The sequence below is a fragment of the Chlamydiales bacterium genome (assembly GCA_041395025.1).
In the GTDB taxonomy this organism is placed as follows: domain Bacteria; phylum Chlamydiota; class Chlamydiia; order Chlamydiales; family JAAKFR01; genus JAJACP01.
In genome coordinates this window covers 1-57,671 of sequence record JAWLBH010000001.1, presented here as the reverse complement: position 1 = coordinate 57,671, position 57,671 = coordinate 1, and the positions used below count along the sequence as shown (strand labels likewise).

Below are 57,671 nucleotides of genomic sequence, written 5' to 3'. Positions count from 1 at the left end.
GAGAAGAAATAGAGAAAACAGATCCAGAAAAAATCAAAATTCGCCCCCCAGTTGTTGCTTTTATGGGACATGTGGACCATGGAAAAACAAGCTTGATTGATGCAATTCAAAAAAGCAATATGGTCGCCAGTGAAGCGGGTGCAATTACTCAACATATTGGTGCCTTTTGTTGTAAAACATCTACTGGAAATCTCACTATTCTTGATACACCAGGGCATGAAGCTTTTTCTGCTATGCGTGCACGAGGAGCAGAAGTTACTGATATTGTAGTACTAGTAGTTGCTGGAGATGAAGGATTACGCGAACAGACTATGGAAGCTATTCAACATGCTAAAGCAGCCGGAGTCACGATTGTTGTTGCAATCAATAAATCTGATAAATCCAATTTTAACCTTGAGAATGTTTATCGTGAACTTTCAGAAATTGAACTTCTTCCCGAAGCTTGGGGTGGAACAACGATCACTATAAAAACCTCAGCTGTTACAGGAGAAGGGATTCCAGAGCTTCTTGAAATGTTAGCACTTCAAGCAGAAGTTTTGGAACTAAGAGCAAATCCAGATACTCGTGCCAGAGGAACAGTTTTAGAATCTGAACTTCATAAAGGCATGGGTAATGTTGCTACATTACTTGTACAAAATGGTACGCTTCACTACGGAGATGCTCTTGTATTTGAACACGATTGGGGACGTGTTAAAACAATGCATGATGAACATGGTCAATCTCTTCAACATGCCTTTCCTTCCACACCTGTTGAAATTACAGGGCTTTCAGGTCTTCCTTCGGCTGGTCATCCCTTTATCGTTGTAAAAAATGAAAAAGAAGCAAAAAATATTGTTGAAAGCCGCAAAGCAGGTCATCAACAATCTGTTCTTCAACAAAGAAAGTTGCCCAGTCTTGAGAAGTTTTTGCAGCAAGATAAAGGAAGCAAAAAAATCTTAAAGCTCATCTTACGTGCTGATGTTCAAGGATCAGTAGAAGCATTAAAAAACTCTATTGATAAAATAGAATCAGAAAAAGTTAAAACTAATATCATTTTTATGGCTGTTGGAGAAATTTCAGAATCCGATGTTCAACTAGCAGCAGCTTCAAATGCTATTATTATTGGATTTCATACGGCGATTGAAAGTCATGCTGAGCCGTTAATTAAAAGATTAGGGGTTACTATCCGTATGCTTGATGTCATTTATCATGCAATTCAGGAAGTTGAAGGGTTAATGCGCGGTTTACTTGACAAAATTGCTGAAGAAAAAACAACTGGAAGTGCTCATGTAAAAGCGATTTTTAAATCATCTCAACTTGGATTGATTGCAGGGTGTTTAGTAATAGATGGCATTGTGAATCGAAAAAACAAAGCACGGGTGCTCCGTGACTCTAAGGAAGTATGGAAAGGCAATATTGCTTCAATTAGACGAGAAAAAGAAGATGCTAAAGAGGTAAAAAAAGGGTTTGAATGCGGTCTTCTTTTAGAAGGGTTTGATGATATTCAAGTTAACGATATCATTGAAGCCTATGAGGTTATTTATCAAACTCAAGATCTATGAGTAGTAGAAGAATCCAAAAAATCAATTCTTTGCTTAAAGAGGTGATTTCAGATGTCATTCGTGAAAAGGTAAAAAATCCCCATCTGTCTTCTCTTGTCTCTATAACTTATGTGGATGTGGCTAAAGATTTACATCAAGCTAAAGTATTCGTAAGTATTATTGGAGAAACATCAGTTCAAAATGAAGGCATCAAAATATTACAATCAGCATCAGGCTTTATTGGTATCCATGCTTCTCAACAAGTAAACATGCGATATTTTCCAAAACTCAAATTTATTTTAGATAAATCAATTAACCAAGAGATCCGAATTGGCCGATTAATGTCTGAAATAGAGAATGAACGTAAGATTCGTAAACAATGAACAACAATGAATCTACCACTCTTATAAAAGGCATTCTACTAATAGATAAACCCCAAGGTAGAACTTCTTTTAGTTTGATTCAAGCGTTAAGACGTCTTACAGGGATTCGTAAAATTGGTCATGCGGGTACACTGGATCCTTTTGCAACGGGTGTCATGGTCATGTTAATTGGTCGAGATTATACCCGTCTTTCTGATAAACTACTGCTGCAAAATAAAGAATATTTAGCTGAGATTTCTCTTGGAGTGAGTACAGATACTTATGATTGCGATGGAAAAATTGTGGCTCGTTCTAAAAAAATTCCCTCTTTAGATCAATGTAAAAATGTGTTGAACTATTTTCAAGGAGAGATTGAGCAAATTCCTCCCATGTATTCCGCAAAAAAAATTGGAGGAAAAAAACTCTATGAACTTGCGCGTAAGGGAGAAGAAATTCAACGTCAACCTACAATTGTCAAAATTCATACTTCTTTTCTTTCTTATACCTATCCCCATCTATCTATTGGTATCATCTGTTCTAAAGGCACATATATCCGTAGTATTGCTCATGAATTAGGAGATAGACTAGGTTGTGGAGCTCATTTATCTAAACTCAAACGTATTCGTAGTGGCTCTTTTTCAATCGAAGAATGCATTGATGGTATTTTATTGGATAAAACTGACTTTGATATCACCTCGTACTTAAAAGCACATGAAGACTATCTATCGGCTTGAAGATTTCAAGCCAGTTAATCAGGTCATATCGATCACCATTGGTAACTTTGATGGAGTACATCTTGGCCATCAGGCAATCTTATCAAATCTAAAAGGACAGAAAGTCGTCTTTTCTTTTTTAAACCCTCCTTTTGAAGTAGTGAGAAAACAGCAATGTTTGCCTATAACAACAATCTCTCATCGTTTACATTTACTTGAAATTCATGGAGTAGATACAACTATCCTAGTCTCGTTTACGAAACCATTTTCTAAACAATCTCCAAAAGATTTTCTTTCTGATTTAAAAAAAAATGTGCCTTTTTCAGATCTGATTTTAGGGCACGATGCAGCAATTGGAAATGAAAGAAAAGGGAATAAAAAGTGTTTAAGTAAACTAGCTCTTGAGATGAACTTTCATCTTAAATATCTTGAACCAGTTGTTATTTTTAATGAAATAGTTTCAAGTAGTCGATTACGAAAATTAGTCACACAAGGAGCTTTTCAAGATGTTGAAACTCTGCTCGGCAGACCTTATTCCATACGAGCGACTGTTGAACCTGGTCAACAAAAAGGTTCTCTTCTTGGTTTCCCCACGATGAACTTGAAAATCGACAATTTATGTCTTCCCCCTTTTGGAGTCTATATTGTACAAGTTGAGATTTTTAGAAAAAAATATCTAGGAGTAGCGAATCTAGGATGCGCTCCTACGCTTCATACTAACCGTTCTCCAATTTTGGAGGTTCATCTCATTCATCAACAAGCAGAGCTCTACGGTAAAGAAATTGAAGTTTATTTTATTAAATTTTTACGTAAAGAGATACATTTTAATTCTATTGAAGCACTAAAAAATCAAATCAAAGATGATGTGAAACTAACTCTTCTTTATGCTGAAAAAGCGATTAATTAATTCAAAAATTGCCCAAATTCCACTTCCAATGATAACAATAATGGAAAACCAAAGATAAAATGGAATCACTGTTACCTGAAAAGAGCTTTTCAAAAGACTGAGTAAAGGGCCAATTAAAAGCATATTATATACAATTAAACTATACAGCAGAGGATACCCATTGTCCCAACTAGATTGAATAAAACTCCATCCAAAAAATAGAGAGCTACCCATGAGGATCCAACCATAAAAAATAGAAAATTCTTGGCTAAGTAACCATGGAAAACGACCTGGAATAGGCACAATCAGATAAAGTCCTTCAATGAGTACAACAGTAAACATAAGACCAAATAACCAACGTGTAGTTGAAGGAAGAGAATGTGTTGATTTTTTAGAAAATTTCAATCCTAAAAAGAAAAACCAAATAAAAAGAATCGCTGTATAAAGACACAATTCTCCTAAATACATCATGCCTCTTGTTTCAGTAGATAGATGAAGTAAGGACAGTCCACCCCCTCCTAAAGCAATCATGATTGAAATTCCCCCACCAATAAAAGCCTTATAGGTTTCTGTCACAGCTACCCAAAGGATTGAAATCGCATAAGCGCTGATTGTGGCACCAATCAGATAATTATTTAACCAGATACCTGGGGCATTAGACATTCCTGACATTAATAGAACCCCAAGAAGCAGAAAAAATAACCCAGTGGTTATGACAATTCCTCGAATGATCTGCATAAAACCTCTTATGACTTCCCTACCGTAGAGATAACATAAATCAAAAAAAATAGGCAATTTGAATATAAGATTTTTGAATTTGTAATAATAGAAAACTAAATATTAGATTATTTGACTTACCCTAATTATGATAACATAAAACATGTATTAGAAATTATTTATGGAGAAAAAGAATAACATCTCCATCTTGAACAATATAATGACGTCCTTCATAACGAACCTTACCCGCCTCACGAACCCCTCGTCTTCCTTTATATTTGACCATGTCATCAAAGGAAATAACTTCAGCCCGAATAAATCCTTTTTCGAGATCAGTATGGATTTTCCCAGCAGCTTCCGCAGCATTTGTCCCTTTATGAATTGTCCATGCTCTTGTCTCTTTTTCTCCAGTTGTAAGATAAGTAATAAACCCTAAGGTATCAAAAGCAGTACGAATCAAACGATTTAAACCAGTCTCTTTAAGTCCAAGAGAAATTAAAAACTCTTGCCGTTCTTTCTCAGGCAACTCTGAAATCTCAGACTCAATTTTAGCGCATATCGGAATAACAGCATTCCTCTCCTTAGCTGCATAATGAGACAGTTCATTAACATATTTATTATCCATAGAGGGTAAATCATTCTCAGCAACATTGGCGGCATATATGATTTTTTTTTGAGTTAAAAAAAGATAGGGTTTTAGCAAAAGATGCTCTTCAAGAGACAAGTTTATATTGCGAACAGGACAGCCTTGATCAAGGTGATCTCGAGTTTTCTGGAGGACATCAAGCAAAGCAATTGAGTCTTTATTTCCCTTTAACCGTTTCTCTAATTTTTGTAAAATTTTTTGGATAGTCTGTAGATCAGCAAGAATGAGTTCGATATTAATTGTTTCAATATCTTCTAGGGGATGAATTCTCCCCCCCACATGGGTGATATCTTCATCTTCAAAACATCTTACGACTTGAATAATTGCATCGGTTTCACGAATATGCGCAAGAAATTGATTCCCTAAACCCTCCCCTTTTGCTGCTCCTTTGATAAGACCAGCAATGTCCACAAATCGCATTGAAGCATAAATCATCTTTTGACTATTTGAAAGATGCGATAAGATTTCAATTCTAGGGTCAATGAGATCGACAATTCCTACATTTGGATCTATAGTACAAAAAGGATAGTTTAATGAAGGGGCTCCTGCAGAGGTTAATGCATTAAAAAGCGTAGTCTTCCCCACGTTTGGAAGACCAACAAATCCACAGGACAATCCTGAATTTAAGACAAACTCTTCTACCATAAGAAACAAGTATAAGTTAGAAGAGGTTTTCTGGAAAGATAGCATCTTCTATAGTAATTAAGATATGGCTGAAAAAACCGAAAAGGCAACCCCTAAAAAATTAAAAGACGCGCGTAAAAAAGGTCAGGTTGCAAAATCTCAAGATTTTCCATCTGCACTGACATTTGTTACAGCACTAGGCATTACCTTCTACCTTAGCCGCTTTCTCTATCATCAGATTGGAGGATATATGCTTCAAATTTTTAAAGCTGCTCCTTCAACAGACCTTGAGTTAAGCGCATCTTTTTATCTTAAAGAAATGGTTTATGTCATTCTGAAAGCTTCACTTCCTATTGCAATTATCGTAGCAACTGTTGGATTAGTTGTGAGTTTTTTAATCATTGGTCCAACATTCGCAGTTGAAGTATTTAAACCTAATCTGAAAAAATTTAACCCAGTCGAAAATATTAAGCAAAAATTTAAAATGAAAACCTTGATTGAATTAATAAAATCAGTTTTCAAAATTTTTGGAGCCGCAGTTTTAATCTTTTTTGCTGTCCGTCACAGCATCAGTGACCTAGTTGCAACAGTTGCTCTCCCTCCCATGCTTTCTTTTATTGTGTTTAAAAAAATTATATACAAAGTAGCTATCTGGATTGGGATTTATTTTATATTGATCGCTGTCGCAGATCTTGTTTACCAACAATATAATTTTGCTAAAGAGATGAGGATGGAAAAATTTGAAGTGAAACAAGAATTTAAGGATACAGATGGCAACCCTGAAATCAAGAGTAAGAGAAGAGAGCTAGCTCGCGAAATTGCCTATGATGATGAAACGACAAATATTCGTAAAGCAAAGACACTCATTACTAATCCAAAAGATGTTGCTATTGCTATTGGATATGAACCTAAAAAATATAGAGCCCCATGGATCATTGCGATAGGGACAGAAAAGAATGCAATTAGTATGATAAATGCTGCTGAGAAATTTCAAATTCCGATTATGAGAAATGTGCCTTTGGCACACCAATTGCTTGAAGAAGGTGATGTGAACAAATTGATTCCTGAAACCACTTACGAAGCAGTTGGGGAAATTCTCCTTTACATAATCTCTTTAAACGTAGAAGAAGAAAGTTAAATGAAACGCGCATTGAATTTTTTCATAAGAACTCTAAGTGGAGAAGCTGCCATCTCTACTATTAACCAATCAAGCGATCTCATTCTAGCAGCATGGGTCATCGCAGTGATTGTGATGATTGTGTTGCCTGTTCCTCCTCCAATCATTGACTTCTTAATTACACTAAACTTAACTGCAGCTGTTGGTTTGCTTATGGTCGCACTCTACATCCCAAGTGCTATCCATCTCTCAATGTTTCCTGCACTTCTTTTAGTCACTACCCTCTTTAGATTAGGAGTTAACATCTCTTCAACACGACAAATTTTGCTTCATGCCTATTCAGGAGAAATTATCTCAGCTTTTGGTCATTTTGTCGTGGGAGGTAACTATGTCGTTGGATTTGTCATTTTTTTAATTATTACAATTGTCCAGTTTATTGTTGTTACAAAAGGAGCAGAAAGAGTTGCTGAAGTGGCTGCTCGATTCCGTTTAGATGGCATGCCGGGTAAACAAATGGCTATCGATGCTGATATGCGTGCTGGAGCAATCGATTCCAATCAAGCTCGTCAAAAACGTGCTATGATTCAGAAGGAAAGTGAGCTATATGGAGCCATGGATGGAGCCATGAAGTTTGTCAAAGGAGATGTCATTGCGGGTATGGTCATCGCCTTTATTAATATTGTGGGGGGGTTAATTATTGGAGTGGCTAGCCATGGAATGACCCTTGCTCAGGCTGCGCGTATATATACCCTTCTTTCGATTGGAGATGGTCTTGTTTCTCAAATGCCCTCTCTTTTGATCTCTCTGACTGCTGGTCTTGTGACCACTCGTGTTTCTAGCGACAGACAAGATACTAATATGGGACGAGAGATTTCGCTACAATTATTACGAGAACCACGTGCTCTTTTCATCTCAGCTGGTGCTACATTAGGTCTAGGCTTTTTTAAAGGTTTTCCTCTTTGGACTTTTTCGATCCTTGCTTTTATCCTAGCAACAAGTGGATTTGCAATTTTGCGAAAAAAAAAGAAACAAGAGGCAAAAGCCAGTGCAAATGCTACTAGTACGATTGAAACAGATGTAGAAGGACATGCCATTGTTGGGAGTGGACAAGAAGAATATGCTTTAATACTCCCAGTAATTTTAGAGGTTGGTGAGAACCTTGTTCATCTAATTGAAAAAAAAATAAAAGGAAACCCCAATCTTGTGGAAACACTAATTCCACAAATGCGTCAAGCCCTCTACCAAGATTTAGGGATACGATTTCCAGGAGTCCATGTACGTACAAATTCGCCTAGTCTTAAAAAAGATGAATATGCCATTTTTTTGAATGAGGTCCTAGTCATTCGAGGAAAAATTCCTGAAAATTATCTTTTAACTAATGAAATCGAAGAAAATCTCCGTCGCTACAATCTTCCATTTATTTCTTATAAAAATGCACTAGGTTTACCAACACTTTGGGTAGAAAAGCAATATCAAGAGATCATGAATAAAGCAGGGATTAAATTTTGGCTTCCTCTTGAGGTAGTGATTCTCCATTTATCTTATTTTTTTAGACAGAATGCGGAAAGTTTTTTAGGGATTCAAGAAGTTCGTTCAATGCTAGATTTTATGGAACGTTCCTTTCCTGATCTTGTTAAAGAAGTCACGCGTTTAATCCCTATTCAGAAGTTAACAGAGATTTTTCGCCGTCTTGTTCAAGAACAAATTTCAATTAAAGATTTACGCACTATTATGGAAGCTTTAAGTGAGTGGGCACAAACTGAAAAAGATACAGTTTTATTAACTGATTACGTACGTGCTTCTTTAAAAAGATATATCAGTTATAAATACTCTCAAGGGCAATCAAACCTATCTGTTTACTTATTAGATCCTGAAATAGAAGAAATGGTTCGAGGGGCCATTAAACAAACATCAGCTGGGTCTTATCTAGCTCTTGATCCTGATTCTGTAAATATGATTCTAAAAGGGTTACGGAATAACATCACCCCCACTCCACCTGGAGGGCAACCACCTGTTTTGCTCACTGCAATTGATGTACGTCGTTTTGTGAGAAAACTCATTGAAAATGAATATCCTGACCTTTCAGTGATTTCCTATCAAGAGATTTTACCTGAAATACAAATTCAACCGTTAGGTAGGATTCAAATAAAATAATTTTTTTTTTGGAGGGGAAAACTCAGTGCCTGATTCAATTCAACCAATTAATCTTGCAGCTATTGAACAACGTGCTACACAGAAAGAAGCACGTCAAGCACAGATACGCCAAGAAGCTGCCAAATCTATGTTTATCGAAGAGATCGAACAAGGTTTTAATCCTGATGCAGTTAACAGAGAACAAAGTCGACTCGCTAGGTTTAAACGCCTTGAAACACGTAAAAAAGAACCTCATGAAAAAATGGAGAGGGTGAACGAGGTTAAAAAAAGATCTGAGGAAGATCTTGCTCAAAGTTACTACCAGCGTAATGCTGAACTTCCTCCTGATCGCCTTAGGACATTGCTAAAAACTCTAAAACATGGTCAAACTCCAGAAGAAATCCTCGATGATGTGATGGAAAAATTTCCAGATGTGACTTTGGCTGATGAAGCACTCAAATATCTGGAACAAGAAACAAAAAATGATCTTCAATCAAGTGTCCGCCTAGCAAGAGAGCTTCTAAACAAATTAAACGAACGTGAAATCATTGCGGGACGTAATATTGATACAGTAGCGAAATCTTTCCATCGAAAAGGCATTGGAAATAGCCCTACCGAGTTAAGAGAACTCTATAGAGATATTACTGGAAATCCACGCGATCACAATACCTTATTTTCAGAACTTTCAAATCACTATTCCTTTGATCAACTAAAACTTGTTGTAGCTTTTTTGCTTAAAGGATTGGTATACGACCTAAAATCTAAAGGACCTTCTATTCAACAAGCTGAGCTAATGCGTTTAATGACTGACACACGCAATTTGCAATCAATACTTTGGGTCTATTTTTTTTTCAAATCACGTATGAAATTGATAAATTCATTATATGGGGCTTATGAGATTCACAAGGACAATCTTCTTAATTTTGAAGTGCTCGCTCAACAATTCATTAAGCTCGTTGAAGAGCGTTATCCTTCTGTTCTTAAACTTCTCAAACAACTAGAAGCATTTGGTTCTCTTGAAGATCTAGAAAAAATTATTATTTTAATGCAATACCGTGATGGCATCCGGCAACTCTCTCCACGTCTTTATAAATCTTTAAGACATCGACAAAATTTACTTCTTATTATTTTAGAAGCAATTGAAAATCTAGAAGAAGAAATTCATGAAGAAGAGGATTAACTATGGGAGTATTTGAGCATCTGATGCAAGATCTTGGAAAAATCATAGGTCTCAATTTGCAACTTGATGCAAATCTTTCATGTTGCCTAACTTTTCCAAGCGACCGTCTATCAATACAAATAGACCTTGATCCAAATGGCGACCAAATCCTTATAGGAACACAATTAGGAGAAATTTTTCCTGGACCTTATAGGGAACGCATTTTTATTCAAGCTATGCGTATGAACGGAGGCTCCTATTCTCCTCGTGGAATTCTCGCTTTTAGTGAAAAAAATTCTCGCTTTGTATTATTCCAATTTCTTCCCCTTCCATCATTAAATGCAGAACAACTTTATCAATTTATTCAAACTTTTTGTGAACATGCAAAAATATGGAAAGATGCTGTAGAAAAAGGAGAAATTCCTGCTATGCAATTAGATTTACCATCTCGGGATGGATCATAGTTATGGAAGATGAGAAGTTAAAAAAAGAAATTTTAAAAAAATCTACTGGTGATCAATGGAATAAAATTGGAATCAGAAATCATCATGGCATCTGTTTTCCTCTTTTTTCTCTTCATTCAGAAAATAGTTGTGGCATTGGAGAGTTTTTTGATCTCATTCCTATGATTAAATGGTGCAGAAGGATGGGCATGAATATAATTCAACTGCTGCCTCTCAATGATACTGGTCTAAGTACAAGTCCTTACAATGCGATTTCAGCGAATGCTCTTTCTCCTATCCATATTACTCTTTCTGCTTTATTTCAAATAGAACGCGTGCCCGATTATCAACAAAAACTCGCAAAAATTCGTTACTGGAACTATACCGATCGGGTTAAATATTATATTGTCAGAGAGTTAAAATTTGCTTTTTTCCGAGAGTATGTTCCTCTCGTTTATCAGGATTATAGTCAAAGTACTGATTATCAATTATTTCTTCAACAAAATCCATGGATTCAACCCTATGCGCTTTTTAACTCTTTGAAGGAAGAACAACTCTGGACACACTGGGAAGAGTGGCCAATTTATCTCAAAAACCCCTCTGAAAATGAGTACAAAGAATTGTGTAAGAAGTACGAGAAAAAATGCCAGTTTTACACTTTTCTGCAATATATAAGTTATAAACAACTCAAAAAAGTAAAACAGATTGCGACACAAAATAATATCCTCCTAAAAGGAGATATTCCTATTTTAATTAGCCGTGATAGTGTGGATGTTTGGCACTTTCGTCGTTACTTCTTTATGAACCAAGTTGCTGGTGCTCCTCCTGATATGCAATCACGAGAGGGACAATATTGGGGTTTCCCAACATATAATTGGAAAGAAATTGAAAAAGATGGTTACCAATGGTGGGAAGAACGGCTACAAACTGCGAGCTATTTTTATCATCTCTATCGAATAGATCATGTCGTAGGCTTTTTTCGTATATGGTCAATTCCCGTGGGTCAACCTGCAAAAGCAGGAGCATTTTTCCCTGTAAATAAAGAAGAATGGATGTCTCAGGGAGTTAAACTCATCAAAATGCTCATTCAAAAAGGGAAAATGTTTCCTATTGCTGAAGATTTAGGTGTAGTTCCTTTAGAGATAAAAAACTCTCTCCATGATTTGGGTCTGTGTGGAACAAAGATGATGCGGTGGGAAAGGTACTGGGAGAGTGAGGGGAGTTTTATCCCAATCAATCAATACCAACCCACTACAATGACCACTGTTTCTAATCATGACTCTGATCCCTTACAACTTTGGTGGAGACATTTTCCTAAAGAAGCAAAACTCTTCTGTCAATTTAAACAATGGGGTTATAAACCCTTCCTAACTCTTCATCAACATAAGGAAATATTGTGGGACTCGCACCATTCTTCAAGCCTTTTACATATTAATCCACTACAAGAATATTTAGCTCTTTTTCCTCAACTTATATCTGAAAATCCAAATAATGAAAGAATCAATATCCCAGGCACCATTCTTAGCACGAATTGGACTTATCGATTTCGTCTACCCATCGAAAAAATCACTGAAAACATTCCTTTAGCAGAAACCATCCATAATTTAATAAAATAATCTTATTTTGTTTCAAAAACAATCTGATGATCGTGTAAACGAATTTTAATCGTACTATTACTACTGATTTGTCCTTCTAAAATGCCTTTAGATAAAAGATTCACTAATTTATTTTGAATTAACCTTTTTAAAGGACGTGCTCCAAAAGCAGGACTATAACCTTCTTGAGCAAGAAAATCGATGACATTTTCGTCCCACAAAAGTTGTATTTGCTTTTCCTTGAGTCTATTAACTACACGATCTATTTGAATAAGGACAATTTTATGCATTTGTTTTTGTTGAAGAGGAAGAAAAGGAAGGATCTCATCAAGACGGTTGAGAAATTCTGGACGAAAATATTGAGTCAATAAAGGTTCGACTTTCTTGAGTACTTCTTCTTTAGTGATTAGAAATTCTGCCTGACCACTCTGAATGGCCGACATTAATTGTTCTGATCCAATATTCGAAGTCATAATAAACAAAGCATTCTTACAATTTACTTTCCTTCCCTTACTATCAGTTAAACGCCCATCATCAAATACTTGAAGAAGAATATTGAAGACGTCATGGTGCGCTTTTTCAATTTCATCAAGCAAAACAACAGCATATGGACGACGACGCAAAGCTTCTGAAAGTTGCCCTCCTTCATCATATCCAACATAGCCGGGAGGAGAGCCTATCAATTTAGAAACAGTATGTTTCTCCATGTATTCAGACATATCGAGACGAATCATTGCGTCTTCATTATTAAAAAGTTGGTTAGCTAAAATTTTTGCTAACTCAGTTTTTCCTACCCCAGTTGGTCCTAAAAAAAGAAAGACCCCAGTTGGTCGATTTGGATCATTTAAACCAGCCCTTGCAGAGCGAATTGCATCACTGACAGCTTTCACTGCAAAAGATTGACCAACTAATTGTTTTTCGATGATTTCTTCTAAATGTAAAAGCTTTTGAGCTTCCCCTTCCAACATTTTTTCGACAGGAATGCCTGTCCATTTTGCTACAATTTGAGCAATTAAAAATTCATCGACTTCTTCTTGAAGTAAACGTCCATCTTGTCTTGCTAATTCATCTTGTAATCTAAGAACTTCCTTCTCAAGTGCTGGAATATCATTATAACGCAATTGCGCCACTTTATTATATTCAGCCACTCGTTCAGCTTCTTCTTCTTGAAATCTTAGTTGTTCTAATCTATTTTTTTTATCTTTTAATGATAATAACATCCCCTTCTCATTTTCCCAACGTGTCTTAAGACTTGCTAACTCTTCTTTTATATTCGCAATTTTTTTCTTAAGTTCATCACTTTCTCCTTTTACATGCTCTGTTTTAGATCCTTCCTGTTGCACAATAAGAGAGGCAAGTTCTCTCTCTTTTATATCAATTGGTAAAGGACGAGAACCAAGTTGCATACGTATTAGACTCGCTGCTTCATCTACCAAATCAATGGCTTTATCAGGAAGAAACCTATCAGAAATATAGCGATGTGAAAGATGGACCGCAGCATGAAGAGCGTCTTCTGTAATGCGCACTCCATGAAAAATTTCATAACGCTCTTTCAAACCTCGTAAAATTGCGATTGAATCTTCTAAAGAAGGCTCTAATACCATCACTGTTTGAAAACGACGCTCTAAAGCCGCATCCTTCTCGATATATTTTTGATATTCATTTAAAGTGGTAGCACCAATACAGTGAAGTAGTCCTCTAGCAAGTGCTGGCTTTAAAAGATTTGCAGCATCCATTGCACCTTCTGCTGCTCCTGCTCCAACTAGGGTATGAACCTCATCAATGAAAAGAATAATTTCCCCTTCTTTTTGTTCGATCTCTCCTAAAATAGCTTTTAACCTTTCTTCAAATTCCCCACGAAACTTAGTGCCAGCAATTAAACTGCCCATATCCAATGCAACAAGTTGTTTGTTTAGTAATGATTCAGGAACATCTTTTTGCACAATTCTTTGAGCTAATCCCTCAACAATCGCTGTTTTGCCTACTCCAGGCTCTCCAATAAGCATCGGATTATTTTTTGTACGTCGACTTAATACCTGTATCGTTCTTCGAATTTCTTCATCACGCCCGATCACTGGATCTAGCTTCCCCTCTTTTGCTAAGGCAGTGTAATTTTTGCAATATTTCTCCAAACTTTTCATACTAGATTCAGCCGTAGGTGAATCCATATGACGATTTCCACGAATTTTCTCAATCAACGATTTTAAATCCTTTAAAGAAAAACCGGTTGCTTTACGCCATAATGCAAATGGTTCCCCACCACTCTTCCAAAAACTTAATAAAAAATGATCGCTGGAAATATAACTATCACCCAGTTCAGTAGAAAATTTCTGAGCCTCCATGATACGTGCTTGAAAATCTGATGAAGGTTTTGGAGGACCACCTTCTCCTGTATACTTTGGCAAATGTGCGAGAAAATTTTTAAGATGAGTCAATAACTCTTTTGTATTTCCCGAAGTTTCATTTAAAAGCGTAGAAAAATACCCCTGAGGATTTTCTAGGAAAGAGACAAGTAAATGGTTTTCTGTAATTTCAGGATGATGATTTTCTTGTGCTTTTTGAAAGGCACTTTGTACTGCTTCTTGAGCAGCTTCAGAAAATTTTTCCATAACAATCTCCCTGTTAGATACTCATATCAGTTTGAGAAAAAATTATAATCTCAAATAAACAGTAGATGCAAGGATTTTCTAAATCCTAATCAGGAAGATCAATCGACTCTTTGATAAGTTATGATTTCTCCTATTGCGGACAATAGGCTGTAAGCATTCTTCTTAAGTCTTTTAAAGCCTTTGGTAAAAAATTATGTTTAGCTGTAATCGATTCTGCTTGTATAAGATAATACCAACATGCTTTAAAATCCTGTCTTTCTCCATACAACATTGCAAGATAATAGGCTGTAATCGGATTATCTGGATCCATTTCCATACAACAGTGTAAGGCTTTAATCGCCTCTTTTGTTCGATGTAACTGAATCCAAGTGACAGCAAGTTGTTGCATTCCTTCTTTAAAGTGGGGATATTTCTGCATAATAGCTTGAAGTGCCTTTTGTTTTTTAATAATTGAATTCCGTGTTTCATCCACATTCGAAAAAACCACTTGAATGCCATCAATTCCCACATTGCCAGCTAAATAATCCTCAACCATTCCATGTTTGACCACAGCTTCATCTGGAATTTGTCCTTTAATTTGATTTAACAGCTTTTCTCCTTCTTCTTTTTGCCCGTTAAGGATATAGCTATAACCCAACAACTCTTTCATAAGAATGTCTTCAGGGAGATAAAGAAAAGCTTTTTTATAGGCATTTAAGGCTTGGGCGAATTGATTTGCATTGAGATAAGCAGATCCCTGGTTAATATAAGTCATCCCAATGACCTCTTTCAAATCACGCTTCCGTAAGCTACGATTATTGATCCCTAAATATACTTCACTTATTGGATGAGTTCCACGCGCAGTGGTTTCAATATTTATTATCTGCCCATTTTGATGATGACGAATATAGATATGACCCGGTGGAGTAATGATTTCAAGAGAAAGACCAATGCGCTGTGCAATAGCTAGGTAAAGAGCAGTCACTCCTAGACAAACTCCTAAATGATTGTCCATGACTGATGGAAGAAAGGTATATCGATCAATCTGATCTGCATATAAAGAATGAGGAGGAAATCGAAAATGCATCTTATCAAAGATAAATCGATTTGTTTCTTCAATTTTTTCAATCGCAGTGGCTTCATGTGGAAGTGCAGCTAAAATTTGAAGAGCCATCAAATCAAGCATTGCTGAATAACGACGTGCTTGTAAATAACAATCAGATTGACCATCTAATTGTGAAAGAAGTAATGCCATCCCTAAATCGATCTCTGCAGAATGAAGAGGAAATATCTCTTTCTCAGAATGGGCATAATATCCATTTAATTTACGATTCGGGAGACGAGCAGCTAACTTTTCAATTAAAATTATCTCTGATTCAAGTAATTGATCCGAAGATTTACCTAACGCTGATCCAACTGCTGCAATCTCTTCTTTACAAGCCGTCCCTAAAAGATCCATCACTCGTTTGAATGAAGGAGCATGTTCGGGATAAAGCTGATGATAAGCGATGGATTGAGCAACTGATGAAGGATCTAAACTATTGAAAAGAGCTGCTGTTGCAATAAATAAAAAAATCATTTCTAAGATCTTATTTTGTTGAGTCCATTTAAAGCAGCAATCCGGTATCCTTCTGCAAAAGTTGGATAATTGAAGACCTGATTAACAAAGTAATCGAGTTTTGCACCAAAAGACATAGCGACTTGCCCGATATGAATGAGCTCCGTAGCATTTCTTCCTATAATATGTGTCCCTAAAATATCAAGATTATTACGATTAAATAAAATTTTAAAAAGACCAATATGACCTGATCCCGTAATATGGCTCCGAGCAATTTCATAATAATAAGCCCGTCCAATCCCATAAGAAATATTTTTTTTCTGTAATTCTTCTTCAGTGTATCCACAAGAGGAGATTTCAGGAATTGTGTAAATTCCTAAGGGAAAAAGTTTAGGAAAAAGAGGGGTTTCTGCACTATAAGCATGTCTTCCAGCTAAACGTCCTTGTTCCATGCTCGTAGAAGCAAGTGCTGGAAATCCAATCACATCGCCAGCTGCATAAATATGAGGGATAGAAGTTTGAAAATACTGATTAGTAGGAATAAAACCTCGTTCATTCACCTGAACTCCAGATAGGTGAATATTTAAATCCTTGATATTTGCTTCACGACCTAGAGCATATAAAATCACTTCTCCTTCATAGATGGAATCGTCTTCACATATAACTCTGCCACAATTTTTCATACGCTCGACTATTTTTGGCCTTTTATGTGGGACAAAAACTAATCCAAATTCTTTCAAACTATATTGCAGATGAGCACCGATTTCCTCATCCAAAAAGTCGAGAAATCGATCCTGTTTGTCCAAAACTATAACTTTTGTCCCAAGCAAAGCAAAAAAACTTGCATACTCAGTACCAACCACTCCTCCTCCAAGGACAATCATGGTATCTGGTATATTTTCAATGGTAAGCAAACGGGTTGAGTCAAGAATGACATTAGAATCAAAAGGAATATCCATCGGATTACGTGGCTCTGATCCAGTGGCAATTAAAATTTTATCTGCACTGATCTCGCAAAAACACTCCCCTTTATCATTTAAAATAGCAAGTTGGTTTGGATTCTGAAATTGTGCTCTTCCTTGAATAAAGGAAATCTTATTTTTTTTAAAATTATGCAATAAAACTGCCCGTTCTCCTTCAAGGACAGTATTGAGTCGGTAATTTAGATCAAGAATGGTAACCTCGCGTAAACAACTAGAACCATAAAAACTTCTCTCATGATAATTGGTTAAATCAATAATTGCCTCGCGAAGAGATTTAGAAGGAATTGTTGCGGAATTCAAACAATGTCCTCCAGGCACAATCTCCTTTTCGATTATCACAACCGATTTTCCTAGTTTAGCGACTTGAAGTGCAGCTGTCTGTCCTGCAGGTCCTGAGCCAATGACAGCAAAATTAATTTTTATTTTTTTTATTTCATAACTCAAACATCCACCAATCTTTAATAATCCATTTTTAGATGACTTAAGATATAAGCTGGTACTTGCAAGATACATGCCATAGTGATATAATTTTTTTTCAATTAAAAATTGGAGTTTTTAATGTCTAGAAAATGTCAGATTACTGGTAAAAAACCACAAAAAGGTAGAAGTTATACCCTGCGTGGAATAGCTAAAAAGAAAAAGGGCATCGGACTCAATATTACAGGAAAAAATAAGCGACGTTTTTTGCCTAACTTAATTATAAAACGCTTTTGGTATCCCGAAGAAAATCGTTTTATTACCCTTCGTCTTGCAGTCTCTACAATGCGTACAATAGATAAACTAGGACTCGATTACGTACTCAAAAAAAGGCATATTCAAAACAAAAAATGCCTTCCCATCTAAATTTACGTGATTTTCTACAAGAACTTAGAAAATCAGAAGAAATTGTTGATGTCTATCATCCAGTCGATCCTGATCTAGAACTTGCTGAAATTCATAGGCGTGTTGCTGCTGTTAATGGCCCTGCTCTTTTTTTTCATCATGTGAAAAATTCTTCTTTTCCTGTTGTGACTAATTTATTTGGCTCACTTAAACGGGTGAAGTTAGCTTTTCCTAATCACCCTGAACAAGTCATTGCTCAATTAGTCCAGATGATTTCAAAAAACTTTCCCCCAAAGTGGAATCTTTTATGGAAAAATAGACAGCTTCTGAAAAACTGTCTCTATCTAGGAACAAAAAAATCGAAACACGGCCCCATTAAAGCAGTACACTGTCATCCTCCAAACCTGAACAAAATTCCTATGCTAAAAACATGGCCTATGGATGGAGGCCATTTCATTACTCTGCCACTTGTGTATACAGAATCTCCTGAGGCAAGGATTCCTAATTTAGGAATGTATCGTATTCAACGATATAACGCTACAGAAGCTGGTCTTCATTTTCAAATTCAAAAAGGAGGAGGATTTCATTTTTACCAAGCAGAAAAGGAAAATCAACCTCTACCTGTTTCTATCTTTATTGGTGGCCCTCCAGCTCTCATGTTAAGTGCGATTGCTCCTCTGCCTGAAAATATCTCAGAAACCATGATATGTGGATTGATACAAGGTAAGAAACTCGATGTATGCCATTCACCCTATACTTCGCATCCATTAATTTCTGAATGCGAATTTGCTTTAATTGGAAATGCACAGCCTCATATCCGACGATTAGAAGGACCATTTGGAGATCATTATGGTTATTATAGTTTAAAACACCCATTTCCTGTTTTCACTTGTGATGCTATCTACCATAGAAAAGATGCTATCTATCCTGCAACGATTGTAGGTAAACCTCGCCAAGAAGATTTTTATATAGGAAATTATCTACAGGAACTCCTCTCTCCTCTCTTTCCACTCGTGATGCCTGGTGTAAAAGCTTTATGGAGTTATGGTGAAACAGGTTTCCACTCTCTTTCAGCTGCTGTGGTCCAAGAACGGTATTATCGTGAGTCCATGGTTTCAGCATTTCGTATCTTAGGAGAAGGTCAACTTGCGCTCACTAAATTTCTCTTGCTCACTAACCAAACAGTAGATCTACGAAACTTTCGTGCCGTCTTAACTATAATTTTAGAAAGATTCTCTCCTGAAACAGATCTTTTTGTTTTTTCTAATCTTTCTCTTGATACCTTAGACTACACTGGTCCTAGCTTGAATCAAGGCTCGAGAGGAGTCATGCTAGGAATAGGAGAAAAACAACGCGATCTTCCTAACATCTATCAAGGCCAACTTCCTTTAACTCTTCGAAAAGCGCATCCATTTTCTCCTGGTTGTTTAGTGGTTGAAGGAGAATTTAATGAAACACTATTCGCTTATGAAGGATTTAAAGATTGGCCTCTTATCATTCTTGTAGATAACATCGAGCAAACAATCAAGAGTGAAACAGCATTTCTATGGACAGTTTTTACCCGATTTGAACCAGCTGCTGATCTTTATGCTAAAAAACAAGTGATCCGGAATCATATCGCCTATTCGGGTCCTCTTCTCATTGATGCTCGAATGAAAAAGAATTATCCCGATGAACTTTCTTGTGATTTAGAGACAAAAAACCATGTGACTAAACATTGGAACACTTATTTCCCAAATGGAATGGAAATGGGCGATAGTGAAACAGCTCATCTTAATTAACCACACAACTTTTTTTTCTAAAAAAATTGGAGTCACTTGATCAAAATCTAAAAGATGAAAATTTACAATTTCTTTTCACTAAATTAATCTATCCAGTGAAATTGTTGAGGATTCATGATGGTTAAATAATAAATTTCTTTAAAAGCTTTTTGAAAATCAGGATCATCAAGATAAATGTAATCCTTACCTTGATAAAGACTTCTAGAACCATGGGGAATAGGAATGCCAATTCTATTCATTTCTTGTTCTAGAAACTTATTATAGATAATCGTTTGCTTGTCTCTGAATTCAATCAAAGCCTGAGAAGTTTTTATGTTGATGAGTTTCATAATCTGTTCTCAACAATCCATGGCTTATTTTCACGTTAAATATGATTCATCGAGGATTTTTCATAAAAGCCTAATTTAAACCATTTTCTATATCATTCATCTTTTCTAGACAAGCTAGATATCCACCTTTTTTTGATAGGGAAGATTTTGATTATAGTTTCTGAGTTTTTTACTTGCAATTCCTTGCCTATTCCCTCAACTATATCTTTTTCAAAAGAGATTTAGTGTTTTCATCATAATCTCTATTTAAAAAACAGCAAATTTCTTCCTAATTCTTTGATGAAAAAGATCTCTAAAAATCTCATAAGATCTTTACGTATCCTTTTTACCTGCTGGATTTTTTTTCTATTTTTTTGTTTAACAGAAAAGCCTTCCACTTCAAATAAACCTATTGAGCTATACGCAAATATTTGTGATGACGATTTGAGAAGAATTTATTTAAATGCGATTGAGAAAGCAAATGAATCAATCTATTTGATTATGTATTCATTAAACGATGAGAAGATTATTCGAGCTCTTAATCACAAAGCAAAAAAAGGCGTGAAAGTCACTGTTCTACATGATTCAAAAACATCTCAGTTTGGATATCGAAAACTGAAATCTATAGATTTGATTCCCATAGAAATAAGTGGCTTATCTCATCAAAAAATTCTCGTGCTTGATGGTAAAGAGGTCTGGATTGGTTCTGCAAACTTTACCACAGAATCTTTACGACTTCATGATAATCTTGTGATGAAATTTAACAGCATAGAACTTGCAAAATCTATTCTTTCAGAATTTTCTGCTTATTATTTTTATATTGGAGATCAAAAATGTGAATTATGGCATTTACCTCGAGATAGGAAAGCGGGTTTAAATCATTTAATTGATTTAATTCATCAGTCAAAAAATTCGATTCGTATTGCCATGTATACTTGGACACATTCCAAACTCACTGATGCGGTAATTGCTGCCCATAACCGCGGAGTTGCAGTGGAGGTCATTCTTGATAACAGCCAAGCAAATGGAGTGGGACAAAGGACCACAAACAAACTGATTGAATCAGGAATTTCTGTCTGGGTAAATAGAAGACAAAAGCTTTTACATCATAAATGCTTATGGATCGATGAAAACATTTTAGTACAGGGTTCAACCAATTGGACTAAAGCAGCGTTTTCTAAAAATAAAGACTGTTTTCTTATTCTATTTGACTTAACACAAGAGCAAAAAGATAAACTCCAAAAAATGTGGTTCCGTACACGTACTTTAGCTTATCGAGCTAAAAAATCGATGACTTAATAGCTTTTCATCGAAAACGCATTTCAAAAATGATCGATAAAAAATTGATCAATAGTTTCATAAAAAAGCCAACTTTCATATCATGATTTCCTATGAAATTTATCTGTTTTGGCTCCGGAAAAATGGCAAAGTCGATTGCACGTATTGCGAATATACGTGGCCATGAAACGGTCTCTTCTCTTAAAGAGGCAGATGTCTGTATTGATTTTTCTGTAGCTACCGCTGTGCTTGAACATGTCAAAAAAGCGTGTAAAGAGAAAGTGCCTATCGTCATAGGAACAACTGGTTGGGAGCAAGATATACCTACTGCACAAAAAATTGTTCAAGAAAGTAAAAATGCTGCTCTTTATGCACCGAATTTTTCAATTGGAGTGGCTCAATTTCGCAAGCTTCTGATCGAAGCACGTCGTCTGTTTCCTAATTATGAAATTGCTGGTTTGGAAATGCATCATAAAGAGAAAAAAGATGCTCCTTCTGGAACAGCTAAAATCCTTGCGAAGGATCTTGGGCTCTCTTCTTTTTCCACCATCCGTTTGGGTTCTATCATAGGGCAACATGAAGTGTTATTTGATTCTCCTTCTGAAACTATTTCCATTAAACATGAAGCAAAAAATCGAGATGGATTTGCTTTGGGTGCGATTCAAGCAGCTGAATGGATTCATAATCAAATAGGATGGTTAACACTAGATGACATGTTATACTGCACTCATTACACCTTTTAACAAGGAAGGCAAGCTAGATGAAGAAGGATTTGAAAAGATTCTCTCTCTTCAGGCTTCAGTTGATGGAGTGGTGGTTTTTGGGACAACTGGTGAAACACTAACGCTTTCATTGCAAGAAAAACATGCAATGTTTTTGCAAACCAAAAGATCTGCTCTTCCATTTATGGCTGGATGTGGCCTCTCTAGCACAACTCAAACAATTGACAATCTAGGTGTTGCAGCTGATTATGGGGCACATAGTGCTCTTGTGATTACTCCCTGTTATAACAGACCTACTCAGGAAGGGTTATTTCAACATTTTAAAACTCTGGCGATGCATTCACCTCTTCCGATTATTATCTATAATATTCCAAAAAGAAGTGGCGTTAATCTTAATGAAACAACTTTGAAAAGATTATTACAATTTCCTAGGATTACTGGGATCAAAGAAGCTTCTGGAGAGCTTTCACAGATTTCTGATATCATTTCTTTAAAAAAAGATCACCCAGAATTTAAAGTGTATGCAGGCGATGACTTATGGAGTCTGCCAGTCATGGCATTAGGAGGAGATGGAGTCATTTCTGTCGCAAGCAATCTTGTGCCAAAAATCATAAAAGATCTAATAAATACCTGTAAAAAGGGGGACTTTTTTCATGCTCAGAAGATGCATCATGAACTCATTCCTCTTTTTAAAGCATTAAGTTTCGAAACAAATCCTATTCCAATTAAAGCAGCAATGGAGATGGTTGGATTACCAGCGGGTCCACCTCGCCTGCCCCTAACTCCACTTGATCAATCTTATTTACCTTTATTAAAATCGATTATCGAACCTTTTTTCAAAATACAATCATGAAAATACCTGTTGGGATACTAGGAGCAAGTGGATTAATTGGACAAAACTATCTTGCGATGCTTCAAGATCATCCATGGTTTGAAATTGGATGTTTAGCAACTTCTAAGACTAGATCTCATGAAAAATCAGTCGACCCATCTCAATTCATGATGAAAAACTACCCAGTTTCTAGCCTAGAAGATTTCCCTCACTTGCCTATTATCTTTTCTGCACTTCCTGATTTAATAGCTGCAAAAATTGAAAAACAATTAGCTAATCAAGGATCTTGGGTGATTTCAAGTGCTTCATATCATCGTAAAACCCACCCCATGATTATTCCTGAGATCAATCCCCATCATATTCAAGGAAATCACTTGATTACTAAACCTAATTGCGCAATCCAGTCTTTTCTTCTCCCTCTTGCGCCTTTGCATAAAATCGCTCAAATTCGTTCTCTTGCAGTGACCACACTCCAAGCAACTAGTGGTACAGGATATCCTGGAATTGCTTTTTCAAAGATTCATGATAATATTCTTCCTTATATAGAAGGAGAAGAAGAAAAAATTGAAAGTGAACCCTTAAAAATTCTTGAAGCTGACTTTCCTATTTCAGCCCATTGTAACCGAGTTCCCATTTTTCATGGGCATATGGTCTGTGTTTCAGTTTCTTTTAACAAACAGCTTACTTTCGATGAAATTCTGTCTATTTGGCACCAACCCTCTTCTTTACACCTCCCTTCAGCACCAAAATTTCCCATAGTCTACCATCATTCTCCTGAACGTCCTCAACCTCAACTTGATAGAGATTATGAAAAAGGGATGGGTGTTTCTATTGGACGTCTTCGCTCTTGTCCTCTTTTAGACTGGCGATTTACAGCTCTTTCTCATAATGCGATTAGAGGTGGAGCTGGAAATGGAATTTTAATTGCAGAATATTTGAAAGAGGCAGGCTATCTTGGTTAAACGCAATAAAAATTTCTCTCTTCTGAAAAAAAACTATCTTTTCTCTCAGATGAGACACCATACCCAGAATGTAGATGACTTAATTAATTTAAGTATCGGAAATACCTCAGAACCTATCCCATCTATGATTACACACGCCATGGAACAAGCAGCTAATCGATTGAGTTCTCGATCGGGTTACACGGGATATGGAGAATCTGAGGGGCATCTTGCTTTGCGTGAAAAAATTTCTGAAGTGATCTATCAACACAGGGTTTCTGCAGAAGAAATTTTCATTTCTGATGGAGCGAAATGTGATATTGGACGTCTTCAAATCCTTTTTAGCGGATCAACAATTGCCGTGCAAAATCCTACCTATCCAGTTTATTTAGATACGGGTCTTTTTTTAAACCAATCGATTGTATATATGGATTGCTTGCCAGAAAATCATTTTTTTCCAGATACATTTCCCAAAGCGGATATCATTTATTTATGTAGTCCAAATAATCCAACGGGTTCTGTTATCTCCTTTGCTAAACTAAAAAAATGGATTCAAAAGGCAAAAGAAAATCATGCTTTTATCATATTTGATGCAGCCTATGCAGGGTTTATCCGAGATCATTCTTTACCTCGTTCTATTTATGAAATTGAAGGAGCTGACCAAGTCGCAATTGAAGTCTCTTCATTCTCAAAATTCATTGGATTTACAGGAGTACGTCTTGGCTGGAGTGTGATACCTTACCAGCTAAAATATCGTGATGGAGGGTCTGTACAAAAAGATTTTTCACGTATTGTGACAACATTTTTTAACGGCGCTTCAAATATTGCTCAAGCTGGTGGATTAGCTGCTCTTAACTATCCTCAAGAAATTCAGAAATTAAGTGATTATTATTTAGAAAATGCCCGTCTCATTAAACAAGCAATTGCACTTAAAGGATTGACAGTCTACGGAGGAGAACATGCGCCCTATTTATGGGTGAATTTTGGACATCATAAGAGCTGGGAGATCTTTCAGATGCTTCTAGAAGAGACAAGAGTAGTAGCAACTCCTGGATTAGGATTTGGATCATGTGGAGAAGGTTTTTTGCGTTTTAGTGCTTTTGGTCATCGAGAACTGATTTTAAAAGCCATTAAAAGGATTCAGACAAAATGGCCAAAACAATTATCCCTGTTACCGATTTAAACCAAAAACCGATTCCAGTGATTCCAAGAAATTTTGGACAAAATCTCTTGCGTGCATCACAACTCCTTTTTAATGAAGAGGTCAAAATTCTTAAAAAACAAGACAATTGGTTATACGTAGCTGCGCTTGAACAATATGTTTTTATATCTAAAAAATGGAAACCTTATGAAGGATGGGTAAAAATAGAAGCCATTGGGGAAGGGAGGATTTCTCCAAAATTCGTTGTTTGTCAAACAGAAGGAATCTACCCTTATGGGACTTACCTAGAAACTCCTCTTCCGGAAACACGTCAATTATCTAAACACTTAAACCGCCAACAACTCATAGAAGAGGCCTATCTATTTTTAGATACCCCATATTTATGGGGGGGGCGTTCCAGCTATTTATCTAATCCAGTAGCGAGTGTGGATTGTTCTGGACTCATCAACCTGCTTTATCGAGCTCAAGGCTTGATGATTCCAAGAAATGCTCATGATCAGTTTTTATTTGGAAAACAAATCCATGATCTTCAACCAGGCGATCCTCTCTATTTTGCAAGAGATAAAAGAATCTCTCATGTTATTCTAAAACTTGAAGAGGATCTTTTTATAGAAGCCCCTAGTTCAGGGAAAGCCATACGCCTACTGAGATTGGGTAAAGAGATTGAAGAAAAAAAAGGAGAGTGGCGAATATTTGATTCTCCTCATGTCTACAAGGGATATCCGATTTCCCTAGAGAGATCGGATCAATGTTTATTTAAATAATTCAAAGAGTTTGATGAAAAGACCAGCTAAAACTTGGCACGACAGAGCCTAGTACGCAACTTTAGAAGCGCCTTTGTGTGAATTTGAGAAACTCTTGATTCACTAATCCCCATAATCTTTCCAATTTCCTTAAGCATCAATTCCTCATAATAATAGAGATTTAAAACCTGTTTTTCCTGTTTAGGTAAACCCTCAATCGCATTCGCTAATATTAAAGCAGACTCATTGCGTTCTGCTATTTCAACACTCGTATGTCCACGTGAATCAGGAATTCTCTCTGATAAAGGAGCATTTTCTTCTTCATCCCTTTCTTCGCGATTTAATGAGATAAGCACTGCGGGACGTACCCGATTGAGTAAGTTTCCAAGCTCTTCTTTATTGAGGCCCATGACTGAAGATAATTCTTCATCATTTGGATTACGACCTAGTTCCTGTTGCAATTTTTCTTGGGCCTTTGAAATTTCATTGGCTTTTTGATGCACACTACGAGGAATCCAGTCAAGCTCGCGCATTTCATCAATAATCGCCCCTTTAATCAGTAAACCGGCATAACTTTCAAATTTAATATTTCGTAAGTGATCGTACTTTTCAATCGATCTAATTAAACCAGTCACACCAGAAGAATAAAGATCATCCAGCTTAATATGAGCAGGTAATCCAGCAGCTAGACGCCCTACAACATATTTAACAAGATAAAGATAATGAAGAATCAATTCATCACGATATTCAGTGTCTCTGGTCTCTTGATAGCGTGTCCAAAGATCCTTGATTAAATTGTGATCGTTTTTTATTTCATTCAAATTAAAATCACCAGAATATAAAAAACCCTATTCATAGTTTAATTAATTATTTTTAATTATACAATGATAAATATCTGATCTGATTAAATTCCTTTTTATTGAATTCAGTCAGAATTTTGTGAATAATCTTATAAGGATTCGCAATTTCTACCTTACCTGGTAGAGGAAAATCAGATGTAATATAACGAATTGGAAGATCTGTTTTAGATGCGATATTGATCAATATCCCACTCGTAAGAGTCTCATCAAGCTTAGTAAAAATCAGACTATTTGGGCATAAAGGAGAAAATTGGTGAATTGCTCCATATAAGTCAACTTCTTTAGTAGCTGCACTTAAAGTAAGAAGAATCTCAACAGGGCGAAAAGATGAGAGTTGCTCTCCAAGATTATCAATTTGATTAGATTGGTAAAAATTACACCCTTCAGTGTCGATTAAAATGAGATCTCCCTCAACCTTGTTTAGCGACTGATAATAGGCAATTCCTTCTTGATCACTATAATGCTTAAGCTGGGAATAGTGAGCTTTTTTATTTAATTCTACAATCGCCACAGTTTTATCTCGATGGCTATAGTACTTTGCTAGTTTCATGATGGTTGTTGTTTTCCCTACCCCAGTTGGCCCAACAAGGGCAAGACGATTAGGAACAGCAAGATCCCCTACAGTCTCTATCTCCTTCACAAGAGAATTCTTTAACTCATCCATCGACCAGCTTTTTCCTAAAAATGGCAGGGTAATTTTTTGGATAATCTTCTGAGAAATCCCTTTAGAAAGTAAGAAATGAGTTAAAGCTAAAATAGACTCTCTCGACTCTTTTTCAACATATGGCTTACTATCCTTAAATCCAGAGAAGTAAGACAAAGATAGGTTTTTACTATCAGTGTTCTTTTGATAAGGAATTGATCTTCCGACTAGAGGGTAGAGATCTTTTTTTTCTTTGATTAAACGTTTAATTTCCGCAATATTTTTTTTTCTTTCCATCAAATTAAAACTTCTTGTGATAGATGACCAATTTCTTTAACTTCTACATCTTGTCCTACTTCTTTGTAAGATAACACAGGAAGCTGGGGAAATTTATTTTCTATGATTTTTTTGAGTTTTGCACGAGTAGTCACCGTAGTAATTAAAATAGGATGAATCCCTCGTTGTTCTGCTTCTTCTGTGAGCTTGACCAAAGAGGTCATGAGTTTATTAAACATAGCAGGGCGTATCTTCCCTTTGGATACATCAAGAATTTGTTCTACCTTTGGGTCGACTGTAATGGCATAAGCAATATGTGTTTTTCCAAAAAATTCTTCAGAGATCCCTCTAGACAGACCCATTCTTACAGCCTCTGTTAATTCCATAATATCACTACGTTCTCCTTTCGCATGATCTGCTAAAATTTCTAAAATCGTGACAAAATCCCGAATGGGAATCTTCTCTTTAAGTAAATTCTGCAAAACTTTAACAAGTTGACCTATCGTAAGCTTTTTTCCAATTAACTCTTCCACAACAGCTGAATCATAACATTTAACATCTTGAATCATCTGCGCAATATCCTGTCGATTTAATAACTCATAAATATGTTCTTCAGCAATTTCCGTGAATATTTTGATTAGAATCTGTAAATTTGCTTCTCTACCTGAGGCCACAACCATCCCCTTCACACGCATGCGCCAAGCAGTTGGTCCAAGTTCAGCATGATCTGTAATATGAACGTAAGGTACTGAAACACCTAAATGTCTTCCAATCGTTTTTCGGATCTTGGGTAAATTTTGTAGAAAAGCCTCAGCTAATGAGACCACCTCATATCCAAGTTCAATTTCTAAAGGATGAACGAAGAGAGAAGATGTGGGTTTTTTTTCTCTCTGATCTAATGGAGTATCTGCTTTAAATTGAAAATAAGAACAAATCAAAAATATCGCTCCAATAGGTACCATCACTAGCATAGGCATTCCTGGAACAAAACTCAAAAGCACCATTGTTCCACCCGCCATCAATAGTACTTTTGGATGATGGAAAACTTGTTTAGTCAAAGTTTTTCCTAGACTGCCACAAGAGGCACGTGTCACCATGATTCCTGCTGCAATAGAAGTGAAAAGAGCTGGAATTTGAGAAACTAATCCATCTCCTATCGTTAAACGTGTAAAAATCGCAAAGCAAGTTTGCCATGTCATCCCCTTCATAGTGAGCCCAACAACTAACCCTCCACAAATATTCACACAGGTAATAACAAGACCGACAATAGCATCTCCTCTCACAAATTTTGATGCCCCATCCATGGCTCCATAAAATTCAGCTTCCTGAGCAATTTTTTCTCTAGCTGCTTTAGCTTGCTCTTGATTAATCAATCCTCCTGTAAGTTCCCCATCAATTGCGAGTTGCTTTCCTGGAAGAGCTTCTAGCATAAATCGAGCTGCAACTTCTGCAATTCTTCCTGCTCCTTTTGTGACTACAGTGAAATTAATAATAGTAAGCAGGGCAAATAGGATTAAACCCACCACCAAATTTCCTGCTGTCACAAATCCACCAAATGTCTTGATAATATCCCCTCCTTCTCCATCTGTTAAAATCATACGAGTCGAGGTGATATTCAATCCTAAGCGATAAATCGTTAAAAACAATAAAAGTGATGGAAGCGCACTAAACTCTAAGGCATTTTCTATGTATAAGGTTAATAAAAGAGCCATGACAGAAAAGACAATACTAAAGCAAATCAACGTATCCAGTAAAAATGGAGGAATAGGAACAATCAGCAAAAGAACAAGCCCTAATACCCCAATAGCTAAAACAGCATCTGTATCTGTAACCAGCCTACGTAGACGATAAAAAATCTCCCCCATGATTTTTTATGTGTAAGAAACCTTGATTTTTTACGCAATCAATTATAATTAATAAAAATTAAAAGTTTTATCCCCTTGTAGATTTTTAGTAAAAAATCTTTTCATAAAACTATTTTAGTGACGTTTTCTTAAAAGCCCTTTTAAATGAGGATTCCCTTCTGCTTCTCTTAGTTCCTCATTTTTTTCCTGAGGAGTCATATACATCCGTTTGTAATAGCGTGATTTTTGATAGAAAAAATCACAAAGCCCTAGAAGGATCGAGAAAATTCCCACTATAGATGAAAATCTCATGATGTTTTTAAAAAAAAATTTTCCTTGCTCTTTAACTGAAATGAAAAAAATCTCCAAATTTAGCCCCCTTTTGATCGCAAAATAGGTCCCCCCTATCATAAGAATCATGTATAAGATTGGCATTACGAATCGATATTCTCTCTTTGGTTTATGCCACCTAGGGTAAAGAGTTTCTATAGACCAAACCCAACCTGTTTGAAGTAAATGGGCGATAATCGACAGAAGGAAAATCCCTACCATGATGAGAATCACTGGGTAAATTAAAGGACCCATGACCTTTGCAAAAGCCCCTTCCATCTCAAAGTTCCTTAAACCATTTTGCATACTTGTGATAAATCGACTTCCTAAAAGGGTAGCTGATCCCCAGATGCAAAGTATTGCTCCCATAAATATAAGGGCGCCTGCAAAAAAAGAAGACTTAGCGATCTCCCCTTTCATCCGTGCTTTTTTCAGCTTACGTTTTGTTGGTGGTTCTGTTTTTTCTTGATTCATCTTTTTTACAACGAGTAAATCAAAAAGATTAAAAAAACCATGTTAAACTCAGATTTGATTTAGTTCTTTAGATAAATCATAAGAATCTATGGTAAGTTGATAAAATAAGAAGAAATACAATACATTCTTATCTCTAGTCAAAAATCAACACACACGAGGAAAAGAGAGGATTTCTTATTGAATGAAAACTAAAAACCTCGCTATATTCTCCTCTTTTCGGAGTATAGCGCAGCTTGGTTAGCGCGACTGGTTTGGGACCAGTAGGTCGGGGGTTCGAATCCCTCTACTCCGAATCATTTTTCGACTTCTATTTGGACTCGCTTTTTAATCTCCTCTATCTCATAATTGCTTTTGCAATTGATAAGGAGATTTGTATTGTGGGTAAAATAATCTTTCAAGATAGTGACGAAGAATATGAAGTGAATGATGGAGATTCAATTGCAAATGTCTGTGAAGAAGCAGGCGTGCCTTTTGCATGTACTGAGGGCGTTTGTGGAACCTGTGTCATTAAAGTAGAAGAACATATGGAAAATCTCTCTCCATTCACCCAAGAAGAAGAAGATTTTTTGGGTGAAATGGAAGATGAACGATTGGCTTGTCAATGTAAGTTGAAAAAAGGATGCGTAAAAATTTCATTCTGAGGATATCTATGGAAAAAAAAGAACCAATTACACCCGAGATGACGATCGCAGACGTTTTTTCTAAATATCCTGAAAAAAGCCAACGTTTAGCACAAAAAATGACACAAGCAGGTCTCCATTGTACAAGTTGCAGTGCTGCCACTTGGGAGACAATTGAAGCGGGTATCCTCGGGCATGGGATGAGCAAAGAAGCCATGGATCGACTCATTGAGGAACTCAACGAAATTCTTCAAGAAGAGACCCCTCTCGATACAATTACCCTGACTCCAAAAGCAGCTGAAAAATTCCGTCAATTTGCTAAAGAAGAAGGTCAACCAGATGCCGCATTGCGTTTTGGAGATACAGCTGGTGGATGTGGAGGATTTCAATATCTTCTCGATTTTTCTGATGCTCCCACTGAAGAAGATCTCCTATATGAATCAGAAGGGATTGAAATTCATATTAAAAAAGGAATGGTTGACCGTTTAATCGGCTCAGTAATCGATTATGTAGATGGGCTACAAGGCGCAGGATTCAAAGTCTCCAACCCTAATGTAAAATCCGCATGCGGTTGCGGACAGTCACAAGGCTATTAAATAAAATAACCTCCAACTTATTTGAAAATTTTAGTTTTTTTTTCTACAATTTTGTTAAGATTTGATTAATTTTTCGCGCTTATTTTATTTCTTTTTTGCTTCCATCTCTTAATAAATTTTTTTTATAGATTTTTTTGTGTTTAAAAAAGACTTTTTCCTTTAAACTTAACAATATTAACGCATTATTTTTAAAAAAAAAGAATAAAGAATTAGGTATTTTTAGCATGGAATCTTCTTTTCACTCAGCTCAACATTCATCTAGGCATCCTCGTGTAGACAATTTTTTGCGTGAACTAGATGCGAGCACACATCTCGTTGAAAACAGAGCAAGGCGTCTAGTATCGCGTATTGGATATCAAATACTTAGAAAAACAGTTTCCCTAACTGAAAAGGTAGCACACAACATTTTTTTAGGTATAAAAGCTATAGGTAAACAGACCGCTCGTGTAGGTAGACTCACTGGACGTAACGTGAAGGTATTATTCGTAGACATGCCCATCTCTGTGAAACGTTATTTTTTTCCTTCCAAAGCAGCTCAAAACCAACATCTCATTCAAACATGTAAAAATGCTCTCCAAACATCGACGTTTTCTTCAGAAATGATTTTAGGAAGTGAACCGAAATTGCATACACATGAGGAAGTCATCTTACTCATGAATGAATTACTCATTCACCCTTGGAAAGAAAACCAAGATCCTGAGATTCAAAAGATATTAGAATCGATCCAGCATATTGCTTATCACGATCTCCCTAAAAATGAATTATCAACAATAAAAACCAAACTTAAACAGTCGGTGAGCAGATTTATAGAAGACGACAAGGGAAAACAAGACCAGAAGATCAAACCCAGAAAAATCAAAAACCCCATCCCCCTTGCTTTTTGTTATCTAGTGGAGAGTTTCTTAAAAGCTTTTGAAACAAGAGATGAAACAGCAGAGGCGTTGAGCGTCGAAGAGATTAGGAGCAACCCTGCTTGTCTTTTTATCTACCCTCATCTTTTTTTAAAAGATGAGATAGACTCTTATTTGAGCCAAATATCTGATAAAAAACTACATAACCAGCTGCGGAAAGAGTCTTCTAATGTTAAATTACGCGTTTTAGAAGAGCAACACAAACAAGAGAAAACCTTGCTAGAGGTTTTGTCTAAATATGCGCAATTGCAGTCTTTTTACAAGGGATGTCCTAATAATGAAGATATTGAGTTGTTTATTAATAAGAAATTAGATGAAGAAGAGAGGTATTTCTCTTACGGCAAGAAAGAAAAAGAATTTATAAAATGGAAACACCTTAAAGCTAAAGAAAAATTCGATGAGGCCAAAGAAGGTTTTGACAAAACCTTGCTTATGCTTCAAATAAACAGTTGGCAAGAACATTTAGATGATTATAAAAAAGCAAGGTTCAATTTTAAAAAGATACAAAAGAGCGAAGAGGCAATAAAAGAACAATTCATAGACATTTGGGAAAAAGGTGGAGAGGAAATAGGAAAACTCTTAATTGGTAGATTGTATGATCTTTTAGGTAAGCTAGATAAGAAAGTAGATAAGCATAAGCTAGATAAGAAAGTAGATAAGCAATTATCTGAAAAACTCATAAAAATAGCAAGCGATTTGCCAGATTTTGACGACTCATCAGATGATGAATTGATCACATGCTTTAAAAACCTAATGAGTAATATCCACCAGGCTGAACTGTCTATCTTATCTCAAAATCCGCAATCGATTGATTCAGATTATCGAGAAAAAATAGACCGTAACATATCAGAATATAAAGCTATCGAAGATAGCCTCGGATATTTAGTAGTAGGCGATTTCGAAACGTTTCATCAACTGACTACATATGAAGAACGAAAAGAAAAACATAAACATCGGTACGCAGAAAAAGTCTTTTATATGGCTTTAGAGACAAAGCCTCAGTGTCAAACTCCTCTGCAACTAGCAAAAAAAGATAGTTTTTCTATTAATCTACCAATCAATCAGGATCTATCAATCGGTGATCGAGGTGTCCTAAGCGAAATTCAAAAAGCTGCAAAGCAGTTTGCTGATCATCTTTCTTCTAATCAACTTTCAAAGATCGAAAAATTTATCGCCCTTGATCCGATAGAAAAAGGGATAATTAGCCTTCCTTTTAATGACAACACTCATTCAATGAATAAAAAAGAAAAAGAGAGGCCAAAGCTAGATCTTAAGAATCTAGCAGAGCTCCTCGATGTTAGTAATGCTTTATCTACTTGGCATCAAACAATTGTACAGATTTGGATCACACATCTTCCAAGAGATCAAGAAGAGGCTCTTCAAGGCATTTCGGACAAAAAAATACGTCAAGAAAAAATGGCTGATTTCTTTAGAAGTTGGTTTCAAATAAAAACAGGCTACCAAATTAATACTGTCTCGATTTCATTCAAAAATCTCTCTCTTCCTAAAGGGAATAATGAAATCAGAGAACAGGGCTTAAAAAAAGCTCGTCTTGCCTTCAATCGGTATCATCGAACAGAAATACCCATTCTAAAAGAACTACCTAATCCAAGTGATAAAAAAGAAAAAGCTATCAAGAAAGATGAGCGGAAAAGAGAAACCGTTTTAAGCTATTATCGAAAGAGTATAGGCGAACAGCTTAGAAAACAGAAAGATGCCGCCAATAAAATTCACGCAGACTCCTTTCAGCAAGAGGTTTTAGCTCCTCACGGTACCAACTGGTTAGGCAAAACAGTTTATAAGATTGACAGTGAATTTATTCAGATGGAAAAGGTAGAGAACAGAAAAATTGTAAATCTTATCGAAGATCTTACTCAAATTCGCAAAGATCTATCAGATTATTGCGATAATGATTTAGATTCATTAGAATACAAAGTCGGATGGATTCAACAACTAGATGCATATGCAAACATACATGGCTACCCTTCTTCTTTGAGATCAATATTCCTTGCAGATACTCAAGAAGTACTTGAAATATTTTGGAAGAGCAACACATCTCCGCCAGATGATATTAAGCAAATATTCTTAAATCTATATTCTAAAACAATAGACAATCAAAAAACTCTGTATCTACAAGAGATGCATAATGAAGAACGTGCTACCTTTTTGAAATACTGGTTGATGATCAAATACTTTAGCTTACCTAACCGATGCTCAGAAGAAGCAGCGTATCGTCTAAAGCAGGTCTGTAGACACTCTAATCTAAATTTAGATGATCAAAAACTCCTATTTAACAGATTGGCTAATACAATCAAAAATAACGATTTAGATCTGGACCAAGCAGACGATAACACTAGAACATTTTATGAAGATTTAAAAAATTTAAGCGAAGCACTACAAGACTCCCCTATTGAATTAGAGGGATTGGATGGAGAATTAATAAGAGCCTCATTTAAGCTAGATACAAATAACCATAAATTACCTGAGACCCCTGAAACTAGGCAAAAATTAGATGCTCTTATGGCTCAAGGAGTTGATAAACTTGCATTTGATTTAATAGACTATCCTCTTGTAAATCTTAAAGCCGATCATTATCAACAAAGAGAGCAAATTGCTCGAATTTTGAACCACGCATATCTTTGGAATGAAGATCAGACTCTAGAATATCTATCTAATAAGATAGAAGCAATCGAGAATAACGATGATGAATGTAATCCAGAAACTTTAGCTCCTCCTCTAAAGATTTTCTATCAAGATATTTTACAGAAATGGAATCCGAATTTCGACACAAGAAAAGCGATCTTACGATTTAATCAATCTCTGATTGAAGGCAATGAAATCCATCGCCTTCTTATGGGTCATGCACGCAGTATTATATTCAATACTAATGAAATTCTTAAGAATTCTAACAAAAAACAAACTGCTCTAGACTTTCTTGTTTCAAAAATGCTTTATCAACACATAAAATTTAACTACTTTGAAGGTAAAGAGGAGATTCATGGATTTTTAAAAAGTGCATGCGATGAAGCAGAGGCTAGCCTAGTCGCATCTGATAAAATACTCATAGCAACCCTAAAAAATATCGATTCAAAAGAGATCGCTAATTTTCTAGAAGAAGAAAAAAACAAGGCAGACACAGCCTCTCAAAGACTTTTAAAAAATGGGGTCTTTAATGGAGTAAGAGGGGATATTCAATATAACAATACCGATGATCCTCGGTTTAAAGATCTAGGCCATGACCTCACTTTAGATATTTTATCAGGGATCGTTTATAAAAATGGCGAACAAACTTTGAACCTCCCTCCTAATCTGCAAAATCATCCAACCGTGCGGACTTTAGGAATAGAATACTTTCCTTATCGATGGGATCAAGCTACAAAAAGTTATGTGTATTTTAGTTCAAAAGGTGATCCTCTAATCATAGTTAGAGAAACAGAAGATCGCACTCCTCTTGTTTACAAAGATATGAGTACTAGCTTTTCTAACAAGAATTCTCATAATAAAACTCTTCAATTTGTTCCTAGGGAAGAGATCACTGCACCTATTTCTCTTCTTTATCGCATGAAGATTCAGCATTTTTGGATGGATAATGAAAGGACTCTTTTTGGATATGGAAAAGATGGAAATTTGATTGCAAAGACGAAATTTCAAAATGGGTTACCACATGAGATCTATATAGAAGGTTTTACAGAGCAATTCCAGCCTATAGATCCAGAAAATGGATTATTGGGACCGGATTGTTCACACCGATTAGACGAAATCGATCGGCAAGAGGCTAACCTTGAAGAAAGGCTATTAGAAAACTTTTCTCCTGAAGAAATTCTTGTCTCTTCTAATAAAGATAAATATCTAATTCCTGCTGCTGGGTTAACTATTTATCTTGATAAAATCAATGACCATTGGTCATGTGAGCGCCCAGGTATGACAACAAAAGTGTTAGAAGTAGGGGTAGAGAGATCAAACCTACCTTTGATGTTGAAAAACCCTATTTCTAAAACCCAATTCAAACAAAAAGAACTAGAAATTAAAAAAGCAGAATACCTTGACAAAGTAGCGCAAAATAAAGATGGATCCCATTTAAGTCATTATCATGCGAAAAAAAGAAGAGAAGAAATTCACCGATTAAAAAAAGAGCTTATGGATCTTCAAGAAACCACATTTTTAGTCCCTCTTCCGGATCGAGCGTATGAGGAAGTTAAACACAATATAGAGCCGTATGATGACGCTCCAGAAAAGATAGTTACAAAGGCAGAATACTCTTATAAAGATCTCATGGGCAAATTAAGCTATTATCGAACGGAGATTGACAGATATATTTTCAGAAATAATTTATCATCCGCTGCTAAGACTCTTGAACAATATCAAGAAATTGAAAAATCCCTTTCTGTTCAATGTGACCATTCTACAGAAATCGTCTTCTATAAAGCAGGGGCAAATTCTAGTCCTCTTGTAGAAGACTTCACAGGTGCTCTACTGATTACTCTGAAAGAGATCGAAAAAAAAGATCCAATCAGCGTGCATTACATGATAAAAGAGCTAAGTCGTCATTATACTCAAGCCAATTTAACGCAAACTCAATTAACCCTCATTGAAGAGATACAAAAGTTAATTGACGAGACAATAGAAGATGCAAGGCAGAAAGCATCTAATAGTGATCACGTGGCTTCTATGATAGAGAACAATCAAAAACAGAAAAATAGCGCAGAGATTAATGTTCAAGCAGAACAAGAAATGTTGGATTATCTGGGAGGTTACGATCAAGCCTTAGGGAAACTCAACGATTTTTATGAAGGAGATCAATATTTAAAGAATCATCAACTGAGTTCGAAAGAATGTAAAAACATGCTGAATGAATATACTCAGTTTAAGATCTATCTTCATTTAATTGAATACCAACACTATAACCATCAGCTATGCAAAACTTCCTCTCATCCAGCACAATTAGTAGAAAAGTTTATTCAACCACTCGACACCAGTATTGAGCAGATAGAAAAATGCCTTCATATTCTCGATAAATCATATCCTATTTGGAAAGAATTAGAGGAGTTATATCAATCGACAATATTGTTTTTTTTGACAAATAATTCTAAACCAAGCCCACAGTCCGACCAAGCCTCTCAGGATCAAAATAACCTAAAAATCTTGCAGGGTTTTTTCGTACGGATCAATGAAGTATTCAACAACAAAGAAATAGAGGAAGAAGCCCCAGTTGTATTTAGCGACCAAGAGATAGAGGAAGAAGCCCCAGCTGCTTCTCTTTCTAAATCTGAGGCTATCAAAACAATAGTAGCTCTAGCTACAAAGACACCTCTAGAACAGATTTTTTCTACTGAAAAAATTGAAGGAAAACTAAAAAACCTTAAAAAAGAGATTTCACAATCACAAAAATCTCTTATACAAGAATCTAGAAAAATTATCTATGATCAAGTCAGAGGGTATTATCTTGAAAGTATTGGGGTCTTTAATTGCGATGCATTGCTCGCAGATTATCAAACTAATAGCCAAGGTGAAGCGCTTTATGGGCTTAAAAAAGAAGATATTAGAACGATTTTTAATAAATTAGTGGAGTTAAATATTATTCAACCTACTCGAGATCCAGTCGACAATTACTATCGTGTTGCCTCTTTGGATCGGCTAGGAAAAGATTTTCCGCGAGATGAATTAAGATCTCTTCTTGTTCAATGTCTAAAAACAGAGAAAGAAACGACCCAAGCTATTCAAAGACTTCATGTTTTCTTATCTCGAGCTGCGCAGTCAGGTTTTGAATTTGCATTTAAAAAAGGTGCAGAAAAAGAGATTTCGGCTCAATTAAAAGAGAAGTATAAGAAAGATTTGCAACACTATCTTGAAGCAAAAGCAGTTTTAAAAGCAGAGTTGCGTCCTGGACAATCGATGGGAGATCTTAAATACGCTTATATTACGAATGACTTTTCTAAATTTTCAGTTCAAGAAGGAGAAAAACCCGGTACCCAGTCTCGCCTAAAACAGACGTTGACACACTACCTAATCTATAAAACGGAATGTCAACACGTAAAAAATATTTTTGCAGCTCCTTTAAAAGGAGAGCGGAATAAGTTTCAGCTATTACAGACAAAGAGAAATTATTCTGTCGATCTTCTTTCTGAAGAGAACTTGGAAGGTGAAAAACTCTTAGAACAAATTATTCAACGTACATTTCTTGTTTTTGAAGGTCAGTACGGAAATCGCTGTAATATGATGCAAGCACGTATTTTCCGTGCTTTGATGTTAGGAAAAAAAGATCCAGAAGGCATCGATGCGATTCAAGCGCGTATGGGTTTTGGTAAAACTGCCCTACTTCCCCTTTTATCAATTGCACAGGTTGCAAAAGAACGTAATTTACCTAAAGAAGAACGACACCTTGTACGTTATGTGGTTCCTCGTGCTGTCCTTGAAGATAATGCTAAATCTTTCAACCATCAAATCCAAGGAATTCTTGGAAGTCATGTGATCAAAGATACAGAATTTTTACGCTATCAAATTGATGCTAAAAACCCCAAAAAATCTTTTCACTGGATTCTAGAAGATTTAAAAACCCGATATGCTTTTTACGAAAAAGTGCGTAATAATGGAGATGTTCTGATTCAACCTCCAGAAACTCGGTGTGCTTTAGAAGCCCAAGAAATTGAGTTTTCAAAGATATTACTTAATGATGAATACTCGGATGCAGACAATTTGCGTTTTGAGGCAAAAACATGGTTATCGAAAATTCGTAGTTTATCCTCTTATACTATTTTTGATGAGCTGGATGATACTCAAGATATTAGATCTCGTGAAGTCAATTTTACCCGAGGTGAAAAAGTCCCTATTCGCGAAGCCATCGTTATACCTCTTGCAGAACTAACAGACTATATTCAAAAAAATAAGAATAAAGATTGGACTAAGAAAAAGGAACGAGCGAGCGAGCTAATTGATCATATGCTGAATCCCAATTCACTGCCTGATTTCAAGACTGGCCTAATTGATTATCTAATAGACCCAAAGGTAAAATACAGTCCAGAGCACTTTAATTGGGATAAAGACTGTGTTAGTCATGATGATCGTTGGAATATAACCATCTTTTTAATACGTATGTTGCTTCTTGATAGCTATATGCTCTCCATAATTACTACCAAAAAAGCTAATACAGAATTTGGAGCACGATTTGTGATTAATCCGGCAACAGGTGCAAGAGAGTATTCGTATGATGCTGACTCGAAAGCCTCTTTGCTTATTTCTGTTCCTTATGAAGGGGCAAATAATCCTAAAGGAAATTCTATTTTTGATAATACTGAAGTCGCTGCTATTACTACCTTGCTCTACTACAATTCTCTGGAAACCAGTTTTGCTATTAATCCTCATTTAGATTTTTTAATTTCCCAAATCCAACAAAATGCGGCATTGCCATTTTGTGAAAACTATTTAGGAAAAGATACAGCGGATAAAGTTATTAAAGAACTAAAATTACTCTCTAAAAATCTAGATATAGATGATTTAAATCGATCTAAAGAAAAATTTTATAATGAATTTATGGCTCAGCCTACTCTAAAGTTTCGCCAATTTTTTGGAGCATTAGTTGTAGCCAAACAAGTACGAGCTGATCAGGGATGTGCAAAAAGTAATCGTTACGAACAAGGCTCTCCCAATGATCTTATCGTAGGATGTTCAGGGACAGTAGGTGGAACTTCCTCATACTTTGAAAAACAAGCACCTGATCCTGCTGCTGATGGATTATTGACCTTTGATATCATGGGAAGAGAAAATAACCAAGAAGTTAAATGGTTTCCACCTCCAGATTCTAATAATTATCTAAAAAGCACCATTGAACATTTGCTTAATTGTTGTGAGTCTTCAACACGTGCAATTGCAGATAGCGCAGGGATTTGTAAGAGTCGTGATGGAACTCCAGAGACGGTTGTTCAGGAATTATGGCAACAAATCCAAAACAAAAGAGAGATATTTAATGGTATTGAAGGAATCATTTACTACGGAAAAGATAATATCAAGCGTCTTTATCGTGGCCCAAACAAGCTAGCGATTCCTTGCACAACAGATATGGAAATTGCAGCCCTTAGTAGTAAAAAGTACTTTACTTTTTATAAACAAAAAAACTGTCGTGGTTCAGATGTGAAACAGGCTATGGGGATTCATTGCTTAGTCACAATTGATGAAAATGTGACGAATAGTGATGCAAAACAAACGATTTTACGTTTACGTAATATTGTGAATCCAGCCTCTGAACAAAGATTTTCTTTTGCTGGAACAGAGCAATTTCGTAACATTGTCAAGAAGCGTTTAGAAAATGAAGTACTTATTTCTATAAATGAAACAAATAAACAACTAACGTGTCTACAAAAGAAATTGGACGATAGACGAAGAAACCAGAAGAAAGAAGTATCAGAACCAATAATTGCCTTACAGACCGAACACGAGAAATTAAATAAAAAATTGAATAGGATAAGGAGTATAAAACCTCCCTTTAAAATCGAGGCTAAGGAAATTGCTCGCTATCTCTGTCTTTGTGAGAAAGATATAGAGATTGAACAATCTCTAATCATTTTCAAAAAAGAGATGAATGCTCATTTTAAAACAGCTGCAGGTTACTTAGAAAGTAGAATACTGAAACTTTTTTTTAGTCAAAATGGTGTAGGAAATACGCATATACGAGATTCCTATAAAATGTTTCTAAAAAGGAGAAATAAATTACAATCTTTGATCGATGAATCTCAGAAAGAACTCTACGGTAAATATGGCCAAGCGATGAAAAGTATGTCTCGTGACGAGTTTGTAGAAACAATAGAAGAAGAGATTACATTGAACATACAGGAAATATTCAATGCTTATCGAGCATTAAAAAGGCGTTATTATAGAGAGGAAAACAAAGATGTAGAATTTGAAGAAGAAAATGAATATATAAATCACTATTCAACAAATAGAATAGCTCACTCTATTAATCAATTTAAAAAAGTTTATCCTGAAAATAGAAAGGTAGAGATCTTAGATACTAATTCTCAAGTCCAAGCACAGGCGCAAGCACAAGTAGAAGCGCAAGCACAAGCAGAAGCGGAAGCAGAAGCATGCACAGAAACACTAGCTCAGGCTGAAGTGCACTCACAACCAGGTCTCCCTCGTTTAGATCTTCAAATGGCTAAAGAAAAGTCTGTAGAAGTAGATGATTCTTTCCTTGATGAGAAGAACTGGAGACGACTATCTGAATGCAAGGAATTAAAACATATGATTGCTCGTCTTTTCAGAAATGGCAATCAACAGTTGTATAAACCACCGTTGTTTTATTTAAGCCAAGGAGTCGTAAATGATGGAGCATATTCTCATTTTATTTTTCATTCTAATCCGGATCCAGATCAGGACGAGGTCAGGAGGTATTGCTTAATCACATTTGAAGAAGCTGAAATTGCAAAAAAAGCAAAACCAGAACAACTCATCGATATTCGAAAGAATAAACCTGACGATATCCTTGATAGCACATGGGGACAAATCCGAGGTCTTGCTCTTGCGAATGCAGATCAGATTCCAGAACCAAGTCAATTCCCAAATACAGCAGCATTACGCAACTGTTATGAAATTAGTAACGTTCTCCCAGAGGACCTATTGCCTACTCTAACTTACGAAATCGTACCGCCAGAGCCTCAACTGAATCTTTTTACACCTAATGAACATTTTGGAGTGACAAAAGATTATCAATATGAGATTTCTATAGCATCTATAGGTGAAAATGTTCAGATCAAGATATCGGGGGGTGATGGTCTGGATAGCAACCTCTCATTTCCTAGGAATAATTACTACATTAATCAAGCTATCCAAGCTATTGAAGATGATGATTTCCCATACCCATGGGTAGATAGTTCGAAAGCATTATCAATAAATGCCCATTTACTAGGGAAACAGCAGGAACTTCATACTATGCACACCGAATTAACTAATCAGGAGACAAAGATAAGTGAGATCCAGCGCGGGATGATTAACCGGATACGAAACACAAAGAGTTTTAGTTTATCAGAAAGGATGATCGAAGGTTTGAATAGACGACGAACTTCAATGGATGACTCGGACTTAACAGCACGGTATAAATGGAACCTTCAGATGGATATATCGAATTTAGATCTAGCAAGCCAATCGAACTATATGACGGCATATCGAGATATGATACGGTATGCAATAACGGTATTTCAAGAGATCAATCGCGACCTAGCAAACTTTGCAGCAGACCCTACACTAGCGAATAATTTAGAGATAAATTTTTCAAAACTAGGTAATCCGAGAAAATGGCAGAGTAAGACCCCAGATGAATTTAAAAATAAGATTCTGGTAAGTAAAGAGGACATGAGGAGTATTCTGACAAATGCTAAAAAACAGCTCGATAACAATATGCCGATTGAGAACTATCCAGAGCCCAAATTACTAGATTTCATATATGGGATGATCCTTCATATAGTTCATGGCAATAATTTAGATACGGCATCAAGCTGCACGGTAGATGATTGTAACAATTTATTTAACTCAACGCTTCCTGGAGCCGCACAAAATCTTGAAAATACTCTTCATCTAATTGCTGAAGTAAAAAAGTCACAAGAGGAGATAAGACAAACTCAAGAAAATATCCTAGTATTAGAAAAACAAATACGAGACTTAGAAAAATCAATCGAGATTTCAAAAACTATTATGGAATACAATGTAGAGATATTTAGGGATTTGAAAGGAAAAGGGATCCTCTATAAGGATATCGAATTTTTAAATCAGTTTCCATTTCTACCATTCATTAACAATGATCTTCAACAAACTATCAAGATAAAAGCAAAAACTCCAAAATATCGTAAACTTGTGGAGGGAGATATGCCTAACCATAAGGTTGCCTTTAAAGCTTTTACCGAAGATGAGGCTAAGTGTCATCAAAAAAGTGTAGAATTTCTAAAACATGTTTTAGACCTTTCAGCGAAATTAGACAAGCGCAAAAGTGAAATAAAGAAAGGTGAAATAAAGAAGAAGCAGTAAAATGGCTTCCAGCAATTCTAAATGATGGCTAGTAAAACACCTCCTATATCTCAAAACTTTTAGAGATGAATCGCTTGGTGATGAGCTAGCATAGCAGCTTCTTTGATTGCTTCACTGCATGTGGGATGGGCATGTGAAATTCGTGCAATTTCTAATAACGTCATTTCCTTTTTGATGGCGATCACTCCCTCATGAATCATCTCAGAGGCATTGGGTCCCATGATCTGCATCCCGATGAGTCGATCGTTTTTTTTCTCTCCAATTAATTTGACTATCCCTTCAGTATCTCCACTACAACGTGCTCTTGGAATCATCTGAAAAGGTATTTTACCGATTCTTAGAGAGAGTCCTGATTGTCGCGCAGCCTCTTCTGTCATTCCCACAGAAGCAACTTCTGGCCATGTATACATGATATTAGGAATGGTCATATAGTCGATCTTCACCTTATCTCCACAGATAAGATCTACCACGGCCATTCCCTCTTCTGAAGCCTTATGAGCAAGCATAGGTCCATTGATGAGATCTCCTATCGCATAAATGGTAGGGATAGAGGTGCGAAATGATCCATCTACAGGAATCCTTCCTTTAGGATCAGTTTGAATGCCTACTTTTTCTAATCCAAGGCCCTTTGTATAAGGGCGTCTTCCAATAGCGAATAAGACACCCTCTCCTTTTAACCGCTTATTAGATTCAAGTAACAGTTCAACAGTATTTCCTTCGATATTTCCTCTAATCACTTTTTCTTTAAAATGAAATACCATTCCTCTTTTACTGAACATTTTTAACAATATCTCAGAGATTTCATAGTCAAAAAAAGGAGTTAGACGATCGAAGAGTTCAACCACCTCTATTTCTGTACCCATACGTTGATAAATTGAACCAAGCTCTAATCCAATGATCCCCCCTCCAACAATTAACAGTTTTTTAGGGATATGAGAAAAACTGAGTAAATCTGTGGAAGAGAAAATATGTCTTTGATCAAAAGGTAGAGAGTCCATGGGGATCGGTTCTGATCCCGTGGCTAAGAGAATATGTTGACTTGAATAAGATTGACCATTGACAGAAAGAGAATTTGGAGATAATAAACTCGCTTTTCCAATCAACTGATCCACTTGATATTTTTTAAAAAGAAAGTGAATTCCATGAATTAGATTAGCCACAATCTTTTCTTTACGCTTCATCATAGTCTCAAGATTGATTTTAAGACCTTGAATTTCAATTCCATGTTCTTTACCTTCCGAAAGAATTTTATCATAATATTCTGTAGAATGAAGAAGGGCTTTAGAAGGAATACATCCTACATTAAGACAAGTTCCACCAAGAGCATGTTTTTCTACACAAGCCACTTTTAAGCCACGTTGAGCGGCTCGAATGGCAGCTACATAGCCTCCGGGACCTGCCCCAACGACAATCAAATCAAATTTTTTCATCTGTCTCAATCAAAAGTAAACGTGAAGGATCTTCTAAAATCTCTTTCACTTGCATTAAAAACATAATAGCCTCTTTCCCATCGATCAATCGATGGTCATAACTCAAAGCTAAGTACATCATCGGTTGAATCATGATTTTGCCATTCATCGCAATAGGACGATGTTGAATGGCATGCATTCCTAAAATCCCGACCTGTGGAGGATTAAGAATCGGTGTGGAGAAGAGAGATCCATAGACTCCCCCATTCGTAATAGTAAATCCTCCTTTTGATAGATCTTCTATTGAAAGTTTTCCTTCTCGTGCTTTTTTCGCATAGCAATCTATTTTTTGCTCAATCTGTGGAAATGAGAGTCGATCACATTCTTTTAAAACAGGAACAAATAATCCTTGCTCAGTGCTCACCGCCACTCCAATATTAAAATATCGTCTTTGAACAATCTCATTGCCATCAATATAACTATTCAAATCAGGATATATTTTAAGCGCTTCAACAACAGCTTTGATAAAAAAAGAGAGAAATCCAATTTTTACTCCATGCTTTTTCAAAAAAAGCTCTTTATATTTGGCACGTAAATCAATAATAGCACTCATATTGACTTCGTTAAAGGTGGTGAGCATCGCCGTGCTATGGAGGGCCTCTACAAGGCGCTCAGCAATGGTTCTACGGATTTTGCTCATATCTCGACGGATTTCCTTACTATTCTTATGATCTATCCTCACTTCTTTGGCTTCTGTTTTTGGATCTTGTGTCACATTTGCAATAAATTCTTCTTGCATATGCCTTTCTCCTTGACCTAAAGAGGAAGGTGGAATTGATTCATCTTTCGATGACAAAGTACTTTCTATATCTTTATTTCTACAGTTTTTCTTCGAAAGATCGAGGCTATTTTCTTCATAATTAATGTATCCAAGGAGATCTCCAATTCTCACAGTATCTCCCTCTTTTACCTCCCAATCCACTCTTCCATCAACAGAAGCATAAAGCACTTGATTCACTTTTTCTGTTTCAAGTTCAATGATTTCTTCTTCCTTAGTGACAAAAGAACCAGAGGGTTTTAATAATCTCCCAATTTCGACTTGATTAATCGACTCTCCCATAGGAGGAACTTTTATCTCTTCCTTCATATCTTTCACCTCTCAACCAAATGCCTCTTTCATGATTTGATCCTGTTCATATAAGTGTTGTCTATAAGAACCTGTAGCAGTCACAGCACTTTCTTTTCTTCCTACATATTTTATAGAAGCTGTTTTAGGCAAGACTTGCTGCAAAATAGGCAAGATATATCTGTAGGCTCCCATATTGAAAGGCTCTTCTTGTACCCAATAGTATTCTTTAATATGTTTGTACTCGTTTATCAGCTTTTTCATCATTTCAAGGTGGATAGGATAAAGCTGTTCAAGACGAATAATTGCAGTCTTTTTCTGCTGATGCCTTCTTGCCTCAATTAGGTCATAGTAGATCCGTCCACAACATAAGATTAATCGCTCTGCTTCAATAGGAGTTGTTGGATCATCGAGGATTTCCTGAAATGTTTTTTTTGAAAAATCTTCAAAAGGACTCTTACACCCAGGAGATCTTAATAATCCTTTTGGTGTGAATATGATCAAAGGAATCCGTCTCTTGCGCTTAACCTGACGCCTTAAAAGATGAAAATATTGAGCAGGAGTTGTTGGATAGACAATTTGCATATTTGATTGAGCCGCTAGTTGTAAAAAACGCTCAATGCGAGAAGAAGAGTGTTCCGCTCCTTGTCCTTCATATCCATGTGGTAGCAGGACAACCAACCCAGAAGCTCTAAGCCATTTTTTTTCAGAGCTTGCAAGATATTGATCGAAAATGACCTGTCCCCCATTGGCAAAATCTCCAAATTGTGCTTCCCATAGGACAAGAGCACTAGGATAGGCTAAGCTATACCCAAATTCAAATCCTAAGACTCCAAATTCAGACAGAGAGGAGTTATAGACTCTAAAAAGTCCTTGTTCCTGTTTAAGATGAGATAAAGGAAAATAACGATTGCCTGTTTTTTGATCGACCCAAACAGCATGACGCTGGGTAAAAGTGCCTCTTTGGCTATCTTGACCTGATAAGCGGACATGAATCCCTTCCCATAAAAGGGTGGCAAAAGCTAAATGTTCTCCCATAGCCCAATCAACCTCTAGTTCTTTTTCTATCACCTCTTGACGATGTTGAATCAGTTTTCTTAACTTGCTATGAATTTCCAGTCCTTCTGGGACAATTGTAAATTTTTTCGCGATCTCTTTTAATAAAATTGATGGAATTGCCGTAGTTAGAGATTCAAAAATCTCGATCTCATCAGATTTTTTATCAGATGGTGGTTCAGGTAGATGGTTTAAGAGCTTGACTTGTTCTAAGTTAAGGTCAAAAATCTCCTTCATGTTTTTTTCAATGTTAAGAGCTATTTTTCTCTCTAATTTATTCTGATTGAATAGCCTATCTCTATAGATTTCTCTTATTGACTGTTTCTTTTTTATCAAAGTGTATTCAAGAGGTTGAGTAAATAGGGGTTCATCACTTTCATTATGTCCATATTTTCTGTAGCAATTGAGTTCGAGTAACACATCAATATGAAATTCCTGACGAATCTGTAAAGCGAGTTCTGCAACATAAAGACAACCTTCTGGGTCTTCTGCATTAAGATGAAATATGGGAAACCCAAATGCATGAGCAATATCTGTGCTATAGTGACTTGAACGATATTCATGTGATAGTGTAGTAAACCCAATTTGGTTATTGAGAATAATATGAATTGTGCCACCTGTTGAATAGCCTTGAATAGAATGCATTTGCATCGTTTCATAGACCACCCCCTGACCTGCAATAGCTGCATCTCCATGAATCAAAATAGGAACAACTTTCGTTTGCTTATGATCACCACGCTGAAGTTGTTTAGCATAGACCTCTCCTTCTACCACTGGATTCACTGACTCAAGATGACTAGGATTAGGAGTTAAACTAAGATGCACATCCTTCCCAGAGAGAGTAGAGAAAGTCGATTCATATCCCTGATGGTATTTAACATCTCCTACAGATTCGATAGGATGAATACCGTCTTGAAATTCACTAAATATTGTAGAATAAGATTTCTTAAGTAGATTACAGAGTACATTTAATCTTCCTCTATGTGCCATTCCAATCACAAACTCCTCTATTCCACTCTCTCCTCCTTTCTCAATAAGGTAGACTAACATCGGAATCAGAGTTTCCCCTCCTTCTAAAGAAAATCTTTTTTGTCCAACATACTTCGTGTGTAAAAAAACCTCAAACAACTCTGCCTTAGTCAAGTATTCAAATATTGTATGCTTTTCATTGAGGGAAAAATTCGGTTTCATCCTCTGCGTTTCGATCTTATTTTGAATCCAAGATTGAAGTTTTGGTTGATTCGGTCTCATATAATCAATTCCAATCTCTCCACAATACGTTTCTTCTAAAAGATGAAGAATTGCTGATAAAGGAGCTTTCGGTTCCTTCATTAATCCATAAGTAGGAAATTTTTGATCTAAATCTTTTTTATCAAATCCTAAAGAAGATAAAAGCAGTGGTTCAATTTTTTTTTGATGGTCTAAAGCGATAGGATTACAAGTGGCTTGCAAATATCCATAGGTACGGTAAGTATAGATTAGATGGTAAATACGTAGATCTGATATAGCCTCTTTGGGTTCTTTTCGAATGACCTGGTTGATTCCAAACTCCATCCCTCTAAAAAAATACTGCCAAGAATCATCAATCCTATTAGGATCAGATAAAAATTGCATATAAAGCTTTTCAATAAATTGAATATTAGTAAGATGCATATAATCAAAAGAATGTGAAAAAGACATAAATGGACTTATTTGCTATGTTTAATTTTGTACATGCATTTTGCATACCAATCATTGGATCACGAAGATCAAATGTATTATTACTCTCTATTAAAAAGAGAGCGGTTGATCCAATTTCTTTAAAATATGGAAATAAGAGAATGGATGTATACTCGTAATTCTTTTATTTGATTTTCATGTTGTGTTCGAAAAAAAACCATTTACAAAAATTGGATGATTGAAAAAAAAGATCTAAGAAGGTACATCCTTTCATTTCTTAATATAGGTAGATATGAAAAGTGAAAGAGTAAAAAAACTAGAATCCGAATTAAATGATCTTGAACAATGGATGAAATTAGGCCTTGTGCCTAAGAATGAGATCGAACGTCATAAAGAGGAAATTGCGCATCTTAAAGCGCGAATTGTTGAAGAAAAGGAACGCCTCCAATTTCTTAAAGAGAGTGGTGAGATAGAAGAATTTACTGCTCCACGACGCAATGCTGCTAAAGTCATCTACCCTGATACACCGAGTATGTCAGATGTAGCATTCGGAGAAACAACAGAGGCAGGTTTAGAAATGGAAACAGAATCGCTCGATCTCCAGACGCAGGATGAAGAGAAAGATGAGAGAGACGAAAGTGATACCACTCATGACACCGAGTTTATCGAAGAAGATGAGGATCCTTTTAGTGATAAGAACAGGTGGCGCCGTGGAGGAATTATGGATCCAGATACCACTGAATGGTAATTTGCAAAAGATAGAGAGCTTACCTCAATCTCCTTAAAATGCATTGGCACCCAGTTTAAACTAAGTCATGAAATGAGTTATAGTCTTTATTTTCATGTCCCTTTTTGTGTGCAGAAATGTGGTTATTGCCATTTCTATGTCCTGCCTTTTAGAGAAGACTCACAAAAAATCTATCTACAGGCACTTAAAAAAGAATGGGATTTACGTCACCACTTTTTATCTCAAAAGGAAAGACTGATATCCATCTACTTTGGAGGAGGAACTCCTTCTTTGCTAGGACCCAAGGCTATCGAAATGATTTTATCATGGATTAATCCTGATAAAGAAGTTGAAGTGACCTTAGAAATAAATCCTGAGACTTCTTGCTTCCATTTTCCTGGCATTAACCGTATTAGTCTTGGAGTTCAGTCATTTGATTCTATTCTCCTCAAAAAATTGACTCGTACCCATACCGCTAAAAAGGCTGAAGAGACGATTGATCAATTTGCTTCCTCTGGATTGCAAAATATCTCTATTGACTTAATGTATGATCTGCCTGAACAAACCCTGGAAAGTTGGGAAGCGACACTGAAAAAGGCCTCTTCTCTTCCTATTTCCCATATTTCTCTCTACAATCTTACGATTGAACCCCATACCTCTTTCTATCAACATCGAACCACCCTTCTTCCACAAATCCCCCCTCCAAAGATCAGTGCTAAAATGTTAAAGATGGCAATCAACCAATTAAAAACCTTCGGATTCAAACAATATGAAATATCTGCTTTTTCCAAATCTCATTGTGAATCACGCCATAACACAGGTTATTGGGAAGGACGCCCTTTTCTTGGGTTTGGCCCTTCTGCATTTAGCTATTGGAAAGGAGCGCGTTTTCAAAACTGCGCTAACCTCAACCGTTATATAAAACTACTAGATCAAAACCAGCTACCAACTGATTTTTATGAAAAACTTCCTCCAATCGAGGCGACGAAAGAAATATTAGCTTTAAAACTCCGTCTTCTCAAAGGAGTCAATAGCTGGCCTTATAGATTTAAAAGTATTTATAAAAAACTATGTGATCAGGGTTTTCTCAATCCCTATACTTTAAACTTATCAGATCGAGGCATTTTGTTTCATGATTCTGTAGGAGAAATTATTATGAATGATTAAGAAATGTAAAAGGTCTATTACAATTTATCCTAACCTCGTGAAGAAGCATGAAATAAAAAAATAGTGGGGTTTTTTGCGAGATCTATTTCTTTCCATTGTTTAATTGGAGCTGTCTTGACCATCTGATCGGAAAGGGTAAGATTGGTAGCTAGGCAAAATAAGGTATTGGGTTTTAAAATCCTTAAACAATCCTTAAGGAGATATTGATTGCGATGAGGAGCTTCAATAAACATATGCGTCGTATCCTTGACCTGTTCCCATCTTCTAAGATGTTTTTCTCTTTGTTCAGGGTATTTTGAAAGATAGCCATGAAAAAAGAACTGTTGACCCGATAATCCAGAAAGCATCAGCGCAAGTATGATCGATGAAGGTCCAACCAAAGCTTCAACTGGTATATCCAGTTCTTGTGCACGCCGGATTAAATGAGCTCCAGGGTCAGCTAAACATGGAAGTCCTGCATCAGAAACAATACCCCAAGTCTCCCCTTGTAAAACTGGTTGTAATAGAAAATCAAGATAGTCTTTGGATCGATCTTTTTTCAGCAGAGCGATTGGAATTTCATGGGATTTTTTCTTTATTGAAAAATGGGCTAGATAACGCCGTCCACCCCCTTCACTTTCAGCAATTAAACCATCAATTTTTCCCATCACTTCGTAAAGGTACTGTGGTAGAAACATCTGAATATTTTTAACAAAACCTAGTAAATTTGGTAGGAGAAAGAGTGGCATAAGAAACCTTAAATATTAAAATTTCAAGAAGATAAATTGGATTAAAATGACTATTTTTTGCTTTTAGTTCTGCTTCAAACAAATGCATTATTCCTTGTTTTAAACGCTCAAGACCATAGTCTTTAAAAATAGAAATTTTTTTATCGATCAATTCCCCTTTTAAATAAGGAAACTCTTTTAAAACAGCCCCCTTCCCATGAAGATGATAAAGATTTACCATCTTCAAAGCTGTATGGAATTGTGTACGCAAATGGGCAATTAAAGGAAGAAGTACCATCCCATCCTCTATAAGAATCTGGCCAATATGAATAGCTAAAGAAGGTCGTTTCGTAAAAATCGCCTGACCTAATTCCCATAGAGTTTCATGATGAACAGGAATGCAGACAGCATCAATATCTTCATTCGTAATTTCATGTTTCTTACCAACATAACAAATGAGTTTTTCAATTTCTTCTTTCAAAAAATGGGAATCTACTCTTCTCACAAAAGTTTGAGCTGTTTCAGCAACTAAAATTACACCAGCAGCAGCAGCCTCTTCTATTACCCATTGAATTAACCTTTTTTCTTTTTCCCAAGGCTTTTCTTCTTTAAGATGAATAATAGGGCCTAATTTTTTAAACACCTGAATTTGTACAGGAGGGCAAGCGGTTGTGAGATAAAGATCGATCGATGGATTTGGCTTGTTCACATAATTAATGACTTCTTGAAATTGCTCTTTTTTAAGAAGGTCAAGATCTTGTAAAACAACTATTTTTGATTTTGAAATACAAGACAATGTCTCTATCTCTTCAAGAAACTCTCGAAATTGCTCAGGTTTAAAAAAGAAGCGAGGACCTACAGTTTTTTTAAGGTAGGTATGAAGAAGACGTCTTCTCTCTTCATAGTCTTTAGCAATAATTAATCCCATATCCATCCTAAGATACCATCAAATTAGGTATTTTATGAATGAATTTTGCTAAGATAAAAGAGAAGAAGATTTTTAAAAAAACGTGCTTTTTTTCTACTTAGCCAACAAGAAAGTCTCCCATCCTTCATGACTTTTTATTTAATTAAAAAAGAGAAAACGATTTAAAAGACCTTTATAAAAAAGATAGCAGCTTCTTTAAGCTGCTATCTTTAACAAAAGATCTATCAAAAAATTTTAATGTGATATCTTGCTTCTATAAAATTTCATGACATTACGACGCCAGCCTTCTGCAGTCTGTAGTCGTTTACGAGAAGCACGTCGATTTGAACGTGTATTAGAACGAGGTGAAGAAGCAGCAGAGAGAGAATGGCGATGATTTGAAGAAGTTGATTTTCTTGTTACCGATCTTTTTTTATGAGCAGCTGCTTTACGGGTAGCAGTTGTTCTCTTAGATGCAACTTTGCGTTTTGGAGCTGCTTTACGAGTAGCAGTTGTTCTCTTAGATGCAACTTTGCGTTTTGGAGCTGCTTTACGAGTAGCAGTTGTTCTCTTAGATGCAACTTTGCGTTTTGGAGCTGCTTTACGAGTAGCAGTTGTTCTCTTAGATGCAACTTTGCGTTTTGGAGCTGCTTTACGGGTAGAAGCTCTCTTTTTAGCTGTGGAAGATTTATGAGCTAAAGTCTTTTTCGCAGTAGATCGCTTTGCCGTGCTCTTAATAGAAGCTCGTTTCTTTGTGCGACGACTGCTTGAAGATGCAGATGCTCGACGTCGTTGGAGTCTCAGCATGGTTTTGCCTCCTATCTTTTATTTCCAAAAATGGTCTATACGATTCATCGGAAAATCTTACGAGAGACTTTAGCGTTTTTTTTTAATAAAAGTTCTCGAATTCGAGAGAAAAAAAATAAAGTCATGAAAAAGAATGGGTTGCATTAATCACTAATTACCTTTTTTTATTCATTACAACGACTATATCATCACAATCTATTACAAAAGATTTTTTAGGATAGATGTTGAAGAAAATCAATTAATAAACGCACTCCAAAGCCAATGCCATTTTTAGGGTGATAATCCCATGCCTTATTGCCAAAGGCTGGTCCAGCAATATCAATATGTGCCCAAGGAAGATGATTCACAAATTCTTCAAGAAATAAAGCCGCTGTAATCGATCCAGCTGAACGTCCACCAATATTGTTGATATCAGCAATATCAGATTTGAGTTGCTCTTTATAAGGTTTAAAAAGAGGCATACGCCATAATATTTCAGAAGTACGGCTACTTGCATCTAATAATTGAAGTGCCAGCTGTTCATCATTACAAAATAAACCAGACATCTTATCTCCTAATGCCACTACCATTGATCCTGTCAGAGTCGCTAAATCAATTAGACGGGTAGGTTTTAATTTTTGCAGACTATAGGTTAAAGCATCTGCTAAAGTAAGACGCCCTTCAGCATCAGTATTACCGATCTCAACAGTGATGCCAGAAAGACTCTCATAAACGTCCCCTGGCTTGTAGCTATTAGATCCAATGGCATTTTCAGTAGCTGCTACCACTGCAGTCACATTTTGTTCTAATTTTAAAGATGCGGCTGTTGCCACTGTTGCTAGGACAGTGGCAGCTCCAGACATATCAGACCTCATATCTTCTATTGAATTGGTAGGCTTTAAATTTAATCCACCAGTATCATACGTGACTCCTTTACCCACTAACACTGTATGCTCTTTTGAACGAGGGTATCCTTGATAAGTAAGAACAATAAACTTTGGTTCATTCACTGAACCACGTGCAACAGCAGCAAATAGTCCCATTTTCTGCTTTTCAATCCATGCACGATCATAAACATGGGCAGTCATATTAGAAAATCTTGTAGCAATCTTTTTAGCTGCTTCTCCTAAATAATAGGGAGTCACAGTGTCAGCATTGTCATTAATTAAGTCACGTGCAAAACAAACACCTTCTGCAACCTCTTGACAAACACGTACTGTATCAAGCATTTCAGAACGAATTCCGATAAGTAGAACAGCTTTAATTAAAACTTTCTTTTTTTGATCTGAAAAATGGTCACTTTCTTTCCATGAATAGTTAGTGAGTAAAATACCTTCTGCAATTCCTTGTAAACACTGTTTAGCATCAATGTATTGCAATTTTCCAATCGTCGGAACGACAAGATTAATCTTAGAAAAACCTCTTTTCTGACAATCTTGTGTTACATTCGAATAAGCTTTACGTAAAACTTCTACCGAAAGGTTTTTTTCCTCTCCTAATCCAAGTAAAAGACATCTCTTTTCTTTCATTCCTTGTATATAAAGCAAAAGAGTTTCCCCTTCTTTCCCATTAAAATCTTTAGCATCAACAGGAAATTTGACTAAATCTGAAAAAGTCTCTAATAATGCTGCAGGCACAGACTTTTTTTGTTTTTGCCAAAAAGGAAAGATAATTATGTCTGCTTCTTTGCGTTGCCCTAAACGAGTGACTGCTGAAAATAACATCTAGTCCACCCTTATTTTATAATTTAAAATGGTAAATCATCCCCAACAAAAGCTGATTCTTGGTCGGCTCCTGTAGTCACATAGGTTCCTTGCTGATTCTCTTCGACTTCAGATGAAACAGAAGAGGTGGCAATTTCTTGATTTTCAGAATGTCGTTGGGTTTCAGAACGTCCAAATGGACTAAATTTAATTAATTCTGCAGAAAGAGTGAGAGAAATTTGATGAGTTCCATCTTTTCCTACATAAGTTTCTGGTTTGCTCATATCTCCTAAGACAATCACACCAGATCCTTTTTTTAAATAAGGAATCATATTATCAAATCTATTTCCCCAAATATTCACTCTCCACCATACTGTTTCATCACGTCCTCCTTGGCGCACACGTGTTGCTACACGAAGCATGACAATGCGTTTCCCATTCGATGTAAAACGCTCTTCAGGATCAGCACCAAGAAATCCTGCTATTTCAACAATAATCATAACTATTCCCCTATGAATGTAGATATATAAGGAATAGGCTAACGAAATCTTAGAAAAAAATGCAACCTAACTATTCGCTTTCTACATCCCGATTCATTGAATGTAATACAAAGGATCAGAGGAATGCAATTTGAAAAATCAAGGGAAAAGACAAAACTCTCTAACTTGATGCTTAAAGAAAAAACAGATGGGCAGTAAGAAAAAGATTAAAAAAACCTTTTTTCAAAAGACTTATCGTTAAAAAAGATATTCAAAAAAGACAAAAACCAGAAAATTCCAGAAAATTCCCTTTAAAAATCTCTATCGATTAATCATCAAGCACGAATACCCGTTCCAGGCTTTGGAGGCAACTGCGTTTGTGGAGGCGTTGGCATAGTATCGACAGAAGGTTCACGGCCTTCGCAAATATCACGACAAACAGTTCTCCATTTTTCCACTGTTTCAACATATAAAGGAGCAAATGCCCGAAGTAAAGAAGGTACTGCATATGCCATATCAATCACACAATGCAAAAGGATAAGCTCTTCCTTAACAGCAACTCCAACACCACCACCAGCCATTTGACCACCAAGCATAGATCCTTCTAAAAGTTTTTCATAGAGTTTTTTACAGATATTGACATCTTTTGGCAAACCATCAAGTAGTGGAGAATAAACATAGAGACGATCAGAATTTGGCTCATATGTAAGATGCATTGAAAACTCATCATCAATGCCAAGAATACAGGTATTGTTCTCATCAAAATTCAATCCTTCTAAACCAAGTTCTTTTCCGAAATCTTTTAAATTTTCTTTAGCGTTTTCAAATGACATGGCTGATCCTTCCTTCTGGGTGTCATATAAAATAATAGATCATTGTATCATATAATCAATTTCATCACACGTTTTTATTGCCTTTTGAGAAAAGCCATGTTAATTCATAGAATTATGGAAGAAGGCTTTAGATTAGAATGTGGATTCCCCTATCCATTTGGGGTTTCTCATCATTCTCAAGGATATAATTTTGCGCTCTTTTCTAAAAATGCATATGCTGTTTCTTTAGTGCTTTTTGATCCTGAAAATCAGAAGCTAAAAACTGAAATTTCTCTGAATCCTAAAACGAATAAAACAGGAAATATTTGGCATATTTTTGTTAAAAATCTCCCAGGAAATTTCTATTATGGATATAGAATAGACGGTCCTTATGATCCTATAACAGGACATTATTTTGATAACCAATTTATTCTGCTTGATCCCTATGCTAAGGAAGTAACGCGTTCTTCTGCATTGATAGATAATGTCTACTTAGGATCTGTGGATCCTTTTCTTGATCCCTTTGCATGGGAAGAAGATCATCATCCAAATATTCCAATGAAAGACTTGATTATCTATGAAATGCATGTCCGAGGATTCACTCAAGACTCCTCTAGTTGTGTCAAGAATAAAGGAACATTTGAAGGAATCATTGAGAAAATTCCCTATCTTCAAGATCTTGGCATCAATGCAATTGAACTTATGCCCATTCATTACTTTAATGAAAATACTGATCTCCCACCTCGTTCTATAGGAAGGCATTTTTATAATTATTGGGGATATTCGACAGTGAATTTTTTTGCCCCGATGGAACGGTATGGTTCAATTAATGAATTCAAGCACCTTGTTAAAGAGTTGCATACTCATGGAATTGAAGTGATTCTCGATGTAGTTTATAACCATACGGGAGAAGGAGTTGGAGAAACCCCTAATCTTTCTTTTAGAGGAATTGATAATTCAATCTACTATATGGTCGATTCTTATGGAAAATATTACAATTTTTCGGGTTGTGGAAATACCTTAAACTGCAACCATAGTATTGTTTCTGAAATGATTAAAGATAGTCTACGTTACTGGGTAACAGAAATGCATGTCGATGGATTTCGTTTTGACCTTGCTTCAGTTTTTACACGAGATTCTCATGGCAATGTCCTAAAAAATCCACCTATCATAGAGATGATCTCTCAAGACCCCATGCTTGCGACCACTAAACTGATCGCTGAAGCATGGGATGCTGGTGGATTGTATCAAGTAGGTTCTTTTCCAGGGACAAGAAGATGGGCTGAATGGAATGGAAAATACCGCGACTCTATAAGGCGTTTTATAAAAGGAAATGAGGGAATGGCTGGAGAATTTGCAACAAGGCTCAGTGGTTCGGAAGATCTATACGGAAATGCAAGACTCCCTAGTCAAAGTATTAATTTTGTCACAGCACATGATGGATTCACACTGATAGATCTTGTTTCTTATAATGAAAAACATAACTGGAAAAATGGTGAACTCAATCAAGATGGATCCAATCACAATGAAAGCTGGAATTGCGGTACCGAAGGACCAACAGAAGATGAAAAAATTTTAAAACTCCGCTTAAGACAAAGAAAAAATTTTCATTTAGCCTTGATGGTTTCTCAAGGAGTTCCTATGGTATTAATGGGAGATGAATACGGGCATACCAAAGAAGGAAATAATAACTCATGGCAAGAGGATTCACGCATCAATTGGTTTCAATGGGATAATCTAAATCACAATCAGTCATTTTTCCGTTTTTATCAAAAAACAATTGCTTTTCGTAAAAATCACCCCATCTTAACACGCTCTCAATTTTTAAAAGATTCAGATATCCAATGGCATGGAACTAAAGTTGGAAAACCTGACTGGAGCAGAAATAGTAAATTTATTGCCTTTGTGCTGTCAGATCCTTTTAAAAATTATGCCCTTT

42 protein-coding genes and 1 tRNA gene (1 of these 43 running past the window's edge) are annotated in these 57,671 nt (G+C 36.1%); 24 read left to right on the top strand and 19 right to left on the bottom strand.

Annotation, left to right across the window (positions count from 1 at the left end; all coding sequences use genetic code 11):
- The 4 genes in view from infB to R3E91_00200 are tightly spaced (each overlapping or abutting the next) and all read left to right on the top strand, a layout consistent with a single transcriptional unit that may run on beyond the window.
- On the top strand, positions 1 to 1,541 hold the 3' portion of the coding sequence (infB, locus tag R3E91_00215; GenBank protein MEZ5314631.1) for a translation initiation factor IF-2. It extends 916 nt beyond the left edge of the window; the window shows 1,541 of its 2,457 coding nt (coding positions 917-2,457); its start codon lies beyond the left edge, outside the window; it ends in the stop codon at positions 1,539 to 1,541.
- Positions 1,538 to 1,903 (top strand): 30S ribosome-binding factor RbfA, encoded by a 366-nt coding sequence (rbfA, locus tag R3E91_00210; protein MEZ5314630.1) that lies wholly within the window; start codon positions 1,538 to 1,540, stop codon positions 1,901 to 1,903. Before infB ends, rbfA begins: the two co-directional genes overlap by 4 nt.
- Positions 1,900 to 2,616, top strand: a complete 717-nt coding sequence (gene truB / locus R3E91_00205; GenBank protein MEZ5314629.1) for a tRNA pseudouridine(55) synthase TruB — start codon at positions 1,900 to 1,902, stop codon at positions 2,614 to 2,616. The genes rbfA and truB overlap by 4 nt, the downstream gene beginning before the upstream one ends.
- On the top strand, positions 2,594 to 3,502 hold the full coding sequence (locus tag R3E91_00200; GenBank protein ID MEZ5314628.1) for a bifunctional riboflavin kinase/FAD synthetase: 909 nt from the start codon (positions 2,594 to 2,596) through the stop codon (positions 3,500 to 3,502). Before truB ends, R3E91_00200 begins: the two co-directional genes overlap by 23 nt.
- Here the strand turns inward: R3E91_00200 and R3E91_00195 are convergent.
- Entirely contained in the window at positions 3,467 to 4,219 is a 753-nt protein-coding gene (locus R3E91_00195; protein MEZ5314627.1) for a hypothetical protein, read from the bottom strand. The genes R3E91_00200 and R3E91_00195 overlap by 36 nt on opposite strands.
- Positions 4,220 to 4,373: 154 nt before the next feature.
- Positions 4,374 to 5,489 carry a redox-regulated ATPase YchF gene (gene ychF / locus R3E91_00190; GenBank protein MEZ5314626.1) on the bottom strand — a complete coding sequence of 372 codons (1,116 nt, stop codon included), beginning with the start codon at positions 5,487 to 5,489 and terminating at the stop codon, positions 4,374 to 4,376.
- 64 nt (positions 5,490 to 5,553) lie between these two features.
- Between ychF and R3E91_00185 the strand changes: the two genes are divergently transcribed.
- The 5 genes from R3E91_00185 to R3E91_00165 are packed head-to-tail and all read left to right on the top strand — an operon-like array spanning position 5,554 to position 11,936.
- Positions 5,554 to 6,606, top strand: coding sequence for an EscU/YscU/HrcU family type III secretion system export apparatus switch protein (locus tag R3E91_00185; protein ID MEZ5314625.1), 1,053 nt, complete (start codon positions 5,554 to 5,556; stop codon positions 6,604 to 6,606).
- Complete coding sequence (sctV, locus tag R3E91_00180) at positions 6,607 to 8,739, top strand: type III secretion system export apparatus subunit SctV (protein ID MEZ5314624.1); 2,133 nt, start codon at positions 6,607 to 6,609, stop codon at positions 8,737 to 8,739. It begins immediately after the preceding gene.
- A 25-nt stretch (positions 8,740 to 8,764) separates the two neighbouring features.
- Positions 8,765 to 9,898: a type III secretion system gatekeeper subunit SctW gene (gene sctW, locus R3E91_00175; GenBank protein ID MEZ5314623.1), complete on the top strand. Its 1,134-nt coding sequence runs from the start codon at positions 8,765 to 8,767 to the stop codon at positions 9,896 to 9,898.
- A 2-nt stretch (positions 9,899 to 9,900) separates the two neighbouring features.
- A complete protein-coding gene (locus tag R3E91_00170; GenBank protein ID MEZ5314622.1) occupies positions 9,901 to 10,341 on the top strand; it encodes a CesT family type III secretion system chaperone in 441 nt (146 codons plus the stop codon).
- Positions 10,342 to 10,343: 2 nt separating this feature from the next.
- Positions 10,344 to 11,936, top strand: a complete 1,593-nt coding sequence (locus R3E91_00165) for a 4-alpha-glucanotransferase (GenBank protein ID MEZ5314621.1) — start codon at positions 10,344 to 10,346, stop codon at positions 11,934 to 11,936.
- 2 nt (positions 11,937 to 11,938) lie between these two features.
- On the opposite strand, the gene R3E91_00160 is transcribed toward R3E91_00165, so the two are convergent.
- From R3E91_00160 to sthA, 3 genes are all read right to left on the bottom strand, one after another.
- Positions 11,939 to 14,524, bottom strand: a complete 2,586-nt coding sequence (locus R3E91_00160) for an AAA family ATPase (GenBank protein MEZ5314620.1) — start codon at positions 14,522 to 14,524, stop codon at positions 11,939 to 11,941.
- Positions 14,525 to 14,654: 130 nt separating this feature from the next.
- On the bottom strand, positions 14,655 to 16,082 hold the full coding sequence (locus R3E91_00155; protein ID MEZ5314619.1) for a transglutaminase family protein: 1,428 nt from the start codon (positions 16,080 to 16,082) through the stop codon (positions 14,655 to 14,657).
- A 2-nt stretch (positions 16,083 to 16,084) separates the two neighbouring features.
- Positions 16,085 to 17,557 (bottom strand): Si-specific NAD(P)(+) transhydrogenase, encoded by a 1,473-nt coding sequence (sthA, locus tag R3E91_00150; protein MEZ5314618.1) that lies wholly within the window; start codon positions 17,555 to 17,557, stop codon positions 16,085 to 16,087.
- A 45-nt stretch (positions 17,558 to 17,602) separates the two neighbouring features.
- Here sthA and rpmB point away from each other — a divergent pair, with 45 nt between their 5' ends.
- Together rpmB and R3E91_00140 are read left to right on the top strand one after the other, a co-directional pair.
- Complete coding sequence (gene rpmB / locus R3E91_00145; GenBank protein MEZ5314617.1) at positions 17,603 to 17,887, top strand: 50S ribosomal protein L28; 285 nt, start codon at positions 17,603 to 17,605, stop codon at positions 17,885 to 17,887.
- The gene (locus R3E91_00140; GenBank protein ID MEZ5314616.1) at positions 17,872 to 19,647 is read left to right on the top strand and encodes a UbiD family decarboxylase; all 1,776 of its coding nucleotides are present in this window, start codon (positions 17,872 to 17,874) and stop codon (positions 19,645 to 19,647) included. Before rpmB ends, R3E91_00140 begins: the two co-directional genes overlap by 16 nt.
- Positions 19,648 to 19,730: 83 nt before the next feature.
- Here the strand turns inward: R3E91_00140 and R3E91_00135 are convergent, their stop codons facing one another.
- Positions 19,731 to 19,976: a hypothetical protein gene (locus R3E91_00135; protein MEZ5314615.1), complete on the bottom strand. Its 246-nt coding sequence runs from the start codon at positions 19,974 to 19,976 to the stop codon at positions 19,731 to 19,733.
- A 279-nt stretch (positions 19,977 to 20,255) separates the two neighbouring features.
- On the opposite strand from R3E91_00135, the gene R3E91_00130 reads away from it, so the two are divergent.
- The 6 genes from R3E91_00130 (at position 20,256) to R3E91_00105 (ending at position 25,654) form a co-directional block, all read left to right on the top strand.
- Positions 20,256 to 21,254, top strand: a complete 999-nt coding sequence (locus R3E91_00130; GenBank protein MEZ5314614.1) for a phosphatidylserine/phosphatidylglycerophosphate/cardiolipin synthase family protein — start codon at positions 20,256 to 20,258, stop codon at positions 21,252 to 21,254.
- A 92-nt stretch (positions 21,255 to 21,346) separates the two neighbouring features.
- Positions 21,347 to 21,976: a dihydrodipicolinate reductase C-terminal domain-containing protein gene (locus R3E91_00125; GenBank protein ID MEZ5314613.1), complete on the top strand. Its 630-nt coding sequence runs from the start codon at positions 21,347 to 21,349 to the stop codon at positions 21,974 to 21,976.
- Positions 21,942 to 22,808: a 4-hydroxy-tetrahydrodipicolinate synthase gene (gene dapA, locus R3E91_00120; protein MEZ5314612.1), complete on the top strand. Its 867-nt coding sequence runs from the start codon at positions 21,942 to 21,944 to the stop codon at positions 22,806 to 22,808. Before R3E91_00125 ends, dapA begins: the two co-directional genes overlap by 35 nt.
- Positions 22,805 to 23,749, top strand: a complete 945-nt coding sequence (locus R3E91_00115) for an aspartate-semialdehyde dehydrogenase (protein ID MEZ5314611.1) — start codon at positions 22,805 to 22,807, stop codon at positions 23,747 to 23,749. Before dapA ends, R3E91_00115 begins: the two co-directional genes overlap by 4 nt.
- Positions 23,742 to 24,911, top strand: a complete 1,170-nt coding sequence (locus R3E91_00110) for an LL-diaminopimelate aminotransferase (protein MEZ5314610.1) — start codon at positions 23,742 to 23,744, stop codon at positions 24,909 to 24,911. The genes R3E91_00115 and R3E91_00110 overlap by 8 nt, the downstream gene beginning before the upstream one ends.
- Entirely contained in the window at positions 24,878 to 25,654 is a 777-nt protein-coding gene (locus tag R3E91_00105; GenBank protein ID MEZ5314609.1) for an NlpC/P60 family protein, read from the top strand. Before R3E91_00110 ends, R3E91_00105 begins: the two co-directional genes overlap by 34 nt.
- Positions 25,655 to 25,680: 26 nt before the next feature.
- On the opposite strand, the gene R3E91_00100 is transcribed toward R3E91_00105, so the two are convergent.
- The 4 genes from R3E91_00100 to R3E91_00085 form a co-directional block, all read right to left on the bottom strand.
- On the bottom strand, positions 25,681 to 26,454 hold the full coding sequence (locus tag R3E91_00100) for a FliA/WhiG family RNA polymerase sigma factor (protein MEZ5314608.1): 774 nt from the start codon (positions 26,452 to 26,454) through the stop codon (positions 25,681 to 25,683).
- 52 nt (positions 26,455 to 26,506) lie between these two features.
- Complete coding sequence (locus R3E91_00095) at positions 26,507 to 27,433, bottom strand: hypothetical protein (GenBank protein ID MEZ5314607.1); 927 nt, start codon at positions 27,431 to 27,433, stop codon at positions 26,507 to 26,509.
- A complete protein-coding gene (locus tag R3E91_00090) occupies positions 27,433 to 29,277 on the bottom strand; it encodes a flagellar biosynthesis protein FlhA (GenBank protein MEZ5314606.1) in 1,845 nt (614 codons plus the stop codon). The genes R3E91_00095 and R3E91_00090 overlap by 1 nt, the downstream gene beginning before the upstream one ends.
- A 114-nt stretch (positions 29,278 to 29,391) precedes the next feature.
- Positions 29,392 to 30,060, bottom strand: coding sequence for an EscU/YscU/HrcU family type III secretion system export apparatus switch protein (locus R3E91_00085; protein ID MEZ5314605.1), 669 nt, complete (start codon positions 30,058 to 30,060; stop codon positions 29,392 to 29,394).
- A 217-nt stretch (positions 30,061 to 30,277) separates the two neighbouring features.
- Here R3E91_00085 and R3E91_00080 point away from each other — a divergent pair.
- The 4 genes from R3E91_00080 (at position 30,278) to R3E91_00065 (ending at position 43,194) form a co-directional block, all read left to right on the top strand.
- Positions 30,278 to 30,352: transfer RNA gene (locus R3E91_00080), tRNA-Pro, on the top strand.
- Between the two features lie 85 nt (positions 30,353 to 30,437).
- The gene (locus tag R3E91_00075) at positions 30,438 to 30,701 is read left to right on the top strand and encodes a 2Fe-2S iron-sulfur cluster-binding protein (protein MEZ5314604.1); all 264 of its coding nucleotides are present in this window, start codon (positions 30,438 to 30,440) and stop codon (positions 30,699 to 30,701) included.
- A gap of 8 nt (positions 30,702 to 30,709) precedes the next feature.
- Positions 30,710 to 31,276 carry an iron-sulfur cluster assembly accessory protein gene (locus R3E91_00070; GenBank protein ID MEZ5314603.1) on the top strand — a complete coding sequence of 189 codons (567 nt, stop codon included), beginning with the start codon at positions 30,710 to 30,712 and terminating at the stop codon, positions 31,274 to 31,276.
- Between the two features lie 224 nt (positions 31,277 to 31,500).
- Entirely contained in the window at positions 31,501 to 43,194 is an 11,694-nt protein-coding gene (locus R3E91_00065) for a hypothetical protein (GenBank protein MEZ5314602.1), read from the top strand.
- Between the two features lie 59 nt (positions 43,195 to 43,253).
- On the opposite strand, the gene lpdA is transcribed toward R3E91_00065, so the two are convergent.
- Genes lpdA through R3E91_00050 form a run of 3 tightly spaced genes read right to left on the bottom strand, consistent with a single transcriptional unit; the run spans position 43,254 to position 48,465 of the window.
- Positions 43,254 to 44,624, bottom strand: a complete 1,371-nt coding sequence (lpdA, locus tag R3E91_00060) for a dihydrolipoyl dehydrogenase (protein MEZ5314601.1) — start codon at positions 44,622 to 44,624, stop codon at positions 43,254 to 43,256.
- Entirely contained in the window at positions 44,611 to 45,750 is a 1,140-nt protein-coding gene (gene sucB, locus R3E91_00055; GenBank protein MEZ5314600.1) for a dihydrolipoyllysine-residue succinyltransferase, read from the bottom strand. Before sucB ends, lpdA begins: the two co-directional genes overlap by 14 nt.
- Before the next feature lie 12 nt (positions 45,751 to 45,762).
- Positions 45,763 to 48,465: a 2-oxoglutarate dehydrogenase E1 component gene (locus R3E91_00050; GenBank protein MEZ5314599.1), complete on the bottom strand. Its 2,703-nt coding sequence runs from the start codon at positions 48,463 to 48,465 to the stop codon at positions 45,763 to 45,765.
- 271 nt (positions 48,466 to 48,736) lie between these two features.
- Here R3E91_00050 and R3E91_00045 point away from each other — a divergent pair, with 271 nt between their 5' ends.
- Together R3E91_00045 and hemW are read left to right on the top strand one after the other, a co-directional pair.
- The gene (locus R3E91_00045) at positions 48,737 to 49,192 is read left to right on the top strand and encodes a hypothetical protein (protein ID MEZ5314598.1); all 456 of its coding nucleotides are present in this window, start codon (positions 48,737 to 48,739) and stop codon (positions 49,190 to 49,192) included.
- Positions 49,193 to 49,264: 72 nt separating this feature from the next.
- Positions 49,265 to 50,338, top strand: coding sequence for a radical SAM family heme chaperone HemW (hemW, locus tag R3E91_00040; protein MEZ5314597.1), 1,074 nt, complete (start codon positions 49,265 to 49,267; stop codon positions 50,336 to 50,338).
- 29 nt (positions 50,339 to 50,367) lie between these two features.
- Here hemW and R3E91_00035 read toward each other — a convergent pair whose 3' ends face one another.
- From R3E91_00035 to R3E91_00010, 6 genes are all read right to left on the bottom strand, one after another.
- Positions 50,368 to 51,066: an SAM-dependent methyltransferase gene (locus R3E91_00035; GenBank protein MEZ5314596.1), complete on the bottom strand. Its 699-nt coding sequence runs from the start codon at positions 51,064 to 51,066 to the stop codon at positions 50,368 to 50,370.
- A complete protein-coding gene (locus R3E91_00030) occupies positions 51,026 to 51,973 on the bottom strand; it encodes a hypothetical protein (protein ID MEZ5314595.1) in 948 nt (315 codons plus the stop codon). Before R3E91_00030 ends, R3E91_00035 begins: the two co-directional genes overlap by 41 nt.
- 234 nt (positions 51,974 to 52,207) lie before the next feature.
- Positions 52,208 to 52,759, bottom strand: a complete 552-nt coding sequence (locus R3E91_00025; protein ID MEZ5314594.1) for a histone H1-like repetitive region-containing protein — start codon at positions 52,757 to 52,759, stop codon at positions 52,208 to 52,210.
- 212 nt (positions 52,760 to 52,971) lie between these two features.
- Positions 52,972 to 54,462 (bottom strand): leucyl aminopeptidase, encoded by a 1,491-nt coding sequence (locus R3E91_00020; GenBank protein MEZ5314593.1) that lies wholly within the window; start codon positions 54,460 to 54,462, stop codon positions 52,972 to 52,974.
- A gap of 23 nt (positions 54,463 to 54,485) precedes the next feature.
- On the bottom strand, positions 54,486 to 54,941 hold the full coding sequence (gene ssb / locus R3E91_00015; GenBank protein ID MEZ5314592.1) for a single-stranded DNA-binding protein: 456 nt from the start codon (positions 54,939 to 54,941) through the stop codon (positions 54,486 to 54,488).
- Between the two features lie 314 nt (positions 54,942 to 55,255).
- Positions 55,256 to 55,753 carry a CesT family type III secretion system chaperone gene (locus tag R3E91_00010; GenBank protein ID MEZ5314591.1) on the bottom strand — a complete coding sequence of 166 codons (498 nt, stop codon included), beginning with the start codon at positions 55,751 to 55,753 and terminating at the stop codon, positions 55,256 to 55,258.
- 96 nt (positions 55,754 to 55,849) lie between these two features.
- On the opposite strand from R3E91_00010, the gene R3E91_00005 reads away from it, so the two are divergent.
- Positions 55,850 to 57,671 (top strand): isoamylase (locus R3E91_00005; protein ID MEZ5314590.1); only part of this gene is annotated, 1,822 nt, incomplete at its 3' end.

What these genes read in the sequence shown, in the direction of transcription:
- rbfA (MEZ5314630.1), top strand. Translation starts at nt 1,538, where the DNA reads ATGAGTAGTAGAAGAATCCAAAAAATCAATTCTTTGCTTAAAGAGGTG.
- truB (MEZ5314629.1), top strand. Translation starts at nt 1,900, where the DNA reads ATGAACAACAATGAATCTACCACTCTTATAAAAGGCATTCTACTAATA.
- R3E91_00200 (MEZ5314628.1), top strand. Translation starts at nt 2,594, where the DNA reads ATGAAGACTATCTATCGGCTTGAAGATTTCAAGCCAGTTAATCAGGTC.
- R3E91_00195 (MEZ5314627.1), bottom strand. Translation starts at nt 4,219, where the DNA reads ATGCAGATCATTCGAGGAATTGTCATAACCACTGGGTTATTTTTTCTG.
- ychF (MEZ5314626.1), bottom strand. Translation starts at nt 5,489, where the DNA reads ATGGTAGAAGAGTTTGTCTTAAATTCAGGATTGTCCTGTGGATTTGTT.
- R3E91_00185 (MEZ5314625.1), top strand. Translation starts at nt 5,554, where the DNA reads ATGGCTGAAAAAACCGAAAAGGCAACCCCTAAAAAATTAAAAGACGCG.
- sctV (MEZ5314624.1), top strand. Translation starts at nt 6,607, where the DNA reads ATGAAACGCGCATTGAATTTTTTCATAAGAACTCTAAGTGGAGAAGCT.
- R3E91_00170 (MEZ5314622.1), top strand. Translation starts at nt 9,901, where the DNA reads ATGGGAGTATTTGAGCATCTGATGCAAGATCTTGGAAAAATCATAGGT.
- R3E91_00165 (MEZ5314621.1), top strand. Translation starts at nt 10,344, where the DNA reads ATGGAAGATGAGAAGTTAAAAAAAGAAATTTTAAAAAAATCTACTGGT.
- R3E91_00160 (MEZ5314620.1), bottom strand. Translation starts at nt 14,524, where the DNA reads ATGGAAAAATTTTCTGAAGCTGCTCAAGAAGCAGTACAAAGTGCCTTT.
- R3E91_00155 (MEZ5314619.1), bottom strand. Translation starts at nt 16,082, where the DNA reads ATGATTTTTTTATTTATTGCAACAGCAGCTCTTTTCAATAGTTTAGAT.
- sthA (MEZ5314618.1), bottom strand. Translation starts at nt 17,557, where the DNA reads ATGTATCTTGCAAGTACCAGCTTATATCTTAAGTCATCTAAAAATGGA.
- rpmB (MEZ5314617.1), top strand. Translation starts at nt 17,603, where the DNA reads ATGTCTAGAAAATGTCAGATTACTGGTAAAAAACCACAAAAAGGTAGA.
- R3E91_00140 (MEZ5314616.1), top strand. Translation starts at nt 17,872, where the DNA reads ATGCCTTCCCATCTAAATTTACGTGATTTTCTACAAGAACTTAGAAAA.
- R3E91_00135 (MEZ5314615.1), bottom strand. Translation starts at nt 19,976, where the DNA reads ATGAAACTCATCAACATAAAAACTTCTCAGGCTTTGATTGAATTCAGA.
- R3E91_00130 (MEZ5314614.1), top strand. Translation starts at nt 20,256, where the DNA reads ATGAAAAAGATCTCTAAAAATCTCATAAGATCTTTACGTATCCTTTTT.
- R3E91_00125 (MEZ5314613.1), top strand. Translation starts at nt 21,347, where the DNA reads ATGAAATTTATCTGTTTTGGCTCCGGAAAAATGGCAAAGTCGATTGCA.
- dapA (MEZ5314612.1), top strand. Translation starts at nt 21,942, where the DNA reads ATGACATGTTATACTGCACTCATTACACCTTTTAACAAGGAAGGCAAG.
- R3E91_00115 (MEZ5314611.1), top strand. Translation starts at nt 22,805, where the DNA reads ATGAAAATACCTGTTGGGATACTAGGAGCAAGTGGATTAATTGGACAA.
- R3E91_00105 (MEZ5314609.1), top strand. Translation starts at nt 24,878, where the DNA reads ATGGCCAAAACAATTATCCCTGTTACCGATTTAAACCAAAAACCGATT.
- R3E91_00095 (MEZ5314607.1), bottom strand. Translation starts at nt 27,433, where the DNA reads ATGGAAAGAAAAAAAAATATTGCGGAAATTAAACGTTTAATCAAAGAA.
- R3E91_00090 (MEZ5314606.1), bottom strand. Translation starts at nt 29,277, where the DNA reads ATGGGGGAGATTTTTTATCGTCTACGTAGGCTGGTTACAGATACAGAT.
- R3E91_00085 (MEZ5314605.1), bottom strand. Translation starts at nt 30,060, where the DNA reads ATGAATCAAGAAAAAACAGAACCACCAACAAAACGTAAGCTGAAAAAA.
- R3E91_00070 (MEZ5314603.1), top strand. Translation starts at nt 30,710, where the DNA reads ATGGAAAAAAAAGAACCAATTACACCCGAGATGACGATCGCAGACGTT.
- R3E91_00065 (MEZ5314602.1), top strand. Translation starts at nt 31,501, where the DNA reads ATGGAATCTTCTTTTCACTCAGCTCAACATTCATCTAGGCATCCTCGT.
- lpdA (MEZ5314601.1), bottom strand. Translation starts at nt 44,624, where the DNA reads ATGAAAAAATTTGATTTGATTGTCGTTGGGGCAGGTCCCGGAGGCTAT.
- sucB (MEZ5314600.1), bottom strand. Translation starts at nt 45,750, where the DNA reads ATGAAGGAAGAGATAAAAGTTCCTCCTATGGGAGAGTCGATTAATCAA.
- R3E91_00050 (MEZ5314599.1), bottom strand. Translation starts at nt 48,465, where the DNA reads ATGTCTTTTTCACATTCTTTTGATTATATGCATCTTACTAATATTCAA.
- R3E91_00045 (MEZ5314598.1), top strand. Translation starts at nt 48,737, where the DNA reads ATGAAAAGTGAAAGAGTAAAAAAACTAGAATCCGAATTAAATGATCTT.
- hemW (MEZ5314597.1), top strand. Translation starts at nt 49,265, where the DNA reads ATGAGTTATAGTCTTTATTTTCATGTCCCTTTTTGTGTGCAGAAATGT.
- R3E91_00035 (MEZ5314596.1), bottom strand. Translation starts at nt 51,066, where the DNA reads ATGCCACTCTTTCTCCTACCAAATTTACTAGGTTTTGTTAAAAATATT.
- R3E91_00030 (MEZ5314595.1), bottom strand. Translation starts at nt 51,973, where the DNA reads ATGGGATTAATTATTGCTAAAGACTATGAAGAGAGAAGACGTCTTCTT.
- R3E91_00025 (MEZ5314594.1), bottom strand. Translation starts at nt 52,759, where the DNA reads ATGCTGAGACTCCAACGACGTCGAGCATCTGCATCTTCAAGCAGTCGT.
- R3E91_00020 (MEZ5314593.1), bottom strand. Translation starts at nt 54,462, where the DNA reads ATGTTATTTTCAGCAGTCACTCGTTTAGGGCAACGCAAAGAAGCAGAC.
- ssb (MEZ5314592.1), bottom strand. Translation starts at nt 54,941, where the DNA reads ATGATTATTGTTGAAATAGCAGGATTTCTTGGTGCTGATCCTGAAGAG.
- R3E91_00010 (MEZ5314591.1), bottom strand. Translation starts at nt 55,753, where the DNA reads ATGTCATTTGAAAACGCTAAAGAAAATTTAAAAGATTTCGGAAAAGAA.